Origin of the sequence: Pectobacterium carotovorum (assembly GCF_900129615.1) — a bacterium.
Classification (GTDB): Bacteria; Pseudomonadota; Gammaproteobacteria; order Enterobacterales; family Enterobacteriaceae; genus Pectobacterium; species Pectobacterium carotovorum.
Window position 1 is genome coordinate 519,044 of sequence record NZ_FQWI01000001.1, and the last position, 57,671, is coordinate 576,714.

The 57,671-nt window shown below is 56.9% G+C and carries 38 protein-coding genes (1 of these 38 cut by a window edge); 12 read left to right on the top strand and 26 right to left on the bottom strand.

Annotated features, from left to right (window positions below):
- Positions 1 to 230: 230 nt before the first annotated feature.
- The 3 genes from BUB06_RS02355 to BUB06_RS02365 are packed head-to-tail and all read right to left on the bottom strand — an operon-like array spanning position 231 to position 19,808.
- Positions 231 to 518 (bottom strand): hypothetical protein, encoded by a 288-nt coding sequence (locus tag BUB06_RS02355; RefSeq protein ID WP_039473314.1) that lies wholly within the window; start codon positions 516 to 518, stop codon positions 231 to 233.
- A 1-nt stretch (position 519) separates the two neighbouring features.
- Positions 520 to 18,093, bottom strand: coding sequence for a hemagglutinin repeat-containing protein (locus tag BUB06_RS02360; RefSeq protein WP_236689869.1), 17,574 nt, complete (start codon positions 18,091 to 18,093; stop codon positions 520 to 522).
- 50 nt (positions 18,094 to 18,143) lie between these two features.
- Positions 18,144 to 19,808, bottom strand: coding sequence for a ShlB/FhaC/HecB family hemolysin secretion/activation protein (locus BUB06_RS02365; protein ID WP_039473316.1), 1,665 nt, complete (start codon positions 19,806 to 19,808; stop codon positions 18,144 to 18,146).
- A gap of 335 nt (positions 19,809 to 20,143) precedes the next feature.
- Between BUB06_RS02365 and BUB06_RS02370 the strand changes: the two genes are divergently transcribed.
- Positions 20,144 to 20,809, top strand: coding sequence for a GntR family transcriptional regulator (locus BUB06_RS02370; RefSeq protein WP_039286325.1), 666 nt, complete (start codon positions 20,144 to 20,146; stop codon positions 20,807 to 20,809).
- Between the two features lie 20 nt (positions 20,810 to 20,829).
- Here BUB06_RS02370 and BUB06_RS02375 read toward each other — a convergent pair whose 3' ends face one another.
- The gene (locus tag BUB06_RS02375) at positions 20,830 to 21,252 is read right to left on the bottom strand and encodes a type III secretion system chaperone (RefSeq protein ID WP_039473318.1); all 423 of its coding nucleotides are present in this window, start codon (positions 21,250 to 21,252) and stop codon (positions 20,830 to 20,832) included.
- Positions 21,253 to 21,287: 35 nt separating this feature from the next.
- Positions 21,288 to 26,171 (bottom strand): AvrE-family type 3 secretion system effector, encoded by a 4,884-nt coding sequence (locus tag BUB06_RS02380; protein ID WP_039473320.1) that lies wholly within the window; start codon positions 26,169 to 26,171, stop codon positions 21,288 to 21,290.
- 180 nt (positions 26,172 to 26,351) lie between these two features.
- Between BUB06_RS02380 and BUB06_RS02385 the strand changes: the two genes are divergently transcribed.
- Positions 26,352 to 27,827: a pectate lyase gene (locus BUB06_RS02385; protein ID WP_039473322.1), complete on the top strand. Its 1,476-nt coding sequence runs from the start codon at positions 26,352 to 26,354 to the stop codon at positions 27,825 to 27,827.
- Between the two features lies 1 nt (position 27,828).
- Positions 27,829 to 28,152, top strand: a complete 324-nt coding sequence (locus BUB06_RS02390; RefSeq protein ID WP_039473324.1) for a hypothetical protein — start codon at positions 27,829 to 27,831, stop codon at positions 28,150 to 28,152.
- Positions 28,153 to 28,249: 97 nt separating this feature from the next.
- Here BUB06_RS02390 and BUB06_RS02395 read toward each other — a convergent pair whose 3' ends face one another.
- The 17 genes from BUB06_RS02395 to BUB06_RS02475 all read right to left on the bottom strand — a co-directional run bounded on the left by BUB06_RS02395 (position 28,250) and on the right by BUB06_RS02475 (position 42,749).
- On the bottom strand, positions 28,250 to 28,516 hold the full coding sequence (locus tag BUB06_RS02395) for a type VI secretion system PAAR protein (protein ID WP_039473326.1): 267 nt from the start codon (positions 28,514 to 28,516) through the stop codon (positions 28,250 to 28,252).
- A gap of 49 nt (positions 28,517 to 28,565) precedes the next feature.
- Complete coding sequence (locus tag BUB06_RS02400) at positions 28,566 to 29,276, bottom strand: DUF2931 family protein (RefSeq protein WP_236689868.1); 711 nt, start codon at positions 29,274 to 29,276, stop codon at positions 28,566 to 28,568.
- Positions 29,277 to 29,420: 144 nt separating this feature from the next.
- Positions 29,421 to 30,128: a DUF2931 family protein gene (locus BUB06_RS02405; protein WP_226509537.1), complete on the bottom strand. Its 708-nt coding sequence runs from the start codon at positions 30,126 to 30,128 to the stop codon at positions 29,421 to 29,423.
- Positions 30,125 to 32,119 (bottom strand): T6SS phospholipase effector Tle1-like catalytic domain-containing protein, encoded by a 1,995-nt coding sequence (locus BUB06_RS02410; protein ID WP_039471905.1) that lies wholly within the window; start codon positions 32,117 to 32,119, stop codon positions 30,125 to 30,127. The genes BUB06_RS02405 and BUB06_RS02410 overlap by 4 nt, the downstream gene beginning before the upstream one ends.
- The gene (locus BUB06_RS02415; protein WP_039471903.1) at positions 32,119 to 32,916 is read right to left on the bottom strand and encodes a DUF4123 domain-containing protein; all 798 of its coding nucleotides are present in this window, start codon (positions 32,914 to 32,916) and stop codon (positions 32,119 to 32,121) included. The genes BUB06_RS02410 and BUB06_RS02415 overlap by 1 nt, the downstream gene beginning before the upstream one ends.
- The gene (locus tag BUB06_RS02420; RefSeq protein WP_039471901.1) at positions 32,913 to 34,940 is read right to left on the bottom strand and encodes a type VI secretion system Vgr family protein; all 2,028 of its coding nucleotides are present in this window, start codon (positions 34,938 to 34,940) and stop codon (positions 32,913 to 32,915) included. Before BUB06_RS02420 ends, BUB06_RS02415 begins: the two co-directional genes overlap by 4 nt.
- A 498-nt stretch (positions 34,941 to 35,438) precedes the next feature.
- The gene (locus tag BUB06_RS02425) at positions 35,439 to 36,509 is read right to left on the bottom strand and encodes a type III secretion protein HrpN (protein ID WP_039471898.1); all 1,071 of its coding nucleotides are present in this window, start codon (positions 36,507 to 36,509) and stop codon (positions 35,439 to 35,441) included.
- 144 nt (positions 36,510 to 36,653) lie between these two features.
- Positions 36,654 to 37,001 carry a hypothetical protein gene (locus tag BUB06_RS02430; protein WP_039471896.1) on the bottom strand — a complete coding sequence of 116 codons (348 nt, stop codon included), beginning with the start codon at positions 36,999 to 37,001 and terminating at the stop codon, positions 36,654 to 36,656.
- Positions 36,994 to 37,185 (bottom strand): HrpT family type III secretion system protein, encoded by a 192-nt coding sequence (gene hrpT, locus BUB06_RS02435; RefSeq protein ID WP_010302242.1) that lies wholly within the window; start codon positions 37,183 to 37,185, stop codon positions 36,994 to 36,996. Before hrpT ends, BUB06_RS02430 begins: the two co-directional genes overlap by 8 nt.
- Positions 37,186 to 37,212: 27 nt before the next feature.
- The gene (gene sctC / locus BUB06_RS02440) at positions 37,213 to 39,282 is read right to left on the bottom strand and encodes a type III secretion system outer membrane ring subunit SctC (RefSeq protein WP_039471894.1); all 2,070 of its coding nucleotides are present in this window, start codon (positions 39,280 to 39,282) and stop codon (positions 37,213 to 37,215) included.
- Positions 39,275 to 39,709: a type III secretion system chaperone gene (locus BUB06_RS02445; protein ID WP_039471893.1), complete on the bottom strand. Its 435-nt coding sequence runs from the start codon at positions 39,707 to 39,709 to the stop codon at positions 39,275 to 39,277. The genes sctC and BUB06_RS02445 overlap by 8 nt, the downstream gene beginning before the upstream one ends.
- Complete coding sequence (locus BUB06_RS02450; protein ID WP_009112566.1) at positions 39,696 to 39,920, bottom strand: type III secretion protein HrpF; 225 nt, start codon at positions 39,918 to 39,920, stop codon at positions 39,696 to 39,698. Before BUB06_RS02450 ends, BUB06_RS02445 begins: the two co-directional genes overlap by 14 nt.
- Positions 39,921 to 40,066: 146 nt before the next feature.
- Positions 40,067 to 40,666, bottom strand: coding sequence for a type III secretion system stator protein SctL (gene sctL / locus BUB06_RS02455; protein ID WP_039471891.1), 600 nt, complete (start codon positions 40,664 to 40,666; stop codon positions 40,067 to 40,069).
- Positions 40,667 to 40,699: 33 nt separating this feature from the next.
- Positions 40,700 to 41,332 carry a hypothetical protein gene (locus tag BUB06_RS02460; protein WP_039471889.1) on the bottom strand — a complete coding sequence of 211 codons (633 nt, stop codon included), beginning with the start codon at positions 41,330 to 41,332 and terminating at the stop codon, positions 40,700 to 40,702.
- The gene (gene sctJ, locus BUB06_RS02465; RefSeq protein ID WP_039471887.1) at positions 41,329 to 42,096 is read right to left on the bottom strand and encodes a type III secretion system inner membrane ring lipoprotein SctJ; all 768 of its coding nucleotides are present in this window, start codon (positions 42,094 to 42,096) and stop codon (positions 41,329 to 41,331) included. Before sctJ ends, BUB06_RS02460 begins: the two co-directional genes overlap by 4 nt.
- 6 nt (positions 42,097 to 42,102) lie before the next feature.
- Complete coding sequence (locus BUB06_RS02470; protein WP_010302220.1) at positions 42,103 to 42,474, bottom strand: EscI/YscI/HrpB family type III secretion system inner rod protein; 372 nt, start codon at positions 42,472 to 42,474, stop codon at positions 42,103 to 42,105.
- A 68-nt stretch (positions 42,475 to 42,542) separates the two neighbouring features.
- Positions 42,543 to 42,749, bottom strand: coding sequence for a type III secretion system major pilin HrpA (locus BUB06_RS02475; protein ID WP_009112561.1), 207 nt, complete (start codon positions 42,747 to 42,749; stop codon positions 42,543 to 42,545).
- Positions 42,750 to 43,092: 343 nt separating this feature from the next.
- Between BUB06_RS02475 and BUB06_RS02480 the strand changes: the two genes are divergently transcribed.
- Entirely contained in the window at positions 43,093 to 44,673 is a 1,581-nt protein-coding gene (locus BUB06_RS02480) for an EAL domain-containing protein (RefSeq protein WP_039471984.1), read from the top strand.
- A 61-nt stretch (positions 44,674 to 44,734) separates the two neighbouring features.
- On the opposite strand, the gene BUB06_RS02485 is transcribed toward BUB06_RS02480, so the two are convergent.
- The 4 genes from BUB06_RS02485 to BUB06_RS02500 all read right to left on the bottom strand — a co-directional run bounded on the left by BUB06_RS02485 (position 44,735) and on the right by BUB06_RS02500 (position 49,124).
- Positions 44,735 to 45,820 carry a sigma 54-interacting transcriptional regulator gene (locus BUB06_RS02485; RefSeq protein WP_039471884.1) on the bottom strand — a complete coding sequence of 362 codons (1,086 nt, stop codon included), beginning with the start codon at positions 45,818 to 45,820 and terminating at the stop codon, positions 44,735 to 44,737.
- Between the two features lie 369 nt (positions 45,821 to 46,189).
- Positions 46,190 to 46,831, bottom strand: coding sequence for a response regulator transcription factor (locus BUB06_RS02490; RefSeq protein ID WP_010302196.1), 642 nt, complete (start codon positions 46,829 to 46,831; stop codon positions 46,190 to 46,192).
- Positions 46,832 to 46,867: 36 nt separating this feature from the next.
- The gene (locus tag BUB06_RS02495) at positions 46,868 to 48,337 is read right to left on the bottom strand and encodes a PAS domain-containing sensor histidine kinase (protein WP_039471882.1); all 1,470 of its coding nucleotides are present in this window, start codon (positions 48,335 to 48,337) and stop codon (positions 46,868 to 46,870) included.
- A gap of 241 nt (positions 48,338 to 48,578) precedes the next feature.
- Complete coding sequence (locus BUB06_RS02500; RefSeq protein ID WP_010302190.1) at positions 48,579 to 49,124, bottom strand: RNA polymerase sigma factor; 546 nt, start codon at positions 49,122 to 49,124, stop codon at positions 48,579 to 48,581.
- A 328-nt stretch (positions 49,125 to 49,452) separates the two neighbouring features.
- Between BUB06_RS02500 and sctW the strand changes: the two genes are divergently transcribed.
- The 8 genes in view from sctW to sctR are tightly spaced (at most 8 nt apart) and all read left to right on the top strand, a layout consistent with a single transcriptional unit that may run on beyond the window.
- Positions 49,453 to 50,661, top strand: coding sequence for a type III secretion system gatekeeper subunit SctW (sctW, locus tag BUB06_RS02505; protein ID WP_039471880.1), 1,209 nt, complete (start codon positions 49,453 to 49,455; stop codon positions 50,659 to 50,661).
- Positions 50,658 to 52,760, top strand: coding sequence for a type III secretion system export apparatus subunit SctV (gene sctV / locus BUB06_RS02510; RefSeq protein ID WP_039471878.1), 2,103 nt, complete (start codon positions 50,658 to 50,660; stop codon positions 52,758 to 52,760). Before sctW ends, sctV begins: the two co-directional genes overlap by 4 nt.
- An 8-nt stretch (positions 52,761 to 52,768) precedes the next feature.
- Positions 52,769 to 53,704: an FHA domain-containing protein gene (locus BUB06_RS02515; protein WP_039471875.1), complete on the top strand. Its 936-nt coding sequence runs from the start codon at positions 52,769 to 52,771 to the stop codon at positions 53,702 to 53,704.
- Entirely contained in the window at positions 53,704 to 55,071 is a 1,368-nt protein-coding gene (gene sctN, locus BUB06_RS02520) for a type III secretion system ATPase SctN (protein WP_039471874.1), read from the top strand. Before BUB06_RS02515 ends, sctN begins: the two co-directional genes overlap by 1 nt.
- Positions 55,061 to 55,498, top strand: coding sequence for a hypothetical protein (locus BUB06_RS02525; RefSeq protein ID WP_039471872.1), 438 nt, complete (start codon positions 55,061 to 55,063; stop codon positions 55,496 to 55,498). The genes sctN and BUB06_RS02525 overlap by 11 nt, the downstream gene beginning before the upstream one ends.
- A complete protein-coding gene (locus tag BUB06_RS02530) occupies positions 55,495 to 56,028 on the top strand; it encodes a type III secretion system HrpP C-terminal domain-containing protein (protein ID WP_039471870.1) in 534 nt (177 codons plus the stop codon). The genes BUB06_RS02525 and BUB06_RS02530 overlap by 4 nt, the downstream gene beginning before the upstream one ends.
- Positions 56,025 to 57,164 carry a type III secretion system cytoplasmic ring protein SctQ gene (gene sctQ, locus BUB06_RS02535; protein ID WP_039471868.1) on the top strand — a complete coding sequence of 380 codons (1,140 nt, stop codon included), beginning with the start codon at positions 56,025 to 56,027 and terminating at the stop codon, positions 57,162 to 57,164. Before BUB06_RS02530 ends, sctQ begins: the two co-directional genes overlap by 4 nt.
- Positions 57,161 to 57,671: the 5' portion of a type III secretion system export apparatus subunit SctR gene (gene sctR, locus BUB06_RS02540; protein WP_039471866.1), read on the top strand. Its footprint extends 143 nt past the window's final position; 511 of the gene's 654 nt are visible here — the first part of the coding sequence; its start codon is at positions 57,161 to 57,163; its stop codon lies off the right edge, out of view. The genes sctQ and sctR overlap by 4 nt, the downstream gene beginning before the upstream one ends.

Here is a 57,671-nt window from a genome sequence, read left to right on the forward strand (position 1 = left end):
CGAGAGCATACTGACACTCATCGATGGACTGGCGCTGAGGCCGATGGCATTCAACACCATCCAACTTGTAGCTCAAACTCAGCTTCAAGCCACTGAAATAAATTTCAACACCGACCAGTCAGTTATCGTTACCGTTGAGCGGGGTAAACTGGTGATTGAGACTGCACTTAGGTTCTGACGGTAAAAATGACGTTCCCAGCGCAAAGGCCGGGATCGTTATCAGTTAGGAGCTATTTATTAAACAAGGGATTATTTTTTACAATAGAGCAAATCTTATCTGTTATCAAATCTATATCTCCACCATATTGTCCTCTATCTACCATCATTCTAAAATCGCTCATAATATTTTTATTTATGTTACACATTCCATTAACATCTCTATTTTCAAGTATGTGAACGGCCTTTTTCAGACAAGAATAGGCAGATTCACTACTCCCATCATTCTTCAAGTAAATAATAACTTGCTCTAGCAAAATTATTAATTTCTTTACATCATCTATATCATTATCGGTTAACAAATTACTTTCCTCTTGTCACCTGATCAGGGAATTTAGTTTTAAACTCATCATAAGTGTAGATTTTTCCTGTCTTACCATCTCTAACTGATTTTATCCAATCTGTTGAGTAATTTCTTGGTAACAGTATTTGATCTGCCCCACCAGTATATTTCGGATTAGTGCTCAGAGGTGGCTGTTCGCCAACAGCACCTATATTAAGTTTAGTATTCTTTGGTATTTCAATTTGCGCTTCAAACTGGGTAGTACTCCATTTTTTATACACCGCAGTCTCGTTCCTGCTCGCATTTGAGACTGTTGTAGCGTATCCACCATCAAGCTTTGCTTGTTCCTCTGAACCACCAAATTTTCTAAATAGAGTTACAGGCTCACGAGTAATAACCGTCTCGTATTTCCCTGATCTAAATGTGGAAATAATAGATTCAGGCAAATATTCTTTGTCAGTTATAATTAAACTATTATCTATCTTTGTTCCCAGAGCCGCTGTTCCAGCTTTTGTTGGCGAGGAAATTGTAGCGTCTACTTGGGCGGATTTATTTGCTGCCCCTATCCCATAGAACCCAGCCAGCGCACTGACAAGCCCATGCAGTTGCATCGCCCTATCGTATTCCGATGCCACCTCAGTCCAGTCTTTGTTATTCTTCTCCGCTATCGCGGTTATCGCAGCATCGCGTGTAATACTGCCTGCATCCAAGCCGTACAGTATGTCACTTACATTAGCGGCGTCCTGCGGGTACAAGTCTTTAAAGATAAGCCGGTAACTTGCAGCACTTTCACCATAACTGTTCAGCGCCTGCTGCGCCTGAGCCACCAGTGCCGAGCACGCTCCGCTCGATTTGTTGCCCTGAGTACAGATATCACGAATGGCTTGATCGCGGTCTTTATCCAGTTGACGGGTATCAGCCAACTCTTTCGCTTCATCCTGCGTCAGTGTCCCGGCTTTCTCCTTGAGCTCCAGTGCCGTTTTCTTTTCGGCTTCTTTCGCACTCAAAAAGTTATTCTCCACCGCATTACGCCCAGACTGCGCGCCGCTGGCGGCAGACGCCGTGCTGTTGCCTGCCAGACCGGATACCAGCCCGGAGGCCAGCGTGGAAAGCGCGCTGACTGACTGTTTTTCCTCTTCCGTCAGGTCGTTCGCCGTCTTTCCAGGATATACTTTAGCCATGATCGCACGGGCGGCCAGTTCACCGCTGGAGGCTCCAATCGCCCCCGCAGCCGCATCCTGACCTGACAGTTGGGCAACAACAGCGCCCACTACCGCGTGCGCCATCGCGTTGGCTGCAATATCCGACGCCGTGATTTTACTTTCATCCTTCGGTATCGTGACATCTTTCACCAACTGCGCCAGATACGGTGATACACCGCTGGCAATCGCTTTCTGGATGTCCCCGCCCGCCAGTGCCTGAATCGCCGCAGTCGCTGCCTGTGCCGCTCGTTGGAAATCGCTACCCGTCCCGTATTTCTGCATCTCGGCTTTGTAGGTCGGCGATTCTGTCAGCGCTTTTTTATAGTCCTCCCACATCGCGACCGAATCACCGTCCTGCGGACGTTTGACTTTGGAGTCGCCCTTGGCCTCCGCGGCTTTCTGCGCTTTCAGCTCGCCTTCCGTGCGCACGATATCCATCACCTGCGCGCCGATTTCACCAATCAGCTGCGCCTGTTTCAGGCGTTTCTGCTCTTTCTCTTTGTTAAAGATCGGACTGAGCGCGTTGTTCGCGTGTTCAACGTCACGGCTCAGCGTGGTGATATCCTGCACCTGTTTCGCCGTATCCCGCAACAACAAGGTGCCATCGCTCACCGCCGCATAGGTGGTGCTGGAAGCATTACCGCTGTTACCCAGCGACATCAGCGCCGACGGTACCGTCATCGCCAGTGTCGAGAGCATACTGCCACTCATTGATGGACTGGCACTGAGGCCAATGCCACTGTGCTCCACCTTGAATTCGGCTTTGTTGTTGAGCCCGCTCCAGCCCAGCGTCCCCGTTTCCAGCCGATTTTTCTCTGCGCTGGCGGTGGAGCCAATTACCGCAGCGTCAAGCTGGGTGTGCTCACCGGTTTTTATACCAAATCCGTCTTTACCGGCAAAGAACCCCGTCTGCTGCTGCACGCTGTCATAGTTACTGTGGATCTTGTCTTTGCTGGCACTGAGGTAACCACTGCCGCTCATCGATCCCCAGGTAAAGCTCCCCCCGGCCGCTACGCTGGTCTGTTTGGAATCATAACGCTCGCTATCCTGCTGACTTTGCAGCAGCAGATTGCGTCCGGTATCAACATCAATGCGCTCGCCGTTCACCTGCGCGCCAATCAGTCGCGTATCACGTTCGCTTTTCAGCGTGACGTGGTTACCCGCATCCACCGTCGTTTCTGACCAGCTATTGCCCGTACCGGTTTCCCGCCCTTTCGCCGCATTAACGTTGGCGAAAATGCTGAGCCCCGCACTCCCGTTACTCAGTCCCAGGCTGATGCCGATATTCCCGCCGCTGCTGCTGTTTTTACCGCTGATCTCCTCGCTGTTACGGGCTGAGAGCAGGTGAATATCCTGCGCCGCGTTCATCATGACGTCGCCGCCCGCCTTAAGCTGGCTACCTGCGACTGTGATATCCCCGGTACGCGATTCGATACCAATATCTCCCGCCGCATTCAGCGTCGAACCAAAGCTCTGTTTCTGCTCGCTGGTCTGGCTGGAGCGTGAGTTTTGCGCCCCGAGAGAAATACTGACGCCAACAAAAGACGCTTCCCCCTTGTTGTTCAGCTCGGACTGGCTGCCCTGATAGGCCTGATACCCGGACAGCCCGGCCTTCATGCCCTGCAGCAGCGCCAGTCGGCCATCACTTTCACTTTTCGCCGCCTGAATGCTCTGCACCGCGCTGTTGAGCGCCGAACCCACCACACCAGACAGCGCCACGGTCAGCCCCGCGGTTTTCTGCTCAAACTCCTGCTGCTGTTTGCGTGTGTCATAGCCTGGGTCGATGGTGACGTTGTTGCCTTGCAGGAAGATGTCTTTTCCGGCCACCATATCGGTGCCGCTGATCGTGACATCGTTCCCAGCCTTCACCGTCACCGAATCGGTCGTGCTGCCAAGGGTGCTGATGCTCTGACTTTGTGTCGCCGCCTGATCGCGCAGTTTCTGGCTGGTCGAGGTTGAACCGATGGTAAAACCGATGCCGCCGCCGCTGAATAGCCCGCTTTTTTTCTTGCTGTGCTCTTCGTAGTTCTGGTAGTTCTCGACGCTGGCAGCGGTGTTGACGTCATTATTCGCCAGCAGCGTGACCTGTTTGTCACCGACCACTGAGGAGCCTTGCAGGTTGATATCCTGATTGGCCGCCATCATGACACTGTCACCCGACAACAAGCTGCCTTTCTCATCGGTTTGCAACGTTTCCCGCAGGGTATGCGTCACCGTCTTCGAAAAGCGCTTCTTCTTGACCGTGGTTTCTTCAAAGAAGGTGTGTTGCGTTTCGGTGGCCGACAGCAGGTTGATGTTGTTACCCGCCTGTGCCGTCACCGCACCGCTCGCTACGCCCTGTGCTGCCTGCAGGTTGATATCTCTGCCCGCCTGCAGGTTCAGGCCCTTGCCCGTCGTTAACTCGGTACTCTGCTGGGTGATGTTTTGCTGCCAGTCGGCGTGACGGTTCCACCAGTTCCCGCTGTAGGTTTCTTCCGTCTCAGACAGCAGGTTGAGATCGCGTCCGGCCGCCAATGTCGCATTGCCTTTGGCATTCAGGCTGGCTGCTTCGGACAGCACATCCCGTCCGGCCACCAGATTCAGATCGCCCCCGCTCAGGAGTTGGCTGTTTGCCACGTCCTGCGTGCGGCGCTGCGCGGTACTGCCGCCCTGATACAGCGTCTCTTTCAGCGTGTCCTGTGCGGTAAGACGGATATCATTACCCGCCGCCAGCGTCAGCGCCGTTCCACCGGAAAGCGAACTGGCATCGATCTGCATGTCCTGACCCGCCACCGCACTCAACACACCGCCGGCATTGACGGTACTGCCTGCAACAGAGGTATTCAGCGCGGTGTTGCTGCTGCGCCAGCCGATATCCACGCGGTTATTGGTCAGCGTCAGCGCCTCAATCGCGACATTGCCTTTGGCGTTCAGCGCCATGTCCTGTCCGGCATTGAGCGTAGCCGCCACGTTGCGGATATCCTTTCCTGCACTGAGCGTCAGGCTGTTGCCCGCGACGATTTCGGCGGTTTTGCCGAGTTCAGTGAAGACCAGCGAGCCAGTGCCGCTGCGCGAAGCCGTCGGCTGTGCGGTCTGGAAGTTGTGGCTCTCGGTTCGGTTGATGATATCGCCGTTGATGCTGGCGAGCTGCAGCGTGTTGCCTTCAATTAGGCTGCCGCTGTTGGTGATATTGTTGAGCGCCACCAGATTCAGGCCGCCGTCTGATTTGATCAAGCCGCCTTCGTGGTTATCAATCTTGTCGCCGCTGGCGATCGCCAGCAATTCAACGGCCTTGAGCGTGCCGCTGTTGGTGACGCTGCCGCCCGCGTTCAGCTCAACTTTGTTCGCGACAATCGCGCTGCCCTGCAGGTTGCTTTTATCCGCCTGCGCCAGATACAGCTTCGGTGCCAGCACGGTCTGCCCGTTGACCTCGATATTTTCCCACCAGACCATGCTCTGGCTGAGATTTGCAACCTGATCCGGCGTCAGGCTGACGCCCAGCTGCAGGTTCATGCCTTTCTGCGCCGCGGCCGCGTTATCCAGCAGTTTCTGCATCTGTTCCAGATCGGAGCCGGTGCCATTCAGGTGACGCTGCCCGCTCTGTTTCAGCACCGCCTGACTGATGTAGCGGGTATCAAACTCCGCATCCCCCAAGAAGCGGTAATCGTGGTCTGCATCCAGATTCAGTTTATCCAGCAGATAGGACGACCCCAGCACCCTATCGGCCTGCGTCCACTGTGAGCGCGTCTCGACCGGTACCACCGTTGACGGCTGCTGCCCCAGTAGCGTTTGCAGATCGCTGAACAGTGCATTATCCACCTGCCCCAGCTGTTCCAGTTTAGGGTTGGTGTGGATCAGGTAACGGCTGTCCGCATTCGGATCGACAACCAGCAGCCCGTTATTGCCTGTCGGCAGCGGGTAATCGGCAAGCGGGTTGGTACTCAGGTTTTGCAGCCCGTTACCGATGGCGCTCAGCAGGTCTGTGGCAGAAAGTGGTTGTGGCGCAGAAGGCGTAGCGCCGCCCGACAGAGTGTCTGCACTGACCGTCGGCTTCGGTGCATCAATCGCCGCCATGCCCGGCGCGGTCAGTGTGGCGAGGCTACCTACCGTGCCCGCTATCGTTACGCCCGTCACCGTGTTGTCCACGTTAACTGGCGTCAGACTATTCCCGGCATCAGGTCGTTGGCCTGTCGACGTGAGCGCAACGGCATCAGGGTTGCTGACGTGACCGGAGGTTGAAGGCTGTAGCACCACCGCGTCACCAGTGTTCAGCGTCAGCGGCTCGGTGGTATTCGGAGCCGCAATTACCGCGCTGATGTTCTCCGCCTGTGCGCCCGCTTGCAGCGCGGTGCCCGCCTGCTGCGTCAGCACGACCGCATCAGGATTGCTGACATGACCGGAAACAGAAGGTGATAACACCACCGCGTCGCCGGTGTTGAGCGCCAGCGGTCCGGTGGTAGTCGGTGCCGCGATCGCCGCTGTGATGTTGTCAGCCTGTGCGCCCGCTTGCAGCGCGGTGCCCGCCTGCTGTGTCAGCGTCACCGTTTTGCCCGACATAGTCACGCCTGCGGCATTGCCTGCCAGCATCGCCTGTCCACTGTTCGTGTTGGTGACGTCTACCGTACCCGCGTTAAACGACGAATCCTGACTGGCCAACTGACGTGTGGTCTGCTTCTGCAATGGCGACAGCGTGGTGATGGCATCCAGCACCGGTTTGGTGGAGGCAGGCATAAAGCCACCGCTGCCCGGCTGTAGGGTGGTGTTGCTAATATCTTGCTTAACATCGGCGGTAATGGTGCCGCCCGCCTGAATTAACGCGTTATAGCTTTCACCAACGGTTTTTTCGGTGGTTGGGGTGCCGACTAGGATGTACCATATTGTATTGCCTGATATATCCACCGCATATCTGTATTTTCCGCTCGCCACATCATTATCGCCAGTCGGAAAAGCAACGGGGCCAGGGTTGATCCCCCTTTCTACATATATGGCGTCATAATATCTATAAGTAAGATATTCATTTAATGAACCAGTATGATATGAAGTGTTATTTAATATTTCTCCTTTAATAGAAATATCGTTATTTGCAACTATCTGAGATGCATTGTTAATTAAATTTTGAGTGACAAGTGATATGTTACCCCCAGCTTTTAGCTCTCCTTCTCTACCTTGAGAGACTACTTTTTCTTCTTTGCTCTGGGTTACTACTTTTATATATTCTAAATGTTCATAGGGCGCATACATAAACCAGTATTGAGAACCAGGGAGGGTCTCCCACCACCCACTCACATAAACGCCATAGTCTTCTTTGTTAAACCACTCAATGGGAATATAGGCATCTGTTTTCCCTACCCAATCCGGCACCGATTCCGCCGTCGATTCACTCTCCGTCACCACCAACCCTTCACGCTGATTAGTCAGCGTGCCGGTATTAATGGTGATATCGCCGGACTGGGTTTCGATGGTACCGGAGCTGTTGAGCAGCGACGTACTGGCGTTACCCTGCGCATCGCGCTGCACCCACAGGCTGTTGCCCGCCAGAATGGTGCCGAACACGTTGGTCAGGGAATCCGACAGCAGGCGCATATTGCCGCCCGCATAGAGCATGCTGCTGTTGTGTAGCAAACCGCCGGCCTGTACCAGCAGGTCACCGGTGGTGCCAATCAGCCCTTTGTTATTCAGCGTGTTATCGCTCACCAAAGCCAGATTGCCACCCACCTGCACGCTGCCCGCTTCCAGTTGTACGATGTCTTTTGCGCTGATCCGCGAGTCCCCGCCGCCTGCCAGAATGCGCCCCTGATTGGTCAGCGTGCCAGTACTGGTCAGTTGGACAGATTGACCCTGTAACGTCCCGCGCTGGTCGAGGTCGCCCGCCACGTTCAGCGTTAACTGCTGCCCGGCAGCCATGCTCTGGGTGACGGTCAGCGGCCCGGTGAGTTCGGCGGTCAGATTGCCCAGCGCCACCAGTTGCCCGTCCTGCTGCAGTTCATGGGTTTTCAGGCGCAGATCCTGCGCGCTGTAGAGCTTCGCCCCCTGACGGTTGATGAGACGCTGTGTCTGCAGCGCCAGCTGTGTCAGGCCCAGCAGCGTGCCGTGGTTGTCCAGCTCGTCGGCGATAATCTCCAGTTCACCGGCCTGCACCAGCCCGTTATTCACCCACTGCGGAATTTTCAGCGTCAGCTTATCTTGCGCCATCAGGCTGCCCTGCTGGGTCAGCTGCGCGGTGTTGAGCACCAGTCCGCGCCCCTGCAGCCAGCCGTGGTTGTCCACCGCGGGCGCATTAAGCGTGGTGGTGCCGTCGGATAACAGCTGTCCACCCTGCTGGTTGACAATCTTATCTTTTCCATCCAATTGCAGCGCGGCGGTGCCCTGTACCGTGCCGCCATTGGTGATGATGCTCCCCGTCAGTGTGGTAGTGGCGGCGTTGATGTCGCCCTGATTATTCAACGCGGCCGCCTGCACGCTCAGCGTGCCGTCACTGCTTAAACGCGCCAGCGGTGCATTGGTGAACTGGCCGGTGGCGGTGGCGTTAAGCGCACGATCGCCGCGCAGGGTGCCGTGGTTAGTGAGTGACTCCGCGCCCAACGTCAAGGTGCTGCCCTGCACCTGACCGCGGTTGATGAGGTTGTTGGCCGTCAGGCTCAGCTCACCGCCGCTGACCAGTTGGCTGCCCTGCGCGCCCTGATAGGCACCGGTCAGTTGCAGCGTCCCAAGTTGGATACCCAGCAGATGGCCCTGCTGATCGAGGTCACGGGCAGTTAACCGTAACTCGTCCGACTGCCACAGCCCCTGATTACTCAGCACACCGGTCGTGAGTTCGCCTACACCACCGCTGAGCAATCGCCCCATCGCCAGGTTATCAACGCGGTCGGTGAGCTGCAGCGTAAAGCCGCCGACACCCGTCAGCGTGCCGCCGTTCTCCAGCGTCGTGCCGGTTAACGTCACCGCCCCCTGTGAGAACAGCTCACCCTGATTGCGTAACTGGTCGCCGTTGAGCAACAGGCTATTCAGCCCCGCGACGGTACCGCTATTGCTGAACGTATCGCCGTTCAGCGTCAGCGTGCCCGCCTGCCATAACCCGGCGTTATCTGCCTGTTTAGCCTGGAGCGTGGCCGCCCCTTTGCTGAGCAACTGGCTGCCTTTATCGCCGACATAGCGCAGCACGTCGAGCAGGCGCAGCGCGTCGGTGCCCTGAATGCGACCCTGATTATCCATCTCGCGGGCGCGTAGTTGCAGCTCACCGGCCTGTAATGCACCGGCGTTGCTCAGCGTGCCGCTGTCGAGGCGGCCTTCGCCGTTGGTCAGCAGTTCCGCCCCGGCACGGTTAATCAGTTCATTCCGGTTTGTGACCGTCAGGCCGTTGCTGCCCAGCACGCGCCCGCCGTTATCCAACGTGCCGGTGGTCAGGCTCAGCGTTCCCGCGACTATCTCACCACTCTGCGTTAGGTGGTCGGCCGTGATAACGGCGTCACCATCGCTCAGCAAACGAGACAGGGCGCTTCCCTGATAGGTGTTCAGTAAATCAAGACGCAGCCCGTCCTGACCGAGCAGCGTGCCGCCGTTTGTCAGGTCGTTTGCGGACAGTTCCAGCATGTTGCCCTGCCAGAATCCGTAGTTAGTGACATCACCAGCCTGCGCCTGCAGGGCACCGTTAGTCAGTAGTTGGCCGGTGCCGCCGACCGTCAGGCCGTCACGCAGTTCCAGTGTGATGCCACGCTCACCGATAACCGTGCCGGTGTTGTCGAACGCACCGCCGTTCAGCGCCAGCGTCCGGCTCTCCCAGCGCCCGCTGTTGCGCAGCTGGTTGCCGCGCAGCGTCAGCGTGTCGGCAGTATGCAGCAGGCCTGACCCCTGATAGTCGCCGTCAAGCGTCAGCGCCCCGTCAGCCATCACGCTGCCCGCATTGTTTATCGCACCACTGTCGAGCGTCAGCTTACCCACGCCGGATACGGTGCCCTGATTGTCGAGCAGGCTGGCGCTCAGCCAGCTGTCGCCGCCGGAGAGCAGCGTCCCCTGATTGGTTAACCGGCTGGCCGGATTAGCGCGGTCCAGCGCGATGGCTAACCCGTGGTCCCCCTGCATCCGCCCGCGGTTGGTCAGTTGCTGCGCGTCAAACGTCAGCCGGTCTGCCTGCACGTCGCCATCGTTTGCTGCCGTCGCCGCACGCAGTACCGCGACGCCCTGCGACAGCAGCGTGCCGCCCTGCTGGTTATTCAGGCCATTTGTGGTCGTCAGCGACAACGCAGTGAGACCAAAAATCTGTCCACGGTTGGTCAGGTCAGCCGCCTGCAGCGTGATGTCGCCCGCCTGCCACTGCCCCTGATTGTCAACCTGACTCGCCGTCAGCGTGCTGCTGCCCTGACTCAGCCATTTGCCCTGATTGCGTGCCGTCCTCGCAATCGCCAGCGTCAGTGCATCGACACCCAGCATCTTTCCCTGATTATCCAGTGTCTGCGCGTCCACCTTCAGCGCACGCGCTTCCAGCGTGCCCTGTTGATCAATATGGTTCGCCACCACGCCCAGCGTGGTGCTGCCGCTGATAAGCCCGCGGTTATCCAGTTTATTACGCAGCTCGAATTGCAGATCGGCTGAACCCAGCATCTGCCCGTGGTTCAGCACGTCCGCCGCGGTGATATCGATGCGCTGGCTGGTGAGATCGCCAGTGTTGGTCAACGTACCGTCCAGCGTCAGCTGCAGGTCGCGTGTGCCGTTCAGCTGTCCGCCGTTGGTCACATCGCGGGCGGCAATGGTCAGCGCCTGGCTGTTCAGCGCGCCCTGATTATCAAGATGATTGCCAAGATCCAGCGTCAGCCCGTTCACGCCCATTAGGGTACCGTGATTGACGACGTCCCTGGCCTTGAGCGTCAGCGCGTTACTGCCGATGTCACGCGTGTTATTCAGCGCCCCATTCAGATTCAGGAACAGGCTGTCGACGCCGGTGAGCGTACCGAGGTTGGTCAGGTCGTTGGCGTTCAGTTCCACCGCCGCCCCGTACAGCGTGCCGCGGTTGGTGAGATTATTGCCGGTTGTCAGTTCAAGGCGGTCGAGGCCGTTCATTTTCCCGCTGTTGTCCAGCCTGTCGGCCTGTGCGGTCAGTTGATGGCTGTTCAGCGTGCCCTGATTGGTTAACGCGTCATCCAGCGTCAGTTGAAGACCGTCAACGCCGGTGAGGGTGCCTTCGTTAGTCAGCGTACGGGCAGCAACAGTGGCGAGCTTGCTCCACAGCGTGCCCTTATTGTGTAATTCGCCGTTTACCAGCGTCGCCTTCAGCGAGGTATCGCCCTGAATATGGCCGACGTTGGTCAGTTGCTGTGCGTCCAGCGTCAGGCGGTCCGCCTGCCACTCGCCCTCGTTGCTCGCCTCGGCCGCGTTCAGCACCGCCATGCCCTGCGTGAGCAGCGTGCCGGTTTGCGCATTGCTCAGCGTATTTTTCGCCGTCAGCGTCAGCGCCGACAGCCCCAGTAGCCGTCCGGCATTCCCGACGTCATCCGCCGTTAGCGCCAGCGTATTGCCCTGCCAGAATCCGTCGTTCGTGACCGCTCCCGCCCGTGCTGATAACTCACCGTTGGTCAGCAACTGACCGGTGCTACCGACCGTCAGGCCATCCCGCAGTGCCAGCGTAATACCGCGCTCACCGATGACCGTGCCGGTGTTGTTGAACGCACCACCGTTCAGCGCCAGCGCCCGGCTTTCCCAGCGTCCGTTATTGCGCAGCTGATTGCCGCGTAACGTCAGGGTGTCGGCGGTATGCAACAATCCCGTGCCCTGATAGTCGCCATCGAGCGACAGCGCCCCGTCAGCAATCACGCTGCCCGCGTTGTTTATCGCACCACTGTCGAGCGTCAGCTTACCCACGCCGGATACGGTGCCCTGATTGTCGAGCAGGCTGGCGCTCAGCCAGCTGTCGCCGCCGGAGAGCAGCGTCCCCTGATTGGTTAACCAGCTAGCGGGGTTGGTACGATCCAGCGCGATGGCTAACCCGTTGTCACCCTGAATGCGCCCGCGGTTGGTCAGTTGCTGGGCTTCAAACGTCAGGCGGTCCGCCTGCGCGTTGCCGTCGTTTGCCACCGTCGCCGCACGCAATACCGCAATACCCTGCGACAGGAGTTTCCCATTCTGCTGATTAGTCAGGCCGTTGGCGGCGGTCAATGACAACGCATTGATACCAAAAATCTGCCCGCTGTTGGTCAGGTCAGCGGCCTGCAGCGTGATGTCGCCCGCCTGCCACTGCCCGTGATTCTCAACCTGATCTGCCGCCAGCGTGCTGGTGCCCTGACTCAGCCATTTACCCTGATTGCGTGCCGTTCCCGCAATTGCCAACGTCAGTGCATCCACGCCCAGCATTTTGCCCTGATTATCCAGCGTCTGCGCGTCCACCTTCAGCGCCCGTGCTTCCAGCGTGCCCTGCTGGTCGATATGGTTCGCAACGATATCCAGCGTGGTGCTGCCGCTGATAAGCCCACGGTTATCCAGTTTATTACGCACATTCAGTTGCAGATCGTCCGAGCCCAGCATCTGACGGTGGTTGAGCACGTCCGCCGCAGTGATATCGATACGCTGGCTGGTGAGATCGCCAGTGTTGGTCAACGTACCGCCCAGCGTCAACTGCAGGTCACGTGTGCCGTTCAGCTGACCGCCGTTGGTCACGGCGTTGGCAGTAATGGCCAGTGCCTGGCTGTTCAGCGCGCCCTGATTATCAATATGATTGCCGAGTGCCAGCGTCAACCCGTTCACGCCCGTCAGGGTGCCGTGGTTGAATACGTCCCTGGCCTTGAGCGTCAGCGCATTGCTGCCGATGTCACGCGTATTATTCAGCGTCCCATTCAGATTCAGGAACAGGCTGTCGACGCCGGTGAGCGTGCCGAGGTTGGTCAGGTCGCTAGCGTTCAGCTCCACCGCCGCCCCGTACAGCGTGCCGCGGTTGGTGAGGCTATTGCCGGCTGTCAGTTCAAGATGGTCGAGGCCGTTGATTTTCCCACTGTTGTCCAGTCTGTCGACCTGTGCAGTCAGTTGATAGCTGTTCAGCGTGCCCTGATTGGTTAACGCGTCATCCAGCGTCAGTTGAAGACCGTCAACGCCAGTGAGGGTACCGTCGTTGGTCAGCGTACGGGCAGTAATAGTGGCGAGCTTGCTCCACAGCGTCCCCTGATTAGTGACGTCACCGTTTGCCAGCGTCATCTTCAGTGATTTGTCGCCCTGAATATGGCCGACGTTGGTCAGTTGCTGTGCGTCCAGCGTCAGGCGGTCCGCCTGCCACTCGCCCTCGTTGCTCGCCTCGGCCGCGTTCAGCACCGCCATGCCCTGCGTGAGCAGCGTGCCGGTTTGCGCATTGCTCAGCGTATTTTTCGCCGTCAGCGACAACGCCGACAGTCCCAGCAGTTGGCCGGCATTCTCGACGTCATCCGCCGTCAGGGTCAGCGTACCCGCCTGCCATTGCCCACGGTTTTCCAGTCGGTTGGCGGTCAGCGTGCTGTCGCCCTGGCTCAGCCATTTTCCGCTGTTACGCGCCGTGGTGTGAATCGCCAGCGTCAGCGCATCCGCGCCCAGCATCGTGCCCTGATTGTCCAGCGCGTTCGCCTGCACATGTAGTTGGCGGCTTTCGAGCGAACCTAATTGTTCGACCTGACTCGCCTCAAGCTGCACCCGCTGACTGCCGCTCATCAGGCCGCTATTGCGCACCATCTCCTGCAGCGTCAGGTACAGCGCATCACCGGAGACCTCGCCCTGATTGAACAGGTCAGTCGCCGACAACCCCAGCGTCGCCCCATAAAGCTGGCCCTGATTGGTCAGGCGGTCAGCAAGGGTCAGTTGTAGTTCATCAATGCCGGCAATCTCGCCGCCGTTAAACAGGGTATCAGCCGTAATCGCTGTCCGCTGCCCCAGCAGCGTGCCCTGATTCTCCAGCGCGTACCCTTGCAGTTGGATAGCGTTCGCCTGCCAGCGCCCGCTGTTGGCCAGCGTGGTGCCGGACCAGTCCAGCAACCCGTCCGTCTGCAGCGTCCCGCGGCCCTGATAATTTCCCGCCAGTGACAGCGAGGTGACGGCCAGCACGGTTCCGGCATTCTCCACCGTCTCGCCGATAAGCGTTGCCGCGCCGTTACTGGCGAGTGAGCCCTGATGGGTTATCTGCGTGGCGCGCAGCTGTGTGTCGCCTCCAGATACCAGTGTTCCGCGGTTGTCCAGAACACCGTCTGTTGCTCCACCTTTCTGGCGTGAGGATGACGCGTTGAGTTGCTGAACATCTGCCGCCAGCGACAAGGCCATCGGCAGGAATGAGCGTTGACGATCGGCACTCACGGGCGCGACCTTGATGTCGATATCGCCTTCGGTCTGAACCCGTCCCACGTTGGTGAAACTGGCCGCCTGCAGCGTCAGGTTATCTGCTCGCCACTCGCCGTAGTTCTCTGCCTGAGCGGCCTGTAACACCGCCGCGCCCTGCGTGAACAGTGTCCCGTTTTGTTGATTGTTAAACCCGTTTTTCGCTGTGATGGACAGCGCCGCCATCCCCAGCAACTGCCCAGCGTTGGTGACCTCATCCGCGTCAAGCAAGAGGGACCCGGCCTGCACCAGACCGCTATTGTCCACCTGCCGGGCGGTAACCATGCCGTTGCCCTGCGTCAGCACATTACCCCTGTTCGTGACCGTGCCCACGATGGCGAGCGTCAGCGCATCCACCCCCAGCATCTTGCCCTGATTAAACAGTGAGGCGGTGTCCAGCGTGACGGTTTTCCCCTCCAGCGTGCCTTTCTCGCGCTGGTTGACGTCGCCAGCCGTCACCGCCAGCGTGTTGCTGGCGCTGATTATCCCTGCGTTATCCAATAAGCCCGCCACATCCAGTTGCAAATGCTTGATGCCCTGCAACTCGCCACGGTTGTTCACGTCCACCGCCGCAACAGACAGGCTATCGCTGCGCAACACACCAGTATTGTAAAGGTTGTCGCCGAGCGACAGCGTTAACGTATCGACACCGGTGATGTCGCCGTGGTTAACCAGGTGATCCACGGACATCGCGACCGTATTGCCCAGCACCGTGCCCTGATTGGTTAACGTCAGGCCTTGCAGGGACAGCGCACGGCTTTCCCAGTGCCCGTGATTCACCAGCGTGTCGCCGTGCAGCGTCAGCGTACCCGCCGTATTCAGCAGGCCGCGCCCCTGATAGTCGCCACGCAGCGACAGCCCGGTTGCCGCCACCAGACGGCCGTCGTTAATCAGCGACGCGCCAGTCAGTTCAGTGTGCCCCAGGCTGGACAGCGTGCCCTGGTTATCCATCAGGCGCGTGAACAACGTGGCGTCCCCGCCTGTCGTCACGGTGCCACGGTTAACCAATGTGCCCTTGCCGTCAGTGGTGGGCAGCGTCAGAGATAAGGACTCATCCCCCTGGATCTGCCCGTCATTGGTCAGATTCTCTGCCGCCAGCGTCAGGGTTTTCGCCTGCCAGTCTCCGGCATTAACGACCTCTTTCGCCGCTAACGTTGCCGCGCCCTGAGAAAGCAGTTTTCCCGCCTGCCGATTGGTGAGCCCGTGGGTCGCCGTCAGCGCCAGCGAGGACACACCAAAGATTTTCCCCGCGTTATCCAGTTCATTCACCTGCAGCGCGATATTTTTCGCCTGCAAGATCCCCTGATTATCAAACCGCTGCGCTAACGTGGTGCTGTCGCCCTCGCTCAGCAGTTCCCCCTGATTCGACAGGTTACCGGTTATCGCCAGCGTCAGCGCATCGGTGCCGTGAAGCGAGCCCTGATTGTCGAGCTGTGCCGCTTCCGCACGAAGCTGGTTGCCCTGCAGCGTACCAGCGTTATCCAGACTGCCAGTTAAGAAAAGCGACAGGTTATTGATACCGCTCATCGTGCCGCTGTTGTTGAGAGACCCACCGTCTGCCGTCAGGGTTAACGCCTGCAACGATCCCCGGTTCTCGGCCTTCGCGGCCTGAAGGCGCAGCGCCTCCCCGCTGAGCCAGTCGCCGCTATTGGTAAAGGTATCGGCGACAGTCAGGTTCACCGTGCCAAGCGCCTGTGCCTGCCCGCTGCTGGTGAGGGTCATCGCCTGAATAGCCAGTGCATTACCCTGCAACGCCCCGGCATTGCTGGCAGCCTCGCTGTTAATCGTCCAGTTCCCGGTGGCCAGCAGGCTGCCGCGGTTGTCCAGTTGCGTAGCGGTAATCTGTCCGTCGCCAGTAATACTGGTCTTGCCCGCGTTAAGCCAGCGTTCGGCATTGAGCAGGAACTGCTGCGCCTGAATCGCGCCATCGGTCTCCACCTGCCCCGCGTTCACCGTCAGGTCGGTGCCCACCAGCAGCGTGCCGCGAGCGGATTGCGTCAGTGAACGTGTGGCATCAAGCTGCAGCGCGTTGTCGGCCTGCAATGTGCCCTGATTGGCGAGCGTGCCAGTATGTAGTTGTAAGGCGGGGGCCGTAATCGTACCGTCATTGCTGAGGTGGTCAGCGGTAACCTGCAGGATATGGCCGGACTGCATCAGGCTGCGGTTATCCAGCGTGTCGCCCAGCGTCAGCGCCAGTTTTTCACCCGCGCTGAGCGTGCCATGGTTCACCAGACTGCCACCGTGCAGCGCCAGCATCTGTTGTGCGTTGATACTGCCGTGGTTTTCGGTCGTCTGGCTGGTCAGGTCGAGGGCGTTTGCCGTGACGTCGCCCTGATTGGTGAACTGGATGGTCTGCGCAGTCAACGTCGCAGCGTTCAATGTGCCACCGTTGGTGAGGTGGTCGGTCAGCAAAAACAGCTGATTATCGGTCAGGATGTTGCCCTGATTATTCAGCGCCGCCTGCAGTTCCAGTTTCACCTCGTTCCGGGCGCTGAGTAATCCGCTGTTGTCCAGGCGCTGCGCGTTAACCGTCAACCGTTCGGCCGCCGCCAGCGTGCTGCGGTTCGTCAAGGCGTTGCCGCTGAACGTCAGCCCCTGCAGTGCGGCGATATCACCGCGGTTGTCCAGCGCATCCAGCGTCAGCGTGAGGGTCTTCCCTGCCAGCGTGCCGCGCTGTACCAGACGCCCGCCGTCAACGGCCAGCGCATTACCGGCGGTCAGGCTCCCCTGCCAGTCACCCTGCTGCGTCACGCGCACCGTGGCGTTGTTTTTCGCCTGAAGCTGGGCGCTGCCGGCACCGTTAAGGCTGGCCGCCTCCAGCCGCACCGCTTCAGCGCCCGCGCTGCCTGCCAGCGACACGGTGTCCCCGCGCATCTCAAGCGCCGACTCCGCCCTGAGGTCGCTTTGCGCATCCTGCTGCAGCGCTTGCCCTGCATCGATCGTCATTTTGCCCGCGGCAAGCTGGGTAGCCGCAAGCGTGACGCTGTCACTTTTTATCGATAATTGATTCGCTGACTTGACCTTGCCCTGCGCATCGACGCCGGCACTGATGACGCTGTTTTGCGCTTTAAGTCCGCCCCCCGATGCCAGCTCGATATTTTGTCCAGCACGCAGCGTCGCGTCCTGCAGCGTGATGTCCTGTCTGGCTTTCAGCGTCAGGGCGTCTCCCGCCTGCTGTTTGCCCTGCAGCGCCAGTGCGTCTGCGTCGGCCTGAATCGTGCCCTGCGCCACCGCATCGCCGAGGCTGAGTTTACCGTTCGCCGACAGCGTGATATCGCCGCTGCGCGCGCTCAGATTGCCGACGTTAACGCCCACGCCTTTATCACTGGACACCAGCTTGATGCGGTTGGTGTACATGCCACCCAACGCGCCCGTATCCAGCGCGACTTTTACATTACTGTCCGCCGCCTGCGCCGTCACCTTGCCCGTCGCGTCAACCTGATTCGCCCCCAGCACAATCCGGGTATCGTTGGCATTCAGCCCGGCATCAATCTGCGCGGTGCGGGCTATCAGGCTGAGGTAGTCGCTCTTGCTCGCGTCCAGCCCCTGCCCGGTCAGCTTGATATCGCCGCGCTTCACGTCGATATGTTGCAGGTTCCCCTGCGCGTCCAGCTGCGGTTTTCCGGTGGTCAGTGTCACTTGTGGGGTGTTGATAAAGCCGCAGCCGTCGCAGGTAATGCCGTTCGGGTTGGCAACAATCACGCTGGCCTGCTTGCCACCGACTTCCAAGTAGCCCGCCAGCGTACTGCGGTTGGTGGAGACCACTTCGTTGATGATGGCGTCGGCGGCTTTGCCTTTCAGATTGGGGTTGTTTTGGATCAGCCCACCAAGCTGGGTAGAATTGAGCTGTTCCGTGCCGTTATTCAGGATCAGGCCGGGTTTGTCGACGTTAAAATCGCGGTACTGGTTGTGGGAGATCCCCGCGCTGTTTGGCGTGGCGATATTAATGACCGGGACGCCGTTGCCGGCCTGATCCAGCGCGGTATTGCCCGTCGCGACCTGCACGCCCGCGGCCATCGCCGGCAGCAGCGGCTGAAACGCAATCAGGTGGATCAGCGTATACGCCAGCAGGCGCTGTGTGGTTTTTACTGGTTTCATCCCTGATCCCCGGTCTTAATGACTCATTATGAACAACAAAAAGTTAAAAACTAAAAAGAAAGCCCAACGCGGTAATACACCACGGCGCTATCCGGTTTTAGCCAGTCGGGGTGTGCCAACGGCCAGCCAACCGTGATTTGTTGTGATAGATATTGATTCGCGACACCCGCGCCTACCGCCGCGCCCCACAGCGTACCCGCCGATTCGCTGTCGGCCTGATGTGAGAAAAGATGTCCGCCATCCACCGCCGCAGTCAGGGTGACGCTGCCCAGTAGCGGCAACTGCGCCGCTCGCCAGTTGAGTTCGTTGCGCCAGTAACCACCGCGATTACCTGAGAGATACTGCTCTTTGAAACCGCGCACGGAGGTTTCACCGCCCAGCGTTACCTGCTCGCTGCCATACAGGCGCTGCGGTGAATACTGGCCGTAGACGTTGGTGAGGTAATGAAGGTTGTCAGCAATCGGGTAGTAATAACTGGCCGCCAGCGTCACCTTGTTAAATTCGGCGCGCAGCGCATCATCAGATTTCCCTTCATCGCTTTCAGCGCCGAACCAGCGCGTTCCTCTGCTGTAAGCCGGGTTGAGCGTCGCCAGCCCGCCCCACAGTTTCTGGCTGTGGTTGATGCCGATAATCGCGCTGCTGAGTTTACGGCTGCTGGATTGCAGCAGGACATCGTTGAGGTAGTTCTTTCCGATACGGTGCGACAGGCCCGCCGAGAGGCTGGTTTTCATGTCGCCGTTGCGAAACACCACGCGTGACAGCGTGGCGCGGTGCGTCTGGCTGTCGCCGGTTGAATGCCAGACAAAATCCCGGTTGATGAAATCGTTGCGATAACGGCTTTGGGAGTAGTCGTAGCTGAGCGTCCAGTAACCATAGGGCAGCGACACGCCCGCCTGTAAGCTCTCGACATTGCGGCTATCGCGAAATTCGCTGCTGTGCCCGCCGTTGACAAACCACTGGTCGGCCAGCCCCAGCACGTTATCCGCCCACAGGCCGCCACTGAGCTGCCGCTCTCCGGTACTTTTCTGTCCGCTATTATCAAAACCGATATTTGCCGTCAGCGGAATTTGCTTTTTACTGGTAAGGTTCACGATGGAATAACCGGGCTGGCTGCCGGGCTGAATTTCAATGCTTACCTGCTGCGTCGGCATGCGGTTGAGCTGTTCCATGCCCTGCTCGATATCCCGGAGATTGAGAATTTTGCCTTCCAGCCCTGGGAAAACCTGTTTTAATGCCCACGTCGATTGATTATTAATATTAATAGATTCGAGGCGGCCTTCCAGAATATCGATCTGCAATACGCCGCCAGAAAGATCTTGCTCAGCAATAAAGGCTCGGCTAGTGATATAACCCCGCTCGATATACCAATTACTGACGTCATGAATCAGCTGATTTATATCGTTAACATTAAGGCAACGATTAATATAATCTTTATTTAACTTATCTTTATCTTTTTCACGCAGCAGGGAGCTATTGTGATAATTAATATCTTTAATGAAAAAACAGTGTCCAGCATCGCTTCCGCTAGTTGGATTTATCGTCGTTTGAGGTTGATTTAACTGTAATAATTCATCGCGCTGCTGCCGGGACTGATCAATTACCTCGGCCTGCCGCTGCTGAATGTCATTTCTGTCTGCCGGATTAAGCGGCGCGGAAAATACGGTATAAGAAAATAGCGCAGGCATGATAACGATCAGCCTGAAAAAACCACGCATGGCTTCATCCCTGATAATAATTTTTTCGGCATAGTAGAACCGTTAATTACCAAGCTCAATATGTCAGGTAATATATAATTTTATGACAATCGGTTTGCGTTAAGTCGCGATAAAATACTTCCTTAACCAATAATTTTAGATTGGTTACACCTCGTCATACGTTACTGCGTATTTCATGACCTTTTCTTGTCGATTCTTCACCCATGGGGTATCTCACCCCATAGCGTCGTTGATGCATCATATTGTATATTAACGCCTCATCGCCGCGGGTCGTTGCGGTATCAACCCACATCTCTATCTCATTACGTTGCGCAGCGCTTCTCTCTGGAGGAACAGTGAATTATCCAATTGGGCAGATCAATCACAGCTATCTGGGCTCCAGCGTTTATACCATGCTGCGTGAGGCGTTAATTACCGGCCAACTCAAACCGGACGATCGCCTGAGAATACGCGAGCTTGCCGCACAGGTTGGTACCAGCGTCACACCAGTACGAGACGCGATCCTGCAACTGGCGAAAGAACAGGCGCTGGTGCTCAAGACGCCGCGCGATATCCGCGTTCCTCAATTGACCGAAGCCCAGTTTATCGAGATCCGCACATTGCGGCTGGCGCTGGAAGGCACGGGAGCCGAGCAGGCTGCTGCGCACATTACGCCGAAGATGCTGGAGCAGATTGAAGAGAATATTCGCCAGAATCGTCTGGCGATTGACGAGAAAAATCTACGCGAAGCGCTACGGTTAAATAGCGAATTTCACCTGTTCCTGGCGCAGGCGGCGCGTATGCCGCTATTGACGCAGTTTATCGGCAGCCTGTGGATGCGCACAGGCCCGTTAATTGCGCAGGCCTATGCGCATTTTTCCGTGCAGATGGCGATCGAACATCACGAAGAGGTCTTCGCGGCGCTACAGCAGCGCGATGCCAGCGCCGCCCGACAGGCTATCCAATCCGATATTCTGGACGGCAGCGAAACGATGCTGGCCTTTATTGCCATCGACCAATAGCGTGCCGTGGCTCAATCACGTTATGCCGCGATGAACCGTGGTAATAAGCCGCGAATCAACAGTCGGGTCTCTTTGGCCTGGCTGATAAAGGCAGGCAGCAGCGCAGTAAAGCTCGGTTCGTCCAGCGATTCTGCGGTGTGCTGAGTGCACAAACGCAGCGTCGCATTCTCATCCAGCGCCAGCCAGCAGCCTTTCATCGCCGCCATTTCAAAGTTAAGCATCAGCATGAACTGATACACCGCCGTGCTAACCTCCCCCTGAAAGCGCATCACATCGCTGTGTAATAGCAGCACGCCGCTGCTGGCAGGGACTTCCAACACCACTGCCTCCTGACCGTCAGGTTCGCGTAGCGCGCAGATGCCGTCCTGCAAGCCCAACTGAGTACGGCTGAGCGCACCGTAATGGCGTAATAGCCGAGTAATATGCTGTTGTGTGGGTGTCATCCTGTTCTCCTTTAATCACCGCATGTTATTTACGATTAACCGTTAAGCTGTAGGCCTTCCTGCTGGAGCTGCTGCAACGCGTTAGCGGTAGCAGGATTGGCTTTTGCAATCTCGCCACTCAGTTTGTAACTTTGTGGCACGGTTTGATCCTGTCCGTAGCTAAAGCTGACGTTGCCGAGCAGTTTATTCATACTGACGCCCGCGCTGCTTGACGCGTTGATGATGACCGCCGGGGTATTGAACCCTTCGCTCTTCTTCACCGCCTTCGAGACTTCAATGCTGGCAAGTCGCAAATTATTGCCGTCTTTGAACAGCGCGATGACGTCATCCTTGCCGTGCGTCTTGTTCTGAATGCCCTTCTCGATCTTTTCCCGCACATCGTCTTTCAGTTCCAGCGAGACCGTCACCGAGGCTCTGTCGTTATCCTGCAAGCGGCTCACGATATCCTTCAGCGCCGGATTGTCCGCGATCAGTTGATTGATACGATCGGCATTACTTGGCGGCAACGAAGAGAACAAGTGGTTGCCGATGACCTGAAACAGCCCGTTTTCCGTCAGTTTGCTGAGGTTGGTATAGGACGTCGTGTGTTTGACGCTATCCAGCGTGGCTCCGTCGCGCTGTGCGACATCCTGCCGCACATTCAGTTTTTGCAAATTCATCAATCCCTGATGCTGATCGTCGGTTTTCGCCGTTTTACCCGCAAAATGTTCATTCAGGATGGCCAGTTGATCGCCCGGTTCCGCCACTTTTTTCACGCTGTCGATTAAGAGCTGGCTGGCCGGATCGCTAAAGGCGGAAGCCAGTGTCTTGGTCAACGCCTCAATGTCTTTGTTCTCTAGCGGTTCGGCCTTTTTCATACCCAGACTAATTGACTGGTTAGTACGCGAGTCTGCCGCCACATTCACCCCGATGCTGGCCGAGGTGAAGAACGGGACAGTGCCCTCAGGCGTGGTTCTGGCGGCTCCGGCGCTGAGCGTCGCGTTTGCCCCCATCGCAGCCTGATTCATGAAGCGCAGGCGGTTGTCGGATTCCGTATAGGTGGTGGATTTCTCGCCTTGCGCGACGCTGGAGGAACTGGCGGCAGACAGCACATTGGCACTCGCCGTCACGCCAACCGACCCGCGTAACGTGGCGCTGGTTGGTGCCGCGCCTTTTTCCGTCAGGTTAATGCCGGCGCGCAGTTCCAGCGCTGCATTACCATCCAGATTGAAGCTGACCGTTTTCCCCGCCTTCACGCTGTGCTGCTCCCCTTTATCCAACAGGGCAAGCGGGTTGATGGTGCCGCTCGACAGGCCGTCAATAAATCCGGGGAGCTCTTCTTCACTAAGGGTAAAGTTCAAGGCGTTTTGCTGCGCCATTTGCAGGCTGGCGGATACGCCGAAGGAGGCGCGAACGTCCGGTGTGAAACTGTGTTTGCTGTTGATGCTTTGCGTCATCTGCGCCGAGGTTTTTCCTGTCAGATACTGGCTGACGTCATACCCGCCGGAGTAACTCACTTTCCCGGTAATCCCGCCCGAACGCTCGAAGGCAACGTTGATGCCATTTTCACCGCGAGAAAAGCTCAGATTGTAATTTCGTTCGCCGCTGACGCCGCCGCCCGGCACCGGAGGGAAAGGTAATGGCGTGCCGCTGACGACAAACGACATGGATGCCCCGCCGCCATAGGTTCGGTTAAAGGCAATGCTTTCGTTGCTGTCTAACGACAGCACGGTCGCCTTCATTTTATCGATCATGTCAGTCTGGCTGGTCGCCTGCATCACGGTTTTTGAGGTGACGCTGACGGCGTTGTCCTCTTTCCTGAACGCCTTCATAAAGGTCTTAACCGAATCGTAATCCGCCTCCAGCGATTTATGATTGGTGAACCCCATGTCGGTCATCTTCTTCACCGGGTTTTCACCGTAATCTCCCTGCCGCAGCGCGTTAAGCTCTTTCATCATTGATGCCAGTGCCGCCTCGCCCGGCGACGTGCCGGATAGCGCACCGATGCGATCCGTCAGCTTATGTAAGTCTCCCAGCACCAGGGTATCCAGCACCAGTCGCGTTTTCGCCAGTGACAGTGCATCGCTGGTATCCCGTTGCTGCCCAAATGATTCGCTATTCGGCTTTTGGGCTATCGGCGTTTTGCTGTCGACAAAGGTTTTGATCAGCGTACTGGCCGTACTCGTTTTCGATGACGGATGACTTTCCATCGCCGCCAGCAGTACCGGGGCCAGATCTTTTTCTCTGCCATGCAGGCTGGCGGGTTTGCCTTCCGGGTTCATCACGCCGTTATCGTTCACCACGCCCTGCTGCCTGCCAATCAGTAGCGCCGCTTTGGCCGAGCTGCTTTCCAGTTCGGTATGGAACTGTTTTAGCAGGTTCACCAGCGGTTTCCCTTTCTCCCCCAGATCCAGCTTGTCTAGCTTACTCGCCAGATCTGTCACCGTTCCCTGCGGTTGACTGGTCGTCGCATCCAGCTTTTTCAGTAATTCGGTTTGCATGTCATAAACAGGCTTCAGGCCTTCACGCCCGCTGACCTGATGCTGCACATGGTCGGCAAAGGTTTTTATCGGTCGCGGTACGTCTAGGGTGAACGAGACCAGATGGGCTCGCAGCAGATCTGACAGTTTACTTTTCACCTGCTGCGACTCTTCACCCGTTTTACCGAGAACCTGAACATCGGCTTTAAACGTAACCCCGGTTAACGGTATTTTTCCCCCTTTTGTCGCCACATCCAGCCGACCAAACACCGTTTCTGCCGCACGTGGCGCCGCGGTTAACGGCGCTTCCCCCTTTGGTACCGTCGTTTTCCATTCCTTCCCTTGCAGGGTATGGAGTTCATGCTCGTCATGCGCCACCTGCAAGTGATGCTGCGTATTCGTGCCCAGTGAATTCACTTTGCCCTCTGCCGGCGTCTTCACCGGCTGCCATTGTGCACTGTCGTGATTCGCCGCATTTTGCCAGTCGGTTTTCGGCAGTTGGAAAAGCTGCCCGTCTTTATTCAGGGCAAAGAGCGTCTGCTGGTGATCCAGCGCGATGTCCTGTATCTCACCGGCCAAGCCATTTTTAGGCAGCGCCAGCGGTGGCGCTGCGAGCTTATCCGTTCCCGGCTTGATCTGGTGGAAATGCAGATCGCCCTGCTTATCGACGGCAATAAATTTATTACGGTTGATCACTGCCATCGCCGAGACGCCATCGTCCTTGGCAATTCCCGGGAGCGCGGTGCCCGCAGACGGCGTCATACGCACCTGCGGCAGCGCAAACACGGTGTTGTCGCCGTGCGTAAACGTGTCTGACTTCTGGTTAATGGATAGCGGCTTGATTTCACCGTCTTTTAGCGTGTAAGCCTGATTGTCCAGCCCGCGCTTGAGCTGGCTGGCTTCAACGCTGGATGCCTCCCAGCTTTTGGTATTGCCGTTGTAAAAATGAACTTTGCCTTCCTGTAGCCCGATCTGCCCCAGTCGTCCCAGATCTAAGGTGTCTTTCGCCTCGGGCGCTGCCGTGGTCAGCCCCAGCTTATTATCCACCACCAGACTGTCGCTCAGGTTCCACCCCGGCGTAGGGGACAGCCCATTCTGCCCCAGAGGTGCGACGTGCTTTTGTCCCTGGCGATCGGTGGCGAGTGCCTGCGTCTGGCCGTGTTCATCGTGGGCAAATCCGGTAATACGATGGTCGTCACCCAGCACCGCATTCAGTTCCGGCGTGCTGGCCGGAGTCAATGTGGCGTGCGACTCACCCGCCTCGGGCAGCGGTGCGTGGTAAAGTTTGCCGTCATTATCGGCAATCAGCAGGTGTTCAGCGGTTAAGCTCACCGCTTTCGCAAACACGGGTTCGCCATTTTCCAGCTTAAGATCAACTGGCTGCGGTGTGGCATCCAGCGTGCTCATCAGATGCAACTGCGTAAGGTGATCCTGCTCGGTCAGCACGGCAGATTGCCCGTTCTGATTGGCAGAGAACGCCGTAATTTTATCGCTGAAGGTTGATGACGCCGTCCCTGACGACAAGTTGCTCAACGTGTGGTCATCTTTGACTGCATACAGTTGACCATCCCCCTGCCGGGATAACTGGCTGTGGGCGACATCGCTGCTTTGCTGCCAGACGCCAAACTCGGTATTCAACGCAAAGAGCTTGCCGTCATGAAGACGCAGTTGCTCACCCGCGCCTGACGCTGAATCGGGCTGTCGGTGGACACCAGTCAGCAACTCGTGGTTCATGCGTCCAGATAGCGGCACGCTCGTGGATTCGCCCGAGGTTGTTTTCAGAGCAATACGTTCCGGCGTGGACTCCAGCTGTACGTTACTCGCGCTCAACTTACCTGCTGGCACCGCGCTGCGACCGCTGCTGTGAAGCGCAATATGTTGATTGTCATCGCTTTGAATCACGAACAGCCGCCCTGATTTGTCGGCTAGCGCGTGCTGCTGCGCATCCTGATTTTCATGGTGGGCCACGAACGGTTGGCTATTCTTCCCGATGGTCTGTTGTAGCAGCGTGGTCAAGGCTTCCGGCAAGCCTTTGCCGAACTGAAGTTTACCGTGGCTGTCCAGCGTGATATCAGATTTCGCGGCGGCTGTAGAGGTATGATTGCCGCTTATTTTGATCTCAGCAGCTTCGGTGGAGGCAAAACGCGGCAGGCTCTGGATAGGCCCACCCGATGCCAGCGAATCACGCGGCGCGCGCGGTAACCCCTGACTCACACCTTCCGATGAAAAGAGCTCGCGCAAGGTAGTCGAGCGCGAGTCCTGGCTCTTCACTGAACTGCCATTTCCCTGTTCCAGCTCGGGCGGTTTGTTTTTATCATGCAAACCTTGCTGAATCAGAGACTGCGCACCTTTCTGGCTCGCACTGGTGCTAGTGCCCTGCGATAACGATGTTTTCGCTAACGTGGCAGGTGCAATTTCCGACGTGGATAGACCGGGCTGAACATGCTGGATTTTCTGCATAACAGGTTCCAAGGATGATGAAGTGATCGTGTCGGTTAAGTGGTCAGTTTCCCCTTCTGGTTCCCGACATCTTTCGCTTCCCTGAACGGGAACCACATCACACCTTCCCTCACTTAATACACAACAGACGTAAGCCTGTTAATGACTCATCACTATTCACTTCACTTTTAAGGAAATGTTATGGCCGATATGACGATTACGCTCAGCATACAACCCGGAGCAGGACTGTCATCGACAGGTCTTAATTCCCCGCTTTCGGGCAGCAACAGCGGGGCTTCGCAACGCTCTGCACAGCAGGATAGCCAGCTCATGGAGGCGCTGGGCACATTGCTTAGCGCGCTCTTGCCTAATGCACAGGGCAATACGCCATCCTCAACCGATGGCAGCCCGCTGGGCCAGGGCGGTGCGGGCAACGGCGGCAGCTCGGCGTTAGGGCAAAACGGCAGCCCTGCCGATATGCTGATGAAACTGCTGGAAACGCTGATTCAGGGCAAAAATGGTCAGGAAGCGGGGAGTCCACTCTCTTCCGGTTCGTCGGGCGCGGCAGGCGGCAACGGCGGTGCCTCACCGCTGGCGGGTTCATCCGGCACGGGTGGCGCAGGCGGTGCGCAAAATCCAGAAGATCTGAGCCGTTCTCTACTGCAAGATTCGGCAGGCAGCGCATTAGACAATGCGATTAGCCCAACGGCAGACGGCGGTGGTCAACTGAGCGGTAACGATCTGTTAAAAGCGCTGCTGGAATTGATCGGCAATCTGATGGATTCACAGAAAGGTGAATTCGGTCAGCCGCAAGAAAAAGGACAATCACAAGGTGGCGGTTCGCCGTCTGTGGGCGCGCCGCAGGCTTCATCCGGCGGTAGCTCGCCTGCCGCACCGTCTGCTCCCTCTGCTGGCGGTGGTGGATCCCCTGCTGCACCATCAGCGCCGTCGTCACCCGTTGGTGGTAGCAGCGGCGGCGCGTCTGCTCCACTAACAGCCGCCCCAACCGGTGTTGATGGCGGTTCGGCGACATCCCCCACCACATCAACAGCAGGTGCTGGCCCAGTTGCATTCCCAAAGGCCAGCGGTGATACCACCGTGGTAAATGACACCATCAAAGTCGGCCCTGGCGAAGTCTTTGACGGCGGTGGTAAAACCTTTACCGCTGGCAGCAAGTTAGGCGACGGTGGCCAGGCTGAAGGCCAGAAGCCGGTATTTGAGCTGGCTCCGGGCGCAACGCTGAAAAACGTGGTGTTTGGTGACAATGCAGCGGATGGCGTACACGTTCGCGGCGATGCCAAAATTGATAACGTGCATTGGACCAACGTGGGTGAAGATGCGCTGACGGTGAAATCCAATACTGGTAAGCCTGCCAACGTTGAAATCACCAACAGTAGCGCTCAGGGCGCTTCCGATAAAATTTTCCAGTTGAACGCAGATGCCAACCTGACTATCGATAATTTCAAAGCGAAAGATTTCGGTACGTTTGTCCGCACCAACGGTGGGCAACAAGGTAACTGGAACTTGAACCTGAGCAACATTGACGCAGAAAACGGCAAGTTCTCGTTCGTGAAAAGCGACAGTGAAGGGTTGAACGTCAAAGGCAGTAACATCAATCTGACGAACGTCAATAATCACTACAAAGTGCCGGATTCCGCCAACTTACAGGTGAAGTAAGATGCCAAACACGATGACCTCTCCCGCACCGACACGCTGGGCGGATCTTGCCAGACAAGGCGGATACATTACGCCGGCGCAACGTGAATCGTTCACGCAGGCGATCCATTTAGTGAGAACACAGTTGAACACGGTACTCAGCCAGTCAGGATCGCTGCGACGGGGTGAGTTCGAGTTCGATGCGTTTGTGGATTCGCTGGAGCAGGATTTTCTGCATCAGGCCGACATCCATACGAAGAACGGGCTACATAGCGACGTAGCCCAGACCTCGTTCTGGGTCGCCCGCCTGATCGCCGATCATTTTATTGCGGTGCGTCAAATGTAATACGTGCGCCATTACCGCATCAGGGAAAAGCCAGCCAGGGAAACCTGCGCTGGCTTTTTGTGGCTCGATTAGCTAGACATCAGGCGTCAGTAACCCATCACCCAATGGTGACCGTTCCCCCACCAATCAACACACCACCGCAACTCACCGCATCCCCCGTTCGTGCCGCGGGTTTACCATCAATAAATACACTCGATGAACCACCGCTGATGCTCCGAGCATGACCGTGGGGAACCAAAGAATCGCCTTGTCGGGCCAACGGCATGCCATCAACCTTAACCGTTGATGAGCCCGCCGCGACGGGCGTCGGCGGATGGTTACCGTGCCCGGTGTCGCTATCGCCTAATTTAACTGCGTTTCCCATTTTTAGTCCCTTCTTAATCCGTTGAGCACACACCGAGTGATAAATCACGTTATTTAATCGGCTGCTGGTCCGTTTTAGGCTGGTTGGCACGATAGGCATCCATGATCGGTGCCCAGTCCATGCCTAACGGAATAGGGTGCTGTTTAAACAGTTCGCCGTATTCTTTGTCAAAGTTCTGAAGCGTCACCGTATATTGACTCACGCCGATTGGAAACTTTTTATCATACCAATTGTCGGTGACCTCTTCGGCAATACCGCGGGCAAGCAAGAGATCTGGTTTGACAAGCAACTTATCGCCTTTCAATAGCACTTCATAATAGCCACCGGGTGCCAAGCCAAAATAAAGCCAGCTACGCTGGTCTATATGCTCACCAATCTGGTAGCGCTGCTGCATCTTTTGGGTCAAATCGGCAGGCAAATCAACCTTGATGCGGTAGCGCTTGCGATCGTAGGAGGACACCATCTCTATAATCGCCCTGTCGGGAACAGGCATGCCGCCTACCGGCAAGCCGCCACCGCCAGCCCAGTAATAGCGCTTTTGTGTAATCCGTTTTACGCTGGCACCTGGTCCTACCCCCCCGCCTGGATAGCCACCAATAAACGTCCCTCCACGATAAAACTCAACGTTGGTCGTCCAGATTTCATCGATATTGCTCCCCGTACCATAACTCCAGCGAACGTGAGTCATTGGATTCGGGCTTGAGCAGGCCACCAACGAAACACATAGCCCCAACGCCATAATAAAATATCTCAACATCATGCCTCCAGATTGCCGATGATATGCCGCCGTTCCTTGCTGACGGTGGTTTCCTGTTGGTGGGTTCCTGCTGGACTGGATATGCCTTGATTGCCAAAGGGCAACGCAACAGACCCTCGTCCAGCCTGTTGCGTTAGTGACATCGTGTTATTTAATCGGCTGTTGATCGGTTTTAGGCTGCTTAGCGCGGTAGGCATCCATAATCGGTGCCCAGTCCATGCCTAATGGGATGGGGTATTGCTTAAACAATTCGCCGTATTCTTTGTCAAAGTTCTGAAGCGTCACCGTGTATTGGCTCACGCCGATTGGAAATTTTTTATCATACCAATTGTCTGTGACCTCTTCGGCAATGCCGCGGGCAAGCAAGAGGTCTGGTTTGACAAGCAACTTATCGCCTTTCAATAACACTTCATAATAACCGCCGGGGGCTAAGCCAAAATAGAGCCAGCTACGTTGGTCTATGTGCTCACCAATTTGGTAACGCTGCCGCATTTGTTGTGCTAAATTTTTAGGTAAATCAACCGTGATTCGGTACCGCTTACGATCGTAGAAGGACACCATCTCTATCGAAGCCTTATCAGGGATGGGAACGCCTTCGGTAGGTAAGCCCCCCCCCCCAGCCCAGTAATAACGTCGGGCTGTGATTCTGTCGCCCAGCAGTCCACCCGCCCCACCGCCCGCTTCACGATCGGCGTAAACGAGTTTCCCATCACGATAAAATTCTGTGCGAGTATTGTTAGTGATATCAATATTGCTGCCAGTGCCGTAATCCCAGCGAACAGACACGGCTGGGGTTGAACAAGCGATCAAAGAAATACACATCCCCACTGCCATAATAAAATATCTAAACATCATGCCTCCAAATTGCCGATGATATGCCGCCGTTCCTTGCTGACGGTGGTTTCCTGTTTATGGGTTCCCGCTGGACTGGATATGCCCTGATTGCTGGCGCTACGGTGCACATAGTCGCGGCGCAGCGCCCGATAAACAGTTGCCGGAAGCTGCTGGCTCAGATTTTTTATCACGCCCTGCTCGGTGGCCGCCAACGCCCAGTTCTCATCCAGTTTGGTCAGATTGACCGCTGGCAATTTTATGGCTCCAGATTCAAGACTCAGTGTACTTACTGTAGGATCCCAGTCCTTAAACGGCACGCCGACGGCGCGTCCCGCCTCCACCATCATATGTAGTGGAATGCGCGAGTATTCCCCTTCTACCACGCGGCTCATTACCACCTCCACATAGACGGCCTTTTTCGGCCACGCATCGTCCTTACCGCGTCGGCGGATAAACGAATAGGGGATCAGACTAATCGCCCCTACCGGTGGCGTGGCGGCACGCGCTAAATGGGGATGAAGCCGATCCACCCAGCCTTGCGCGATTTTTTCCTCGGCATAGGCCTTCGCCTGACGATAGGCGCGGCTTTCGGTATCCTGCGTCGTCGTCGCTTCCTCGCTCATAAAGCGCTCCAGCTCAAGACATTCGGTTAGCGCCGGGTCGCTGTTCGGGTTACGCAGGCTCCAGCGGCTATAATACCCGCCACCGATATCGGAGTGCGCGCCCGGCAGCGCCAGTTCGGTAAAATGTGGAGGGATGCTGGTGCCAATCGCCGTAGGAGTGATGCGTGTTAAGGGGAAGTGTTTGCGTACCTCATCCAACGCCGTCAGATGCACTACCCGTTCGGCGCAGTCATCCTGCAAACGGATGTTGAGGCCGGGGTGATACGATGAGGCCACCGTATCAAAAATCCCTACAAAAGTGATACGCACATCGTCCCGGTTTGCCCAGTCAAATCCGGCTTTCAGGCGGATTGTGGGGGTATTGGCGATCGCTTGCACCAGCGGATGATCGGCCTTCTGGTCGATCACATTGACAAAATGGCGTGCCGCCGCTGCTCCGCGGCTGAAGCCAAAGACATCGAACACAATCCGGTGGACACACTCAATATTCGGTAATGTATTCTCTAAATCCCGCACGACAGCGGCAACAATTCCCTGTTTACAGGCCTGATGCACCTTGCCAACGGTGGAGGTATTTTCACCACCAAAATCCAGATCCAGCCCTTTTGTCAGCATATCGTCCGTTTGGTATTCCGTGCCGTCCTTCCCTGCAACCGGATCGCGCGTACCAATGCCGCTGATATAGCTATGGGCGACCAGCGGGCCAGCAGTCAGATCGTATTGGTTAAATAGCTTGCCCACATTAGTAATATCATTCGCCGCACTGTCACTCACCGGAAGCCGTCCCATCTGGCAGCCGCGTAGCTCTTTCTCCCGCTGCGCCGGATCGGAACAGGTTTCAGCCAGCCATTGCTCCACTTTTTTAAGGCCGGATTCGGCGTTATAAGTGTTATTCCCCGTGCCATCGAAGAACACGCCAATGCGCAACACGTTGATCTGGTAGCCTTTTACCTCGATAACGTAGGAATGCTTAGTAAATAGGCGAACCTTGCCGGCTTTTCCCTCCTGATGCGCCTCTGGCAACGGTTGTTCAGGTGCGGTCAGGCACAGGTCGCCGGTGGTCGCCTTAATATGTTCCCGTGGCGTTTCCTCATGCCCAGCTTGCTCTGCCACATAGGCGGGCACCGTACTTTGCCCTTCCTTCAAGGCTTCACGCGATTGCGCCGCCTTGAGCCAAGGTTGCGTCTCCAGTTTGACAGCTATCGGGCCAACGGCAAAACCGCGCACCAGCGTCGGCCCGTCGTTAAGCTTCACCGTTTCGGACTTGCCGGTATCGTCGGTTAGTGTCGCTTTTAGCCCCTTAAACGAACGGTTGTGCTCATCACGAACATCAATCTCTATCCAGCAATCGTAATGTTCGCAGGGGATGCAATAAGGATCGGCTGCCATCAATTAACTCCTATTAACGCATTATGCTGCACCATCCAGTGGTTAACCTGCACGAATTCAGCTTCGGTTAGCATCAGCGGCGCTTGGATACACTCCAGAGGCAGCCCAACCTGCAAGGCCAAGGCTCCCGCCACCACGCCATCAAGCACGTCCCCCTGAATTCCCTCCGCATTGGCTTGCCTGAGAACTAGCAAAATAGTGCCTGCCGGGTCGGGATGACGCTCCATCATGCTCGTCATGACCTGCCACAGACGCCGACGAAGAATATAGGCGTGGCGTTCGTCGTCATACAGTGCTGCCAGATGATGCGAACGAATATGAAACCAGGGCGTTTCTAACGAGGGATGAAACGGGGTATCAGGGTTACGCGTAAACCCACTGCCGTTGATCCAGAGTCCAGTGCAAGGCCCCAGAATGGCAGTCTGCTCTTCCTGGCTCATGGCACAGAACATCGGCAGGAAGATACGAGGTTCAGAGAAACGGAAACAGACAATCTCCCCTTCACGGATAACCTGTATCAGGCTTTGCCAGTGGCGGCGAACCATGTCAGTGGGCTGTTCGCTGACCAAATAAAAACCGTGCAGCTCGGGAGAATCCGCCACAAATTCGAGAGAAGGGTTAAGTAGTAGCCAAGGGCCTAGTGCGGCTTGATCACTAAACGGCGTACCAGCAAAGAGCGGAAAAGCTTCTCCCTCGCTGAGTTCATAGAAACGCGCCACCGCCGAGTAATCCGCCGCCCCATCGACGATCGCAAAGAGTGTCCCTCCATGCTCTGCTCGCCAGATATTCAGACTCATACTTTACCTCCCTTTGCGAGCGGGCAAGGCTTAACAAGCGGAGACATTGATTCCATGCTTTTATGAATAGCAGGGGCGGGTAACGTTGCGGGTGGTGCCGGAGGCACTGCAACACTACCCGGCAGGATGGGTATCTGCCCAGCCCAGCCAGAACCATTGCCAGCACTGCCGCCGGAGTTAATATTAATAGCCGCCCCGACCACACTCACGCCGCTGGGATCGATCTTGATGAAGCTTCCCCCGACTTTCAGCGTCAGCTCCGCGCCCGCTTCAAGAACCACCTTAGCCCCCGCTTTTACATGCACTTCCTGTCCGGCCTCAACCAGCAAAGCCTGTCCCAGTTTCTGGTGCATTGAGGCATCAACGGTCAGCGAGTAGTCCCCTTTAATGTGGTCACGTTTCTCGTTCTCGACCGTCAGGTGGTCGTTTGCTTTGATGCGGGTCACTCGCTCATGATCAATATCCGTATGCGCGTCGTGTTTGATGTGCCAGACGACGTCATTTTCAATAACCGCGTTGAGATCCTTCTGACCGTGAAGGTAAATCTCCTCCTGTCCGGCCTGATCTTCAAAGCGCAGCTCGTTAAACCCTTCTCCCTGATGCGTCTCCGTGCGCAGTACGGTACGTGTCTTGTGGGCTGGCAGGTCATAAGGCGGGCGGTTGGTGGCGTGAAAGGTTCGCCCAGTCACAATCGGCTGATCCGGATCGCCTTCAAGGAAGCTAACAATCACTTCATGCCCGATGCGCGGGATCGCAATCATGCCGTACTGGCCGCCCGCCCAGCCCTGACTGACGCGCACCCAGCAGGAACTCTGGTCGTTACTCGCCCCGTAGCGGTCCCACGGGAATTGCAGTTTTACCCGACCATACTGGTCGCAGTAGATCTCTTCCCCCGTTGGACCGACGACGGTGGCGATTTGCGGGCCGTCCACCATCGGTTTGTAGGGCATGGCGGCACGCCACGTCGTCGTGCCTTTCACCACAGTAAAACTGTTGCTCATGGTCGTCGGTTCGCCGCCGCTTTCCTCTTCCAGCGCCTGCGGCTGTTGCCCGACGTGCGTGACGCTCACTGTCTGCCACACCGCGTTCAGCGCCGCATTCGGGTGTTCCGTCAGGGTAAACGTATTGCCCGGCATCAGCCCCGCGCAGTTGGATTCCCCTTCGCTCGTCACCGCCCCTGAGCGCAGCGCATCCAGCCGGTAACCGCTGAACGCCTTGCCGCTCGGGTCTTGCTTATAGCGCCCCGGATAGTCGTAATGCTGGTAGCTTTCGCGCTGGTGCGCCAGTTCGCCGCTCATCTTCTTGTGTGACAGCCCGTAAGCCGGTGTCTTGAAGTTGTAGTCTTTCAGCTCGACGTCCGATGTGCTCACCCGCTCCGCATAGTGGAAGCGTCGAACATATTCGCCTTCGCTCAGCCCCTGTGTCGCCAGATTGAAGAACAGCTCGGGGCCTTTGGTCAATGCACCCGCATCGTCGGCAAACACCACGCGGTGCTTACCTTCTTCGTATTCGTGGAAGAAATACATGCCCTCCTCGGCGGCCAAGCGGGTGATAAAGGCTAAATCGCTTTCCCGATACTGCACGCAGTATTCGCGGGGTGCGTGGTCGTGGCGCAGTGCAAAGGCGTAGTCGGTGATGCCCGCCTCTTCCAGCAGCGCGCCGACAATCGCCTCCGGCTTCTGCGCCTGAAAGATGCGGGCGTTGGTGCGTAACCCCAGCCGCCACAGCGCCGGACGGACTTCCATCTGATAGCGCGTGCGCCGGAATCCGGTGTCGCCATGCGTGAAGCCACTGACAATCCCGCTGACCCGACGTTTCAGTTCGCCTTCATACCACATCATCAGCTCACACGGCTGGTCCAGCACCGCACCAAAATCGACATCCGGCAACGCGCTCGCCAGACTCAGCGACAGGCTGAAAGGCCGATTCAGCCCTTCATCCAGCCTGAAATCCACCACCGCGAAAGTGCCTGCTTCCAGGGCACCGACCTTTACGGTGAACTGTAATCCTGTACTGTTTGCCACCTGCTTTCTCCTTATTGTTATTCTTGTCCTGCTGCTACGGCTACCGCATGCGCCGATGCGTTCCGCCGCTCCCCTGATGAAAAGCAAAATGCTTAAACTGTGGTCTGAGTCTGCTCACACTACAGTTCATGTTGATAAAGCATCACATTGATAAGACAAGACGTTATAAAGACGCCCTATTGGCTAAAAACACCACGCTAGAGAAAAATGTAGAAAATTCAGGGCGAGTAGAGATTCGGTGTGTTCATGACACAGTAGGAGGCAAGAAAGTCGCGGGTATTAAGCGATAGGCAGAATAATGAGAACGTTCCCTGTGACATCCTTAATGCGAGTCCTGTTGATAAAAATGGCGCATAAAGGATAGCAAGCGAAGTGAAAACTCAATAGTGCGAAGAAAGGGCTGAAAACAGGCCAATCAATTGATTAATAGTGAAATAGTTTTTCTGCAATTAATAACAAGAGAGCAAGACTTCCGCCCTGCTCTCCTCAACCTTCCGTTTAGCTGGAGAGCTTTTGCAACCCCATATTGACGATACGGTCGCCGATCATCGCTGCATCAATACCCAGCGACGCGCCGCCGTTGCCGCGAGCGTGCAGGTTAGTGTTGCCGGTATCACCCGCTACCGCGCTCTTGATCATGCCAACCGCCTTCATGAATTTATCCATGCTGCCCTTGGTCATGCCGTCATCATCCGGTTTGCTCAGCGCTTTAGCCCAAGATTTGTCATCTTGCTTCGCCGTCTGCCAGTTATCTTTCTGGTATTCCGGCTTGCCGAAGACTTCAGGATATTGATCCATAAACTGACCAATCTCTTTCGCCATCTTGCGGTCTTCTTTATCGACGAAGTAACGCGTCGGGCTGTCATTGTGCGTACTGATGTTGTTCAACTCCTGCAAACCGGCTTTTTGCCCGACGCTCATCCCCAGCGTGCTACCCAGTTGATTAAACGCCCCCGCACCGCTCAAGCCTTGCAGACCGTTATTGCCCAGTTGCAGCGGTGACGTTTGCCCTTTCGTCTGGCTCAGGCCGTTGCCCAGAATTGCGGACAGCGCATCGTTAACGCCTTGGGTATAGGCAGAAATTTCCGGCGACGACGGCTGTTTGTTGCCGAAAAGCCCACCCTGCTGCTGCGACATCCCACCGCCCAGCAGATCTTCCAGCGCGCTAAACAACAGGCTACCCATCATGGCCGATGGATTCATGGCATTCATGCCAGCACCCAGCGCCCCGCCTAATCCGCCGCCGAGTGCACTGCCCAGTCCACTACCAAGGCTACTGCCGAGACCGCCCCCCAGTCCACCACCCAGCAAACCACCACCGAGTCCGCCCAGGCTGCTGCCTAAACCACCGAGCCCACCGCCCAGACCGCCGCCCATCATGCTGCCCATGAACATCATGGTCGTCATGATATCGGACAGCTGTTCTGCGATGTTGCTACGCTGGCCACCAAACGCAGACTGTGATGGCGATCCGCCATTTTGTGAAGACTGAGATGGAAATAAACCGCCGTTACCGCCCGCCTTGATCGTGATTTGCAGAGAAGCTCCGCCACCAAGAGAATTAAGCATAATGTTTCCTCAATGAATAAATGGGTTATGAAAGCGCCAATGATGTGCGGTCAGCCCGCGTGATTGTGACACTCCCCCATTAAGTGATTTCCTTGCGTACTCAGTTCCCGTCTTATGCACGAAAACGCATGACTTTTTCACGGTTCAGCGCGGCGGCAGACCGGCCAAACGCCACAGTTCATCGATTGCCGCAACCGAGTCAGTCAATGTGGATAACGCGCGACATAACCGCAGATGTTGCTGTTCATCCAGGCTCAGACTAATGGCAAACAGCGCGTCAGCCTCCAGAAAGCGGCGTTGTAAAATTTGCCGCAGCATTCCGGGGTAATGTCGGGCGGGAGCCAGCGTTAAGGTGAGTGTCGCCTGCCACGCCGACACGGCCGTAAACCACAGCGTGACGCCCGGTTGTACCGTCCAACAAGCGGCCGGCACCGTTTCCAGCGCCGCGAGAAAGTCATGCTGATTGTCGAATACTGCCGCTGGCTCACTCATCCACGCTGACCCTGCTGTAATCCGCCGGGCCGCTACGCAGATCGGGCTGCCACCAGATGATTAATTGCCGCGTTTCCGGCTGCGGACGACAGGTCACCGAGGCACAGTTGGCGACCTGCCGCGGGGCAGTGCAGGCGCTCAGCAGGAGTGCGATCAGCGCGACGGATAGTGCTTTATGATTCATGACAATTTCCTGTTTTAATTGAGATCGCTACTGAGATGTCAGCAGGTTACGTCGGGCTGGCTGGGACGTTAGCGCGGGCTGCAACGCTAGGAACACCTCGCTGGACTCCCCCGGTGCCAGCGTCGTTTTCGGCCACACGGCCACCGCTAACGTGCGGCTACTGGCACAGGCGGCTTCGTCAAAACGCTGCGGCTGTGTGCCGCCGTTACGCACGACGCCGACGCTCAGGCGCACCTGACCGTTGCCGTACCACTGATAGCGCGAACTGTCGTAGATCAGGCCCGACTGCGAGCGGCACACCTCTCCCAATCGCGCACCTTTGCTATCGGCCTGAAACCCGGCAGGAAGCTGGCGGCTGGCGAGATCGCGAAACGCGCCTTCAATCAGGCTATAGAGATCCGTTTTACCGTTGCGCTGCGCAACGCGGTTCATCGCACCGTTCAACTGCTGGCGATTGGCGGAGGAAACATAGCGTGTGGGATCGGTTTGATCGCCGACCAGATGCGGCGTCAGGATAAACAGGCGCTCACGGCGCGAGACTTCATGACGCGTCGAGGTAAACAACTGCCCCAGCAGTGGGATATCCCCGAGGATCGGAATGCGACGATCGCGGTCACCGCTTTCTTCAACGTGAAAACCGCCCAACACCAGCGCGCGGTTTTCACCAATCAGCGCCTGCGTGCTGACGGTGCCACGTTTCACACCGGAGGCCTCACCTTCACGCCCCGTCTCCACCTGACCGTCTTCGATGTCGATAACCAGTTGGATGCTGCGCTGCGTGCCTTCGCCGATCACACGCGGCGTCACTTGCAGGCTGGTTCCCGCCGTTACAGGCTGAATGTCCGCGACGCGCTCGCCCGTTGCCGTGATAAATGCCGTCCGGCTGAAATCGACAATCGCGGGCTGATTTTCCAGCGTCAGCACGGAAGGATTCGCAACAATGGAGGCTGTTCCTTCTCCTTCCAGCGCCTGAATATCGGCGAAGAAGCGTTTGAAATCGCTGACAAACAGGGTACTCCGCCCCATCATCATCGTGCTGCCCGCGCTCACATTGCCGAGCTGTGCCTGCCAGTTCGCTTCCAGCCGCGACAGGGCGGTCCGATCCACATCCAGAATAATGGCATCAATGTTGACCAGATTTTGTGGTACATCGATATGCTCGACGAGCTGCTGATACTCCGCCCGGCGTTTTTCATCATCCCGAATCAACAGCGCGTTATTACGCACATCGGCGGAAATCTTTCCGCTCAGCGTCACACGGCCTGATGCCTCACCGTTGCGACCAGGGTTGTTACGCGTTGCCAGCCGGGTCATCAACGAACGCGTACTGTCCCGCATCGCTTCCATGCCGTTATCCGGCTGCACGGGCATCGGGCCCGATGCGCCTGCCGGTGCGGCACGCTGACCATCCATCAACTCATTGAGAATGGTCGCGACGCCGGGAATCGTGACCTTCTGATCGCGATATTGCAACGTACGGTCAGATACCGAGGCATAGCGCAACGGAAAAATCATGACCTTGCGCCGTTCGTCCTGCTTTTCCCGCTGCTGGCTGAAATTACGGATCAGATCGATATATGCCTGCGGACCGGTGACCAGCACCACGCCCTCTTCCGGCAATTCCCCCCAGCCGAAGCGTGCATCGAGCAGCCCGATACCGCTGAGCGCCTGTTTGATATCGGGGGCGGCATCGGGGGAGATTTCCAGACGCACCGACGCCTGTTCATCCTGCGGGCTGACATACAGCGCATTGTTATACACAAACCACTGAAAACGGTGCTCCAGTGCCAGCCTGTCGAGAAACAGCGCGGGGTTATCCGCCCGAATTTTCGCCGTAACCTCATTGTCCGCAATATTTCCCAGCACCAAATCCACACCGTGGCTGTTGGCAAAATCCGTCAAAATTGCAGATAGCGGCGTTTGCTCGGCAGAATAGGCATACGCGCCCTTATTCCAGTCGGGTGGCATGGCGGCGTGCGCCAGCGAAATCATCCCGTTCACCGGGATAATCCCCATCAGCACTACCGCCCAGCAAAACCAGCGATAGACCGCCAGCAACGTGCTATACGATCGATGACGTATCAATCCCTTACGCATGTCGTTCTCCTTGCAAAAAAGCCAGCGTGTTCAGATTCAGTGGCGCGGAAACGGGCGTTTTCGCACGCGGCGTAAGCAGGCTCAGCCAGACGTCCCGTTGGTTAAGTAAGGTTTCCAGGCTGCGGCACAGTTGCATAACATCATCGGCATCGGGCCGCATCCAGAGCCAGAGTTGCTCATCCTGCGGTGAAAGCGACAGTATGGCGGTGTCATCCTGAAACTGGGCGTGGGCGGCATCGGCTAGCTGTAATGCGCGCGCCAGCATCGGTTCATCTGGCAACGCGCGCAGCGGAATGGCCGCGCTGCACGCTACACCCAACGACTGCCGCACAAGTGCCACCGCGCCGCCGTCAATGTCCAACTGTAACATCGGCGTCCCGCCGTTTAGCCAACGCTCCAGCATCGCGGCCAACTCAGTTGAAGTCATTGATGATGGCCTTTGCCAAGCCGTGTTTCACGCTCAACAGTTGCCCGACCGCCCAGCTGGCGTTGGAATAATCCATGCTAGCTTCAAAAAAGGCATAACTGTCTGCCTGACTGGCTCCGCCTTCGGCAACATTCAACGCAATATCATCCAGCTGTTGCTGCGAATCGACCAGGTGCGCGTCAAGGCGACGCTGAATGGGGTTAAGGGACATAGCACGCTCTCCTCATAGGGTAATTTCCTCACAACACGGTTTGGGTCGTTGACCTGACGTTTTGGCCGTTACCTAAACGTTCTCGTCATTGACTCAATAGTGAGTGGTTAACCCCGGCGTGCAGTTCCCATTAGCAGGCAGTGATTTCACATCGCGGCGGGATATTCAGGAGGAATGAGCTGCGCCGTCGCCTGCCGCCAGCTCAGCGACATCACGCCATGCGCCGTAATCAGCTTCATGGCATCGCTATCCAGCGCCTCATCGCTGGCGAGACGCCACTCCAGATGCGCATGGGCATCCAGCCAGTGCTGCACGTCGGCAAGCTGGGCGGGATGGCAGTACAGCGTTCCCCGGCTTTCTCCCTGCTGTTGCTTCAGCAGTTGCCGCAATAAAGCGTGATGACGCGACGGCGCAGGCGTTTTATCCAGCAACTGCGCCAACGCATCGCGCAGCAGCTGTCCGGCTTGCGTAATCATGATCTTTTCCAGATCCATCCGCTCTTGCTGAACACCCTGTAATAGCGCATTCGCCTGCTGCCAGAATTCTGCTTCTGCGTGTTCTACCGCCTGCTCACAGAGCGTTCGGGCACGGTCGTGCGCCTGTGCCACAATCGTCTCGGCCTGCGCATTGGCTTCTTCCCAGAGTGTCCGACTGCGCCGATGCGCCGCGACGCGCTCCGCCGGAATAATCACCGTTTCATCCCGACTCGCGCCGGGTAATGTCGCAAACGTCTTCGTTGTCAGCATGCTTCGTCCTTACTGTGCAAGATGAAATCGATTCTAAGTGGGTGTCGATGCCTTCCAAATCAGGGCATCGCACAGCGCATTCAGCCGGGCGGCGGGCAATAACATCGTCGGGGCATGGCAAGGGTTATCCCCGTCACAGGACCAATCGCGAGGAAAAAGCAGTCGCAGACGCGGCCAGCACGTTTCACCATAGCGAATGCGCAGCAGCGTCAGCGCATCCTGATAGCCCACAGCCGAGGACGCCAACGATGATGAAACAGAAAAGGTGACCGCTGACGGTAGCCATAAGCCCGGCCGCAGCGCCTTTGCCAGCCGTTCGCACCATATGCCCTCCGCGTCCGAGCGATCTGGATTACGCACGGGCTGACACACCCGTGCCATCAGGCGCAGTACCGTTTCCCGCTGCGCCGTATCCAGCGCCCCCATTTGCATCAATGAGGCAAGCGGATCCGGCATCAGCACTGGCGGCAGAGAAAAGTAGCGATGAAGCTGCACGGCGTTCACATGCAGCCAATCGCGACGCTGCGACGAATCAGGCAACCTCACCTTCCCGTTCCACCAACTGGGATCGGCTTGTAACAGGCAGCCCTCTGCCCACCAGACCAGCCAGGCAAGCGGTGTGATGTCACCCAATTCACGCCCCTGTTTTTGCGCTTGTGTGGTCATGGTGACGATGCTTCCCCCGCTTTTTTCTGCTGCCACTGCCGCAGGTAAGGCATGCCAACGCGCCAGCCTAATAGCCCGGCCAATAGCAGACCGAACAGCCCCGCGCTCCACTGCCAGCGCCGCATCTCATCCGGCGTGAGCGTAAACGGCCCCAGCGTGACCACGGGGATCGTGTCCTGATACGGTTCCGCCGGAACAAAGACGATCGCCAGTTCTTTATCATCCTTGCCAGACAGGCCGGGGATGCTGCTGGCGACCATACGACGGATACGTTGCTCCATCCCATCAGGCTCCAGTTCGGCACGGTATTTGATAAACACCGCTGCCGAGGCTGGCTGAACGGGCTCGCCGGGGGCGATACGTTCGGGCAGTACCACATGCACCCGCGCCACCAGCACGCCGTCGATCTGCGCCAGCGTCGCTTCAACTTCCTGCGACAGCGCGTAGATATAGCGGGCTCGCTCTTCCAGCGGCGTCGAGATCACGCCGCTTTTCTGAAAGACTTCACCCAGATTGGTACGCGATTGCTTCGGTAAACCCGCCGCATTCAGAATATTGACGGCACGTTCCATGTTTTTTGCATCGATCACCAGCGTGACGCCGGTTTTGTCCACCCGTTTCTCCGCGCCGATCTGATAGCGGCCAAGCATCGAAATCGCTTCGTTGGCATCGTTCTCCGACAGCCCGCGATTCAGCTCAATCGGCTCGCCGCAGCCAGTCACTAGCCCGATCAGCAGAAGAAACACTCGCTTATCGATTTTCATAGGCCGCTACTGTAAGTTGGTGAGTTTTTCCAGACTTTGCACACTTTTCGCCACCAGTTTGGCGCTCAGCAGACTTTCCAAATAGAACGAGGACAGCGTTCGAGTCGCATCCAGCACATCTTTGGGATTATTGGAGCGCATCGACTGGCTCACATCGCGTTCAGCGGATTTAAAAACGCCGTTCAGTCCCTGAGATTTTTCCGCCAGCGCACCCAGCCACTGGCTGTTGCCGCTTTCTGCCGTCATCGGTGTCGACGACAGCGCCGCGCTAAACCAGGACACATCCTGATTGGTGGCGGAAGAGGAAAAAGACGTGCCGTTGTCCGCCAGCGGAGCATCCCCCGGCTGGGGCAGCGTAGTAGCGTGGTTGATTTTCATGGTGTGAATTCCATCGCGGACGGGATAAAAATAAAGCCGGAGCAAGGCTCCGGCTCGTTACATCACGATCAGAACTGGATGGCTTTCGCCGCTTTCTGCCCGGAGTTCAGTGATTTGGACGCAGAATCCATCTGACCATCCAGAATGGAGTTTTCCGTATCCAGCGCAATTTTCTGTGCCTGAGCGCCAGCCGCACGCGTCAGAGAACCGGCCATCGCGGTATCCAGAGTCTGAGAAGCCGCCTGAGATGCAACCTGAGAAAGTCCTAAAGCCATGATATATCTCCAAATATGATGAATGTTTACGGTAGTGAACTGTCATGCTGTACATACAGTCATCTTGTTCATTCATTAAGTGGGAGAGCGGGTCAGTGAGTTCCAACGGAAAGGAAATTCTTTCTGTAATGCCATTCGAGAGGAAGAACTAGCCTAGTTTTATCTGTGTTTCCGGCCGTTAGTTATCATAGATTTCTTTTAAAATAATAAAAAACGTTATTACCTACCAAAAGTCCGTACGTTGTTTCTGATTTGCAGGAACGTTTTTATGCTGTGCAACTGGCAAGGATGCGATATTTGAACCCATGCCGTACTATTCTCGTCACGCTGCCAAATGGTCGCTATGCTCACCTTAACTACCAACACCGGATTGTGGTTCAGACTTGTTTTGATTTCGTTTGCCAGTGCATTGCTGGCTCTATTTATTGGCCAGGGAATTTTAGCCAGGCTGGAACAAACACAGCTGCAACACTATAGTCAGGAAGTGCTCAATCAGGGAATCGCTGTCGCGAATGAAGGTCGGGAAACCATCGATCGAGTGCTGATGCTGAATAACGCCCCTTGCTCCAGCGCGGACCTGAAAGAATTACGCCTGATCTCCTTTTACTCCGTTTATCTACGCGATATCGGGCGTATTAAGGACAACTACCTCATCTGTTCCGCAGGCTGGGGCATTCTCAACCCACCGATTTATCTGCTGCCGCCGAACCTAACGACGCCCGAGGGCGTACAGCTGTGGACTGCAATGAAAGATGTGGTTGATCCACGCATTACCGCAGATATCGCGAGCCTCAACGGTGTGGTCACCATCACCGCCGCCGCCGCATTTCGCCGTTTCGTTCAGCCGCCAGCCGAACATAGTGCGATGCTGCTCACGCGTAATCTGGATCATGTCTATCAGACCTTTGGTAACATCGATCTCCCGGCATTCAAACAGACACAGCAACAGCATAACGCGTGGCTAAGCATGGGAAAACGTCAGACGTTTTTCTGCGCGCCAAACCGGAATATCTGCGTGCTGGCGCAGTTGGATTCCGCCGGAGTTTTATACCAGCCGTGGTATGTCATTGCCTCCCTGTTCTTTGTCGGTGCGCTCATCGGTGTCAGTTTTACCCTGTCCTACCAGCTCTATGACGATCGACACCATGCTTTGCCATCACAGCTAAAACGCGCAATCAAACATCAGCAATTTCAGGTACATTATCAGCCGCTAATCAGCCTGCCAAAGCGTGCCATCATTGGCGTAGAGGCGTTGGCGCGTTGGAAAAACGAGCGTGGCGACAACGTTTCGCCAGAGTTTTTTATCAGTGCTGCTGAAAAAATGGGCTACTCAGATAAACTAACCCGCATCATTACGCGTCAGGCGCTGCGTGACATGCAGCCGTACCTCACGCAGGACACGCCGTTTCTTCTCAGCATTAACCTGTCCGTCTCCGACATTGTTTCGCCCGATTATCATCGCTTCCTACAGCAAATGTGTGACGAACTGGGGATAGACAGAACACGTATTATGTTGGAACTCACCGAGCGGTCGAGTACATCCCATAAGACGCTGGCAGACGGCCTTGAGGCCTTACGACATTCGGGCTATAAGGTCGCGCTTGATGATTTTGGCACGGGCTATTCCAACCTCGATTATCTGAGCCATTTACCGTTCGATATGATCAAGATCGACAAGATTTTTGTCGACGCCATCGGCACAGACACGGTTAATGCCGCCATGGCCGATCTGTTATTTACTCTGATCAAAAAACTCGACGTCCCGGTGATCATCGAAGGGGTGGAAACGCGCGAACAAGCCGCCTACATCCTGCAACAGTGCCCGTCGGCGATTATGCAAGGATGGTATTTCAGTAAGGCGGTGGCATTGCACGATTTACCGGACATCCGTCGCTATCAGTGTCCGCCGATAGAAGCGGTGTAGAGAGAAACGGTGTAACCTGAAGGCAGGCCTCTCCCCAAAACAGGCCTGCCATCTTCGGCCCTCATGCCTGACAGGCTTCTCCGCCCCCTGCACACATTTCCCGCGCCGTCACATTCAGCACTTTCAGGCGGTGATAAAGCGTCCGCTTGGGGATCCCCAGCTCCACAATTACATCGTCAATGCAGTGGTCGTGGCGGCGCAGCGCATCCTGAATCAGGAACTTTTCAATCCGCTTTAAGCGGTCTTTCAGTTGCAAAGGACGCGGGTGCAGCAGCGGCTGAATTTCAGCCAAAGGCGACAGCCCCAGCGCCCAGCGATCCGCCGCCGCTTTCAACTCGCGGATATTGCCCGGCCAGCTGTGGGTCAGCAGCTGTTCGTCAATGTCTGCCGTCATCGGCGGCAGCGTCATTTTCAGGCGTACCGCCGCTTCCTGACTAAAACGCTGAAACAGTGGCAGAATAAGATCGCTGCGGGAACGCAGCGTCGGCAGTTGAATCTTTACCGTATCCAGACGGAAATAAAGATCGCGGCGAAACAGCCCTTTCTCCACCAGTTGCAGCAGCGGCGTTTGCGTCGCCACAATCACGCGCATATCCACGGGCGTGAACTGGGTGCTTCCCAACCGCTTTACGCCACGGCTTTCCAGCACGCGCAGCATCTTGGCTTGCAGCGTCATGGGCATACTGTCGATCTCATCCAGAAACAGAATCCCCTTATCTGCACTTTCCAGATAGCCGGCGCGGGAACGGTTTGCGCCGGTATAAGCCCCCGAGACCACGCCAAACAGCTCGCTTTCGGCCAGATTTTCCGGCACGGCGGCGCAGTTCACCGCCACCAGCGGACCGCTGCATCGAGAAAGTTGATGAATGCGGTTCGCCAGCGTGTCTTTGCCCGTACCGGTTTCACCTTCCAGCACGATGTCGACATTGAGAGGCGCAATAACATTGATGATGGGCGAGAGCGATGAATGAATATCATCTGCTGTGTGTGTGGAATGTCCCGACGATGGCGGGAAATAGTCTACTGATGACGGTGCTTTTTCTAATGAGGGCTTTTCTAATGATGAAGGCGCTAATGGTGAATGCTCTGATAACGAATGCGCTAATGAAGAAGCGTGCTGTCTGTCCTGACGGTAATAATAACTCATTAACTACTCCTGAAGCCCAGACGGGCTAACTGACTGCCTTCCATAACGTGGTGCTCCACCGTGCATCCGTGACGTTTCTCCGCATAACGCACACCGATTACATCGCAGATGGAACGATGATAAGCATTACCGCCATTGAATAATGAAACCATCAGGCATCGCTGAACATCAGGTAGGAATTCCAGAGGAATTTGTAGGGAAATACCTACAAAAAAAGACCAACATAAGCAAAAACAATCCGTTACCTTCCTAAACAATTAGCAGGAAAACGAAAGGATTTCGTAAGGAAAGCGTAAGCTTCAGCAAAAGGGATTCACCGACTGTTGAATCCCTTTTATCTGTTGTTTTTCGCACAGCGTATTCCCACCGCTAGGGAATCAGCTTCTTGCTAACAACATACTTCACAATTTCCACGTTGGTGCTGAACTGCATTTTCTCCATCAGACGCGCTTTATGGGTGCTGACCGTTTTGTTGCTGATGGCCAACTCATTGGCGATGGCGTTGATGCCCATCCCCTGCGCAAACATAATCATGATTTGGTGCTCTCTGGCCGTCAGCACATCATGCTCGGCTCTGCCGCCCTCCGCGTAATTAGAAAACACCAGCTGCTCGGCAATCGTGTGGTCGATATAGCGAGCGCCCTGCGCCACGCGCCGGATCGCTGCTAGCAGCGCTTCCGGGTCTTTATCTTTGGTGATGTAACCTCTGGCACCACTCTTCAGCGCATGCTGCGCAATTTGCGCTTCGCTGTACATGCTGAGCACCAGAATCGGCAGACGCGGATATTGCGCCACCACGCGTGAAATCAGCGCTTCACCGCTGATACCGGGCATCGACATATCCAGCAGCAGTAAATCGGGCGTCACGCTGCGCAGCTGCGCCAGCACCTGTGCGCCATTTCCCGCTTCGGCGACAACGCTCAGCGAGTCATCCAGCGCAAAGATCTGCTTGAGCCCTTCCCGCATGATGACGTGATCGTCGGCGATCATTAAACGTATTGGTTTGCCCATCGCTCATCTCTTCCTTTTGTTATTCTTATCCCGCCGTTAGCGGGTATAGCCATTTTTAGGAAACGTTAGCTGCACCAACGTGCCTTTGCCGGGCGCGCTTTCAATAACCACTTCACCTCCCAGCATCCGTCCACGCTCTTTCATGCTCATGAGTCCAAAGGCATTTTTATTTTTAGCGCGAGAATCAAAACCTTTGCCGTTGTCCTTGGTGCACAGCACCACGCAGTCCGGCTGATTATCCAGCGTAATGATTACCTGTGTGGCAGCGGCGTAGCGCGCCACGTTAGTCAACGACTCCTGCGCGACGCGGAAGGCCGCCGTGGTGCTTTCGTCATTAAGCGCCAGCGGTTCTCCCAACGTTCGCAGCAGACAGGTTGCGCTGTAATGCCGGTTAAATTCGTCGCACAGCCATTCCAGTGCAGGCGTCAGCCCCATATTCAGTACATTCGGCCTGAGCCGGGTCGAAACGTTGCGCACCACCTGGATCGTTTGGTCCGCCAGCTGCATCAACTTTTGCAAATGTGCCTGCATCTCTGGGTTTTCCTTGGCAAAACACATACGCATGAGCGACAGGCTCATGCGGATCGTGGTCAGGTGCTGCCCCAGCTCATCGTGAATTTCCTGAGCGATATGCTTACGCTCTTCTTCGCGTGAAATCTCACGCTGGCGCGCCAATAAACGTAGTTGCATGTGCGAATCGGCCAGTTTCTTCTCCGCATAGCGAATCGCCGTAATGTCCCGTCCGACGGTCAGAATGGACACCAGCGCGCCGTGCTGATCGAACTCGGGCACGCAGCGAATATGGTGAATATGGTGATGCCGTTGCTCACCTTTCCCCAGTTCTTCCATGACTTCGCCTTCCGCACTGCTGCGGGTATCGACAACCAGCCGCACCAGCTGTTCCATGCGGATCGCACAGCCCACACCGGGCATCAGTTCCGTAATCATGCGACCCCGAAGTTGCTCTATGGTGAAATCCAGATGTTTCAGACTGGCGGGGTTGGCGTACAGGCAATTCAGGTTGGCATCGAAGCGGATAATCAAATCCGGCGTGTTCTCAACCAGCGCGCGAAATTCCTGTTCTCGCGCGTAAGCCAACTGTTCAATATGTCTACGTTCCCTGATATCTCTGACTACACACATGTTGTAGCTACGTCCTCTGTGTTGGAAATGCGTGAGATTGACCTCGACCGGAATCGCCATGCCATTGCGGGTAAGGTGCCTGGTTTCAAACGTGGTGCCGACGCCCGATGCGTACTTCTGAAACCAGTCGGGCGAGCTATGCTCAGCGACCCAGTCGGGATCGATATCGGCAACGCTCAAATGCATGAATTCCGTAATGCTGTAGCCCAGCGTCTGGCTGGCTGCTTCATTGACGTAACAAAAACGCTGATCTTCATTGACGATATAAATCGCGTCCTTGATGCGGCCAAATGCAAAATCCACCAGTTCAAGCTCGGGGGCTTTGGCTTTCTCATCGGAACGAAAAGGTTGGGTGAACATCATTGCCATCTCCTTATTTGAATTAAGACTGTTGTGCAGCCACCCGCCGTGCAGGTAGCGCAATACGGCGTCTCAACATTCCAGAAGATGGACAGGGAACCCTGCAACGGCATCAATGCGACCTGATATCACGGCGTGCGACCACGAACTGAACGGCAACCGCCATCATTAAATAAAGCGGTTACCACCTCAGTCAGTGAAAAACGGCGGGTGCAGGCGCGTCCTTTCGTCCCGTGAAATGCCGTCAGGATTCTACGGCCTGACGAATCACACTTCGGGCACGAGACAGCCGCGACCGCACCGTACCGATCGGGATCTCCAACTGCAACGCGAGATCCTGATAGCTGGCATCGGTATCCAGCAATTGCATCAGCATCTGACGGGTATCTTCAGGCAGTGAGACGATGGCATCCATCGCGCGTTTCAATGCCCGCTGGCTTTCGGTGATAGCGCCAGGATCGAGATCTATCGCGATATGTTCCAGCATCTCATCGCCCATTTCCTGAGCGCGCTGGCGTGCCTGCTTGAAATAATTGCGAACCAGGTTGAGGGCAATACCGAATACCCACGTCTCCGGCCGCGATGCTCCCGCAAATTTATCCTGATGTTTGAGCACTTCCAGATAGGTCATTTGCTGTAAATCCTCCACGTCGTCACGGTTGCTGACGCGCTTGCGGATAAAGTTATGCAATTTCTTTCCGTGTTGACGAAACACCTGTTCCCAATCGACAGATAACGCTGGGTAAAGCGAAGGGGTCTGTTCGATGTGTTTCAGGGTAGACATTTCCATTTGCTGACTCTCCGTTGTTGTGCCCCATTTGGCAAAAACGGAAGAGCAAGCCTTGTGCCAGCCCGGAATAATTTTTATCACACTGATTTTTAATCAGTTATTTTTCACTTTGCTTTTTATCACGCCACTTGTTGCCAACGTCAGCGGCGTGAAATTGCAAGTTCTTGCAATCAGTAAAACGACATTTAATTCAATCCGCCATCAAATTCGGCCTGCTCCGATGACTTCACGTCGGGGAACCCATCCTTTTCTACGTCCACACAGCAATACATTCATACCGCTGCACGTTCACACCACGACACGTAGCCGATTTATTCAGGATGACATCATGATCAAAATGCCGACTGTCCTTCCCTCCAGCAGCGCCCTGCCGCGCCCAGTCGTCGTGGATGACGATCCCGTGCCACAGGCCGCGGTGCAGCAGACAAGTTCTCACCATGCTTCCCCCGGTTCGCCGTTATCCACCTCGATGGAGGAAGTGGCGATGGCATTTGGCGAGCAAGCTGAGCGAAGAAGCAAATCGCTGAATCGGCGCCACATCGCCCAGCAGCCGGACGCACGCGCGACCGCCAATGTCGAGCGGATTGAGAAACTGACCGAACTGTTCAGGATGCTGGAAAATCCGTCGCAAAGTACGCTCGATCAGCAGCTGAGCCGCCTGCGCGATCTGCTGATGCAGCAAGGTTCGCCGTCGCTTGAAGCGGTGCTGGAAGCCGCAGGTAACGATCCGGCGCGTGGGGATATCCTGCTACGCCACATCCAGCAGCAGTCTCCCCAACAGCCCGAGCTGACGGCGGCGGCAGAAAGTGCGCTACAAAAGTTGCATCAGGAGAAAGGGCCGGAAGTCCGAGCCGGTTTGAATACGGCAACAGCGATTGCGCTGTTCAGCACCCAGCCGGAACAAAAACAGGCGATGCGTGAGCTGTACTACCAAAAAATCGTGCATCAGCAGTCGGCCAGCGCGCTGCTGGATTCCCTGCTGGAACGCTTTGACGCCGCGACCTTTTCCATTGGGCTGCGCACGTTGCAGCGGGCGCTGGCGGCGGATATTGCCTCGCTGACGCCGTCGATTTCGAAAGCCGTACTCAACAAAATGCTGAGCAACCTCAACGACTCCCGCCACCTGAGCCATACGCTGTCATCCAGCCAGACGCTGCTCACTCGGCTAGCGAACAAAGTGCCCGCCTTTACGCTCGGTGCCGTGGAGCTAACCCGCCGCCTGATTGGCCTGAGCGCCAACGGTGCCTATGCCCGCGACCTGCATAATCTCGGGCGGGAAGTGGCCGGTACGCAGGTGCAACATCAGGCGATGTTTTTCAGCGCCCTGCTGCCGCTCGTCAGCGACCTGCCGCATCCGCTGTGGCGAGACAGTAAAAACCGACAAACGGCGATCCAACTGATACGCGGCATGATTGGCGATATCGCTCAATATGAAAAACAGCAGGCCAAAAGCACTCAGCATGATGAACTGACGCAGCGTGATACCGCATCGCGGCAAAAACAGGATGCGCGCGACTCGGATAAGGAGCAGCCATGAATCTGTTGATTATCTGGCTGAACCGCATTGCGCTGAGCGCGATGCAGCGCTCGGAGGTCGTTGGCGCGGTCATCGTGATGTCCATCGTCTTCATGATGATCATCCCGCTGCCAACCGGACTGATCGATGTGCTGATCGCGCTCAATATCTGCGTCTCTTCCCTGTTGATCGTGCTGGCAATGTATCTGCCCAAGCCGCTGGCTTTCTCGACGTTTCCGGCCGTGCTGCTGCTGACCACTATGTTCCGGCTGGCGATCTCCATTTCCACCACGCGCCAGATTCTGCTCCAGCAGGACGGTGGCCATATCGTCGAAGCCTTCGGTAACTACGTGGTGGGCGGCAATCTGGCGGTCGGTCTGGTTATTTTCCTGATTCTGACGGTGGTGAACTTTCTGGTGATCACCAAAGGCTCCGAGCGCGTGGCCGAGGTGGCGGCGCGCTTCACGCTGGATGCGATGCCCGGTAAACAGATGTCCATCGACAGCGATTTGCGTGCCGGATTAATCGAAGCCCATCAGGCACGGCAGCGGCGGGAAAATCTGGCGAAAGAAAGCCAGCTATTCGGGGCGATGGACGGCGCGATGAAGTTCGTTAAAGGCGATGCCATTGCATCGCTGGTGATCGTGTTCATCAACATGATCGGCGGCTTCGCCATCGGCGTGTTGCAGCACAACATGGCCGCGTCCGATGCGATGCACGTCTACTCGGTCTTGACCATCGGCGACGGTCTGATCGCCCAGATTCCGGCCCTGCTGATCTCGCTGACCGCCGGGATGATCATCACCCGCGTCTCAGCCGACGGGCAAAAAGTGGATGCCAATATTGGCCGCGAAATTGCCGAACAGCTCACCAGCCAGCCCAAAGCGTGGATCATCTCCTCCATCGGCATGTTTGGCTTTGCGCTGCTGCCGGGAATGCCGACGCTGGTGTTTGTCACCATCAGTCTGGCCTCGCTCGGCAGCGGTCTGTTTCAGCTCTGGCGCATCAAACAACAGGGCCAGCTCGATGCCAACCAGTTGGAAGCGGACAATATGCCCGCTGAACAGAACGGCTATCAGGATCTGCGGCGCTTCAACCCCACGCGCGCCTATTTGCTGCTGTTTCATCCGGTCTGGCAAGGGCAGCCAACGGCGACGGCGCTGGTGCAGAATATCCGCCGCCTGCGTAACAAGCTGGTCTATCGTTTTGGCTTTACGCTGCCGTCCTTTGATATCGAATTCAGCGATCGGCTAGCGGAAGATGAATTTCAGTTTTGCGTCTACGAGATTCCCTACGTTAAAGCCACGTTTGTCACCGACCGGCTAGCCGTTGCCAGCGGTGCCGTCGAACCGACTGATGCCGCCCTCGCCACACCCGGCCCCACGCTACGGGATGAAAGTCAGTGGCTCTGGCTACCGCTGGCACATATCGCACAGCAGCCCGACGACGTGCCGCGCTGGACGGCGGATGAGCTGATTCTGGCGCGCATGGAACAGGCCATTCACCGCACCGGTTCACAGTTTATTGGTTTGCAGGAAACCAAATCCATTCTGGCCTGGCTGGAGAGCGAACAGCCGGAATTGGCACAAGAGCTTCAGCGCATCATGCCACTCTCGCGTTTTGCCAGCGTGCTGCAACGGCTGGCTTCCGAACGTGTACCCCTGCGGTCTGTGCGCCCCATCGCCGAGGCGCTGATTGAAGTCGGTCAGCACGAACGGGACACGCTGGCGCTGACCGACTACGTGCGTCTGGCGCTCAAATCACAAATTTGCCACCAGTACAGCGACGAAAATAACCTTGCCGTCTGGCTGCTGACGCCGGAAAGCGAAGAGCTGCTGCGCGATGCGCTGCGCCAGACGCAGAACGAAACCTTCTTCGCCCTGACGCAGGACTACGCCTCCACGCTGCTCGGTCAGTTGCGGCGGGCGTTTCCGCCGTTTTCGTCGCATCGCAGTCTGGTGCTGGTGGCGCAGGATTTACGCAGCCCGCTACGCACGCTGTTGCAGGACGAATTTCACCACGTTCCGGTGCTGTCCTTCACCGAACTGGAATCCACCCTGTCGATCAACGTCATTGGACGTCTCGATCTGTACGACTCCCCCGATCCCTTTAGCGCATAGGAAACATCATGTTTGAATTACGCGTGCTGACTGGTTTACATCGCGGTGCGGCGCTGCCGCTCTGCGGAAACGCCTGGCGCATCGGTGCAGCCGATGACGCCGATCTCGTGCTTTACGATCCCGGCATTGCGCCGTATCACAGCCAGTTGGAGAAGACCGCTGACGGCTGGGCGCTCAGCGCACAGGATGGCGCGTTGTGTAATGCGGAAGGCCATACCGTCGAGCAGATTGATGCTCTGCCACCCGGCACACCGTTTGCGCTGGGGCAGATTTGGCTCTGCATTGTCGCGGCCGATACCCCCTGGCCTGACGATAACGAAGCCTCTCCGACGGCGGAAGCGAACGTTCCCCCAGCGGATATGCCTATTGACGACACACCGGTTCATACCGCTGCGCCGCTTCCTACGCCAGCACCCACGACACGCCTGCCGCTGTGGGCTAAAGCCAGCTATCTGCTGCTTGGCGCGTTGCTGCTGGTGATGGTCGGCAGTTGGCAGCTACAGGAGAGCGTCGCGATGCCCGCCGCTCCGTCGCCACAGGATACCCGTAAGCCGCTCGGCACATTGACACAGTTGGAAAGCACGCTGCGCATTATGTTGCAGGAGCGGGAACTGAGCACGGCCGTGAAAGTAGCGGCGTATCAAGATCGCCTCACGCTCACCGGGCAAGTCACGCCGGACGATCAAAAAAAGCTGGAACGGATGCTCGCTCAACTCCACCAACGTTATAGAACCGCGCTGTCCGTGGATAACCGCACGCAGCTGAAAACGGAGCAACTGCCGTTTCAGATCGTTCAGGTGACCAGCGGGTCGCGCGCCAACGTCGTCACGGCGGACGGTCAGCGCTTTTTCATCGGCGATGAGATCGACAACCTGCGTCTGGTGAGAATTGATGAGCACCAGATTGAATTCAGCGGCAGACAACAGATAACGGTGAACTGGTAATGCAGACGCAACCTTCTTCTTTTCCGCTGCTCGACCAGTGGGTCGCACAGCAGCGCCAGCATCTGGCGAACTACGCGCCCGTGGAGAAAAAAGGCCGCGTCATGGCCGTCAGCGGTATTTTGCTGGAGTGCAGCCTGCCGCAGGCGCGTATTGGCGACCTGTGCTGGGTAGCCCGTCAGGACGACAGCCAGATGATGGCCGAAGTCGTAGGGTTCAGCCCGGACAACACCTTTCTCTCTGCGCTCGGGGCGCTGGACGGCATCGCTCAGGGTGCCGCCGTGACACCGCTGTATCAGCCGCACTGCATTCAGGTGTCGGATCGTTTGCTGGGCAGCGTGCTGGACGGGTTTGGGCGGGCACTGGAAGACGGCGGCGAGAGCGCATTTGTCGAGCCGGGCCATGCCACGGGACGCACGCAGCCAGTGCTGGGCGATGCCCCGCCGCCGACCTCCCGACCGCGCATCAGCCAGCCGCTCCCCACCGGATTACGCGCCGTCGATGGCCTGCTGACCATCGGTCAAGGGCAGCGCGTCGGCATTTTCGCTGGTGCAGGCTGCGGTAAAACCACGCTGCTGGCCGAACTGGCGCGTAATACGCCGTGCGACGCCATCGTTTTCGGGCTGATTGGCGAACGTGGTCGCGAATTGCGTGAATTTCTCGATCACGAACTGGACAACGAACTGCGCAGCCGCACCGTGCTGGTGTGTTCCACCTCCGACCGCAGCAGCATGGAACGCGCCCGCGCGGCGTTCACCGCCACCGCCATCGCCGAGGCTTACCGTGCCGAAGGCCGTCAGGTGCTGCTGATTATTGATTCCCTGACGCGTTTCGCCCGCGCCCAGCGTGAAATCGGTCTGGCACTCGGGGAACCGCAGGGGCGCGGCGGGCTGCCGCCGTCGGTTTATACGCTACTGCCGCGTCTGGTCGAACGCGCCGGACAAACGGAAGACGGTGCCATCACCGCGCTCTATTCCGTGCTGATCGAACAGGATTCCATGAACGATCCGGTCGCCGACGAAGTGCGTTCGCTGATCGACGGGCACATCGTGCTCGCCCGACGGCTGGCGGAACAGGGGCACTATCCGGCTATCGACGTGCTGGCGAGCCTGAGCCGTACCATGAGTAACGTCGTGGATACCGATCACACTCGCAACGCGGGCGGCGTACGGCGTCTGATGGCAGCTTACAAGCAGGTCGAGATGCTGATCCGCCTCGGCGAATACCAACCCGGCCATGACGTGTTGACCGATTCCGCCGTCAACGCTCAGGCAGAAATCACGCAGTTTCTGCGTCAGTCGATGCGTGAACCGATGCCGTATGGCGTGATTCAACAACAGCTCGCCGGAGTCAGCCGCTATGCCCCATAACACCGAACGCGATGCGGAGTTACAGACCGTGTTGAACCTGCTGATGCCGATACGCCGCCAGCGCTTAAGCCGCAGCGAGCGTCAGCAGCGGCAGGAAGAACAGCAGTTGATCCGAATTGCGGAGCAGCAGCGTCATCATCAACAGCAGGTCGAGGCGCTGCGACAAGCCAGCCAGACGCAGCGTGACCAGTTTGTCCGAGAAACCCAGGGGCAATGCCAAACGCTGGAAAACCTGAAAACGCGCCTTGCCGCCGAACAGCGCTTACTCGGTGAGATAGCGACAGAAACGCAGCAGGTGCAGGCCACACAGCAGCAACACCACGACCAGCAGCGTCAGGTTGATCACGCCCGAGACGCTACTCGCCAATGCCAGAAGGCGGTGGAGAAGCTGGAATATCTGCTTACGTTACCTCAGGAGCACGTATGAATAACCGACAGATTGCGTCCCCCGAATCCAAGGCGACGCAGAACGCGCAGGCCACGCTGCACGGCAAATCCTCACGCGCGGATGATTCACAGCACGATCCACACCATAGGGATTTCTGGGAGGCCTTCACCTTTTCAGACGGCTTTGAAGACGCGTTCTATCAGGAAGCGCCTTTCGCCTTAGCGCCAGGCGGCCCCATCAACGCCCCACAGCCGTTGCAGAGTGAGGCGCCGGACAGCCCACAAAACGTGACACCGTCACAGTGGCAGCCGCTGCAATGTGAGCTGATTGAGGCGATGGACAACATCTGCGCCCCGCCGTTTGCCTTCAGCCTGCAACTGCCGCAGTTGGGCGATATCGATGCGCGGCTAGCCACGCTGGTGCCGCGCGGCTGGGATATTTCTCTGCGTTTCAGCCGAGAAAGCTACCACCAGTTGAAAGATCGGCGTGAAGCCTGCCGTCATTCGCTCTCCAGCGCGCTGGACTGCCCGATAAATCTGCGTTTTGACGCCAGAGAGTATGAGCGATGAATCCGAATCTACAGCACATCAGACCGCTGACGCTGCCGACCCTGTGCGCGCAGCACGCCCGCATCCGATCGGTGCTGACCACTGGACTATCGCTGCCGTTTACCCGCGACGGACGGGCTGGCCGCCTGCACCTTCAACTGGCGAATGCACCCGGGCAGGCAGAGGACTCGTTCACCACACAGGCAAGCCGTTGGCGAAGCGATATCGGCCATGTCTCACTGGCCGATCCGTTTCCTGTACTCAGCCTGCTGTCGGATTGCCCGCTGCTGCCCCTCACAGAAGACGATGACGCGGCACAGGAATGGTACTGGACGCTCTACAACCAGTCGCTTAACCCCGTGCTGCGAGCGCTGGTCGGGGAAATCTATCCGCTGGGCCTTCCTCAGCAAGAACAGGATTCAACAGAGCAGAATCACAATGCTGCCTGGCTCAGCGTGAACTGGAACGGCATAACCGTACGCAGCCGGATGCAGGCTGCTGATGCCGTCTGGCTGGCGCTGTTTTCTCGCGCCGACTGGCACCACCAACGCCGTGCGCTACCCGCAGGAATGACTATTGCTATCCCGCTCACGCTGGCTGAGGCCGTGCTGCCGCTGTCCGCGTTACGCCGTTTGCGTACGGGCGATCTTATTCTGCCCAACCGCCCGTGGTTTACCCCTTCCGGCGAGGGAACGCTGTCATCCGGCACGCTGCGCCTGCGCGGTACGCTACAGCTCACGGCGCTCGCGCCCTACACCTTTACCGTTACCGACATGGAGACTGTCTCAATGCCTGCTACCGACACGATGCTAGCCGCTCCCCACTCAGATGCGTCAGCGCTTGAATTCACGCCAATGAGTGACAACGTCACCGAAAACTTACCGCCGCTGCCGGTCAGCTTACACATTCGCTGCGGCAGCCTGACGATGACGCTGGCGGAATTGCAGCATCTTGCCAGCGGTAGCGTGCTGACGCTGCGCGACGTGGTGCCGGGGCAAGCCTGGCTGTATCACGGCGATATCGCACTGGCGAGCGGCGATCTGGTCGATGTGGAAGGCCGACTGGGGCTACAGATTACCCAATGCTTTTCCGCACCCGCGCACGAACTGCCGATAGCGGACGAAGAATACGCCGCCGAACCGGAGCTGGCACCATGACCTCCGGCGCGTTCGATCCGTTGATGTTTGCGCTCTTTCTGGGCGCCCTTTCACTGATTCCGCTGATGATGATTGTCTGCACCTGCTTTCTGAAGATTGCGATTGTGCTGCTGATTACCCGCAACGCCATCGGGGTACAACAGGTGCCGCCCAACATGGCGCTGTACGGTATCGCGCTCGCGGCAACGCTGTTTGTGATGGCACCGGTGTTTCAGGACATCAGCAAACGCGTGCAGGAAAAGCCGCTGGATATGACCGACATCGCGTCGCTTCAGGCCAGCGTGACCTACGGGCTGGAGCCGCTGCAAACGTTTATGTCACGCAACGTTGACCCGGATATCCTCACCCACCTGCATGAGAACAGCCTGCAAATGTGGCCTGCGTCGCTGTCCGAAAAGGTAAACACGCAAAATCTGCTGTTGGTGATCCCGGCTTTCGTGCTGTCGGAGCTACAGGCCGGGTTCAAAATCGGCTTCCTGATCTATATCCCGTTTATCGTCATCGACC

Bases quoted from the DNA above. Each gene is read 5' to 3' on its own strand.
- BUB06_RS02360 (WP_236689869.1), bottom strand. From the start codon at position 18,093: ATGAAACCAGTAAAAACCACACAGCGCCTGCTGGCGTATACGCTGATC.
- BUB06_RS02365 (WP_039473316.1), bottom strand. From the start codon at position 19,808: ATGCGTGGTTTTTTCAGGCTGATCGTTATCATGCCTGCGCTATTTTCT.
- BUB06_RS02375 (WP_039473318.1), bottom strand. From the start codon at position 21,252: ATGACACCCACACAACAGCATATTACTCGGCTATTACGCCATTACGGT.
- BUB06_RS02380 (WP_039473320.1), bottom strand. From the start codon at position 26,171: ATGCAGAAAATCCAGCATGTTCAGCCCGGTCTATCCACGTCGGAAATT.
- BUB06_RS02385 (WP_039473322.1), top strand. From the start codon at position 26,352: ATGGCCGATATGACGATTACGCTCAGCATACAACCCGGAGCAGGACTG.
- BUB06_RS02390 (WP_039473324.1), top strand. From the start codon at position 27,829: ATGCCAAACACGATGACCTCTCCCGCACCGACACGCTGGGCGGATCTT.
- BUB06_RS02395 (WP_039473326.1), bottom strand. From the start codon at position 28,516: ATGGGAAACGCAGTTAAATTAGGCGATAGCGACACCGGGCACGGTAAC.
- BUB06_RS02400 (WP_236689868.1), bottom strand. From the start codon at position 29,276: ATGATGTTGAGATATTTTATTATGGCGTTGGGGCTATGTGTTTCGTTG.
- BUB06_RS02405 (WP_226509537.1), bottom strand. From the start codon at position 30,128: ATGATGTTTAGATATTTTATTATGGCAGTGGGGATGTGTATTTCTTTG.
- BUB06_RS02410 (WP_039471905.1), bottom strand. From the start codon at position 32,119: ATGGCAGCCGATCCTTATTGCATCCCCTGCGAACATTACGATTGCTGG.
- BUB06_RS02415 (WP_039471903.1), bottom strand. From the start codon at position 32,916: ATGAGTCTGAATATCTGGCGAGCAGAGCATGGAGGGACACTCTTTGCG.
- BUB06_RS02425 (WP_039471898.1), bottom strand. From the start codon at position 36,509: ATGCTTAATTCTCTTGGTGGCGGAGCTTCTCTGCAAATCACGATCAAG.
- BUB06_RS02430 (WP_039471896.1), bottom strand. From the start codon at position 37,001: ATGAGTGAGCCAGCGGCAGTATTCGACAATCAGCATGACTTTCTCGCG.
- hrpT (WP_010302242.1), bottom strand. From the start codon at position 37,185: ATGAATCATAAAGCACTATCCGTCGCGCTGATCGCACTCCTGCTGAGC.
- sctC (WP_039471894.1), bottom strand. From the start codon at position 39,282: ATGCGTAAGGGATTGATACGTCATCGATCGTATAGCACGTTGCTGGCG.
- BUB06_RS02445 (WP_039471893.1), bottom strand. From the start codon at position 39,709: ATGACTTCAACTGAGTTGGCCGCGATGCTGGAGCGTTGGCTAAACGGC.
- BUB06_RS02450 (WP_009112566.1), bottom strand. From the start codon at position 39,920: ATGTCCCTTAACCCCATTCAGCGTCGCCTTGACGCGCACCTGGTCGAT.
- sctL (WP_039471891.1), bottom strand. From the start codon at position 40,666: ATGCTGACAACGAAGACGTTTGCGACATTACCCGGCGCGAGTCGGGAT.
- BUB06_RS02460 (WP_039471889.1), bottom strand. From the start codon at position 41,332: ATGACCACACAAGCGCAAAAACAGGGGCGTGAATTGGGTGACATCACA.
- sctJ (WP_039471887.1), bottom strand. From the start codon at position 42,096: ATGAAAATCGATAAGCGAGTGTTTCTTCTGCTGATCGGGCTAGTGACT.
- BUB06_RS02470 (WP_010302220.1), bottom strand. From the start codon at position 42,474: ATGAAAATCAACCACGCTACTACGCTGCCCCAGCCGGGGGATGCTCCG.
- BUB06_RS02475 (WP_009112561.1), bottom strand. From the start codon at position 42,749: ATGGCTTTAGGACTTTCTCAGGTTGCATCTCAGGCGGCTTCTCAGACT.
- BUB06_RS02480 (WP_039471984.1), top strand. From the start codon at position 43,093: ATGCTCACCTTAACTACCAACACCGGATTGTGGTTCAGACTTGTTTTG.
- BUB06_RS02485 (WP_039471884.1), bottom strand. From the start codon at position 45,820: ATGAGTTATTATTACCGTCAGGACAGACAGCACGCTTCTTCATTAGCG.
- BUB06_RS02490 (WP_010302196.1), bottom strand. From the start codon at position 46,831: ATGGGCAAACCAATACGTTTAATGATCGCCGACGATCACGTCATCATG.
- BUB06_RS02495 (WP_039471882.1), bottom strand. From the start codon at position 48,337: ATGATGTTCACCCAACCTTTTCGTTCCGATGAGAAAGCCAAAGCCCCC.
- BUB06_RS02500 (WP_010302190.1), bottom strand. From the start codon at position 49,124: ATGGAAATGTCTACCCTGAAACACATCGAACAGACCCCTTCGCTTTAC.
- sctW (WP_039471880.1), top strand. From the start codon at position 49,453: ATGATCAAAATGCCGACTGTCCTTCCCTCCAGCAGCGCCCTGCCGCGC.
- sctV (WP_039471878.1), top strand. From the start codon at position 50,658: ATGAATCTGTTGATTATCTGGCTGAACCGCATTGCGCTGAGCGCGATG.
- BUB06_RS02515 (WP_039471875.1), top strand. From the start codon at position 52,769: ATGTTTGAATTACGCGTGCTGACTGGTTTACATCGCGGTGCGGCGCTG.
- sctN (WP_039471874.1), top strand. From the start codon at position 53,704: ATGCAGACGCAACCTTCTTCTTTTCCGCTGCTCGACCAGTGGGTCGCA.
- BUB06_RS02525 (WP_039471872.1), top strand. From the start codon at position 55,061: ATGCCCCATAACACCGAACGCGATGCGGAGTTACAGACCGTGTTGAAC.
- BUB06_RS02530 (WP_039471870.1), top strand. From the start codon at position 55,495: ATGAATAACCGACAGATTGCGTCCCCCGAATCCAAGGCGACGCAGAAC.
- sctQ (WP_039471868.1), top strand. From the start codon at position 56,025: ATGAATCCGAATCTACAGCACATCAGACCGCTGACGCTGCCGACCCTG.